General features: G+C 50.4%; 47 protein-coding genes (1 of these 47 running past the window's edge). 33 read left to right on the top strand and 14 right to left on the bottom strand.

Annotated elements, in window-relative coordinates; genetic code table 11:
• Nucleotides 1-497: the 5' portion of an SH3 domain-containing protein gene (locus AC0QH1_RS28210; protein ID WP_324634771.1), read on the bottom strand. The gene continues 169 nt to the left of window position 1, outside the view; 497 of the gene's 666 nt are visible here — the first part of the coding sequence; it begins with the start codon at nucleotides 495-497; its stop codon lies beyond the left edge, outside the window.
• Nucleotides 498-1,159: 662 nt separating this feature from the next.
• Here AC0QH1_RS28210 and AC0QH1_RS28205 point away from each other — a divergent pair.
• Nucleotides 1,160-3,295 (top strand): PhoX family protein, encoded by a 2,136-nt coding sequence (locus AC0QH1_RS28205; protein ID WP_324634770.1) that lies wholly within the window; start codon nucleotides 1,160-1,162, stop codon nucleotides 3,293-3,295.
• A 108-nt stretch (nucleotides 3,296-3,403) separates the two neighbouring features.
• Here the strand turns inward: AC0QH1_RS28205 and AC0QH1_RS28200 are convergent, their stop codons facing one another.
• Complete coding sequence (locus AC0QH1_RS28200) at nucleotides 3,404-4,792, bottom strand: mechanosensitive ion channel family protein (protein ID WP_324634769.1); 1,389 nt, start codon at nucleotides 4,790-4,792, stop codon at nucleotides 3,404-3,406.
• A gap of 356 nt (nucleotides 4,793-5,148) precedes the next feature.
• Between AC0QH1_RS28200 and AC0QH1_RS28195 the strand changes: the two genes are divergently transcribed.
• Complete coding sequence (locus tag AC0QH1_RS28195; RefSeq protein ID WP_324634768.1) at nucleotides 5,149-6,030, top strand: DUF928 domain-containing protein; 882 nt, start codon at nucleotides 5,149-5,151, stop codon at nucleotides 6,028-6,030.
• Here AC0QH1_RS28195 and AC0QH1_RS28190 read toward each other — a convergent pair.
• Nucleotides 6,027-6,200 (bottom strand): hypothetical protein, encoded by a 174-nt coding sequence (locus AC0QH1_RS28190; RefSeq protein ID WP_324634767.1) that lies wholly within the window; start codon nucleotides 6,198-6,200, stop codon nucleotides 6,027-6,029. The genes AC0QH1_RS28195 and AC0QH1_RS28190 overlap by 4 nt on opposite strands.
• A 40-nt stretch (nucleotides 6,201-6,240) precedes the next feature.
• Between AC0QH1_RS28190 and AC0QH1_RS28185 the strand changes: the two genes are divergently transcribed.
• Nucleotides 6,241-8,169: a CHASE2 domain-containing protein gene (locus AC0QH1_RS28185; protein WP_324634766.1), complete on the top strand. Its 1,929-nt coding sequence runs from the start codon at nucleotides 6,241-6,243 to the stop codon at nucleotides 8,167-8,169.
• 365 nt (nucleotides 8,170-8,534) lie between these two features.
• Nucleotides 8,535-9,824: an FAD-dependent hydroxylase gene (locus AC0QH1_RS28180; protein ID WP_324634765.1), complete on the top strand. Its 1,290-nt coding sequence runs from the start codon at nucleotides 8,535-8,537 to the stop codon at nucleotides 9,822-9,824.
• A 330-nt stretch (nucleotides 9,825-10,154) separates the two neighbouring features.
• Here the strand turns inward: AC0QH1_RS28180 and AC0QH1_RS28175 are convergent, their stop codons facing one another.
• Nucleotides 10,155-12,155, bottom strand: coding sequence for a peptidoglycan DD-metalloendopeptidase family protein (locus tag AC0QH1_RS28175; protein ID WP_324634764.1), 2,001 nt, complete (start codon nucleotides 12,153-12,155; stop codon nucleotides 10,155-10,157).
• A gap of 750 nt (nucleotides 12,156-12,905) precedes the next feature.
• Here AC0QH1_RS28175 and AC0QH1_RS28170 point away from each other — a divergent pair.
• On the top strand, nucleotides 12,906-14,657 hold the full coding sequence (locus tag AC0QH1_RS28170; RefSeq protein ID WP_324634763.1) for a mechanosensitive ion channel family protein: 1,752 nt from the start codon (nucleotides 12,906-12,908) through the stop codon (nucleotides 14,655-14,657).
• 57 nt (nucleotides 14,658-14,714) lie between these two features.
• On the opposite strand, the gene AC0QH1_RS28165 is transcribed toward AC0QH1_RS28170, so the two are convergent.
• Nucleotides 14,715-15,425: a cyclase family protein gene (locus AC0QH1_RS28165; protein WP_324634762.1), complete on the bottom strand. Its 711-nt coding sequence runs from the start codon at nucleotides 15,423-15,425 to the stop codon at nucleotides 14,715-14,717.
• Nucleotides 15,426-15,585: 160 nt separating this feature from the next.
• Between AC0QH1_RS28165 and AC0QH1_RS28160 the strand changes: the two genes are divergently transcribed.
• From AC0QH1_RS28160 to AC0QH1_RS28135, 6 genes are all read left to right on the top strand, one after another.
• Complete coding sequence (locus tag AC0QH1_RS28160; protein WP_324634761.1) at nucleotides 15,586-16,002, top strand: hypothetical protein; 417 nt, start codon at nucleotides 15,586-15,588, stop codon at nucleotides 16,000-16,002.
• A gap of 441 nt (nucleotides 16,003-16,443) precedes the next feature.
• Nucleotides 16,444-16,710 carry a hypothetical protein gene (locus tag AC0QH1_RS28155; RefSeq protein ID WP_324634760.1) on the top strand — a complete coding sequence of 89 codons (267 nt, stop codon included), beginning with the start codon at nucleotides 16,444-16,446 and terminating at the stop codon, nucleotides 16,708-16,710.
• A 97-nt stretch (nucleotides 16,711-16,807) separates the two neighbouring features.
• Nucleotides 16,808-17,008: a hypothetical protein gene (locus AC0QH1_RS28150; protein ID WP_324634759.1), complete on the top strand. Its 201-nt coding sequence runs from the start codon at nucleotides 16,808-16,810 to the stop codon at nucleotides 17,006-17,008.
• Between the two features lie 77 nt (nucleotides 17,009-17,085).
• Nucleotides 17,086-17,223, top strand: a complete 138-nt coding sequence (locus AC0QH1_RS28145) for a hypothetical protein (protein WP_324634758.1) — start codon at nucleotides 17,086-17,088, stop codon at nucleotides 17,221-17,223.
• A 65-nt stretch (nucleotides 17,224-17,288) separates the two neighbouring features.
• Nucleotides 17,289-17,531, top strand: coding sequence for a hypothetical protein (locus tag AC0QH1_RS28140; RefSeq protein ID WP_324634757.1), 243 nt, complete (start codon nucleotides 17,289-17,291; stop codon nucleotides 17,529-17,531).
• Between the two features lie 120 nt (nucleotides 17,532-17,651).
• Entirely contained in the window at nucleotides 17,652-18,407 is a 756-nt protein-coding gene (locus AC0QH1_RS28135; protein ID WP_324634756.1) for an amidohydrolase family protein, read from the top strand.
• A gap of 115 nt (nucleotides 18,408-18,522) precedes the next feature.
• Here the strand turns inward: AC0QH1_RS28135 and AC0QH1_RS28130 are convergent, their stop codons facing one another.
• Entirely contained in the window at nucleotides 18,523-18,945 is a 423-nt protein-coding gene (locus tag AC0QH1_RS28130) for a nuclease A inhibitor family protein (protein ID WP_324634755.1), read from the bottom strand.
• Nucleotides 18,946-19,376: 431 nt separating this feature from the next.
• Here AC0QH1_RS28130 and AC0QH1_RS28125 point away from each other — a divergent pair, with 431 nt between their 5' ends.
• A complete protein-coding gene (locus AC0QH1_RS28125) occupies nucleotides 19,377-21,113 on the top strand; it encodes a class I SAM-dependent methyltransferase (protein ID WP_324634754.1) in 1,737 nt (578 codons plus the stop codon).
• 97 nt (nucleotides 21,114-21,210) lie between these two features.
• Here the strand turns inward: AC0QH1_RS28125 and ribBA are convergent, their stop codons facing one another.
• Complete coding sequence (gene ribBA / locus AC0QH1_RS28120) at nucleotides 21,211-22,917, bottom strand: bifunctional 3,4-dihydroxy-2-butanone-4-phosphate synthase/GTP cyclohydrolase II (RefSeq protein ID WP_442957372.1); 1,707 nt, start codon at nucleotides 22,915-22,917, stop codon at nucleotides 21,211-21,213.
• 366 nt (nucleotides 22,918-23,283) lie between these two features.
• Here ribBA and AC0QH1_RS28115 point away from each other — a divergent pair, with 366 nt between their 5' ends.
• From AC0QH1_RS28115 to argC, 3 genes are all read left to right on the top strand, one after another.
• On the top strand, nucleotides 23,284-24,387 hold the full coding sequence (locus tag AC0QH1_RS28115) for an ABC transporter permease (protein WP_324634753.1): 1,104 nt from the start codon (nucleotides 23,284-23,286) through the stop codon (nucleotides 24,385-24,387).
• Nucleotides 24,384-25,088 carry an ABC transporter ATP-binding protein gene (locus AC0QH1_RS28110; RefSeq protein ID WP_324634752.1) on the top strand — a complete coding sequence of 235 codons (705 nt, stop codon included), beginning with the start codon at nucleotides 24,384-24,386 and terminating at the stop codon, nucleotides 25,086-25,088. The genes AC0QH1_RS28115 and AC0QH1_RS28110 overlap by 4 nt, the downstream gene beginning before the upstream one ends.
• A gap of 302 nt (nucleotides 25,089-25,390) precedes the next feature.
• Complete coding sequence (argC, locus tag AC0QH1_RS28105; RefSeq protein WP_324634751.1) at nucleotides 25,391-26,446, top strand: N-acetyl-gamma-glutamyl-phosphate reductase; 1,056 nt, start codon at nucleotides 25,391-25,393, stop codon at nucleotides 26,444-26,446.
• A 98-nt stretch (nucleotides 26,447-26,544) separates the two neighbouring features.
• Here argC and eno read toward each other — a convergent pair whose 3' ends face one another.
• Nucleotides 26,545-27,846: a phosphopyruvate hydratase gene (gene eno / locus AC0QH1_RS28100; RefSeq protein WP_324634750.1), complete on the bottom strand. Its 1,302-nt coding sequence runs from the start codon at nucleotides 27,844-27,846 to the stop codon at nucleotides 26,545-26,547.
• Nucleotides 27,847-28,280: 434 nt separating this feature from the next.
• Here eno and gloA point away from each other — a divergent pair, with 434 nt between their 5' ends.
• The 8 genes from gloA (at nucleotide 28,281) to AC0QH1_RS28060 (ending at nucleotide 38,171) form a co-directional block, all read left to right on the top strand.
• Nucleotides 28,281-28,712, top strand: coding sequence for a lactoylglutathione lyase (gene gloA, locus AC0QH1_RS28095; RefSeq protein WP_324634749.1), 432 nt, complete (start codon nucleotides 28,281-28,283; stop codon nucleotides 28,710-28,712).
• A gap of 280 nt (nucleotides 28,713-28,992) precedes the next feature.
• A complete protein-coding gene (gene clpB, locus AC0QH1_RS28090) occupies nucleotides 28,993-31,785 on the top strand; it encodes an ATP-dependent chaperone ClpB (RefSeq protein ID WP_324634748.1) in 2,793 nt (930 codons plus the stop codon).
• A 55-nt stretch (nucleotides 31,786-31,840) separates the two neighbouring features.
• Nucleotides 31,841-32,848: a hormogonium polysaccharide biosynthesis glycosyltransferase HpsE gene (gene hpsE / locus AC0QH1_RS28085; protein ID WP_324634747.1), complete on the top strand. Its 1,008-nt coding sequence runs from the start codon at nucleotides 31,841-31,843 to the stop codon at nucleotides 32,846-32,848.
• Between the two features lie 114 nt (nucleotides 32,849-32,962).
• A complete protein-coding gene (locus AC0QH1_RS28080; protein ID WP_324634746.1) occupies nucleotides 32,963-33,841 on the top strand; it encodes a sulfotransferase in 879 nt (292 codons plus the stop codon).
• Nucleotides 33,842-34,067: 226 nt separating this feature from the next.
• Complete coding sequence (hpsE, locus tag AC0QH1_RS28075) at nucleotides 34,068-35,018, top strand: hormogonium polysaccharide biosynthesis glycosyltransferase HpsE (protein WP_324634745.1); 951 nt, start codon at nucleotides 34,068-34,070, stop codon at nucleotides 35,016-35,018.
• A gap of 129 nt (nucleotides 35,019-35,147) precedes the next feature.
• Nucleotides 35,148-36,140, top strand: a complete 993-nt coding sequence (locus tag AC0QH1_RS28070; RefSeq protein WP_324634744.1) for a glycosyltransferase — start codon at nucleotides 35,148-35,150, stop codon at nucleotides 36,138-36,140.
• Between the two features lie 36 nt (nucleotides 36,141-36,176).
• Nucleotides 36,177-37,145 carry a glycosyltransferase gene (locus AC0QH1_RS28065; RefSeq protein ID WP_324634743.1) on the top strand — a complete coding sequence of 323 codons (969 nt, stop codon included), beginning with the start codon at nucleotides 36,177-36,179 and terminating at the stop codon, nucleotides 37,143-37,145.
• An 87-nt stretch (nucleotides 37,146-37,232) separates the two neighbouring features.
• Entirely contained in the window at nucleotides 37,233-38,171 is a 939-nt protein-coding gene (locus AC0QH1_RS28060; protein WP_324634742.1) for a sialate O-acetylesterase, read from the top strand.
• Nucleotides 38,172-38,175: 4 nt separating this feature from the next.
• Here the strand turns inward: AC0QH1_RS28060 and AC0QH1_RS28055 are convergent, their stop codons facing one another.
• The 4 genes from AC0QH1_RS28055 to AC0QH1_RS28040 form a co-directional block, all read right to left on the bottom strand.
• Complete coding sequence (locus AC0QH1_RS28055; RefSeq protein ID WP_324634741.1) at nucleotides 38,176-39,360, bottom strand: hypothetical protein; 1,185 nt, start codon at nucleotides 39,358-39,360, stop codon at nucleotides 38,176-38,178.
• A 69-nt stretch (nucleotides 39,361-39,429) separates the two neighbouring features.
• Nucleotides 39,430-40,593, bottom strand: a complete 1,164-nt coding sequence (locus AC0QH1_RS28050; protein WP_324634740.1) for a hypothetical protein — start codon at nucleotides 40,591-40,593, stop codon at nucleotides 39,430-39,432.
• Nucleotides 40,593-42,068 (bottom strand): MBOAT family O-acyltransferase, encoded by a 1,476-nt coding sequence (locus tag AC0QH1_RS28045; RefSeq protein ID WP_324634739.1) that lies wholly within the window; start codon nucleotides 42,066-42,068, stop codon nucleotides 40,593-40,595. Before AC0QH1_RS28045 ends, AC0QH1_RS28050 begins: the two co-directional genes overlap by 1 nt.
• A gap of 10 nt (nucleotides 42,069-42,078) precedes the next feature.
• Nucleotides 42,079-42,822: a class I SAM-dependent methyltransferase gene (locus AC0QH1_RS28040; RefSeq protein ID WP_324634738.1), complete on the bottom strand. Its 744-nt coding sequence runs from the start codon at nucleotides 42,820-42,822 to the stop codon at nucleotides 42,079-42,081.
• A gap of 323 nt (nucleotides 42,823-43,145) precedes the next feature.
• Between AC0QH1_RS28040 and htpG the strand changes: the two genes are divergently transcribed.
• From htpG to AC0QH1_RS28000, 8 genes are all read left to right on the top strand, one after another.
• Entirely contained in the window at nucleotides 43,146-45,122 is a 1,977-nt protein-coding gene (gene htpG, locus AC0QH1_RS28035) for a molecular chaperone HtpG (protein ID WP_324634737.1), read from the top strand.
• 253 nt (nucleotides 45,123-45,375) lie between these two features.
• Nucleotides 45,376-45,612 carry a 50S ribosomal protein L28 gene (gene rpmB, locus AC0QH1_RS28030; RefSeq protein WP_324634736.1) on the top strand — a complete coding sequence of 79 codons (237 nt, stop codon included), beginning with the start codon at nucleotides 45,376-45,378 and terminating at the stop codon, nucleotides 45,610-45,612.
• Nucleotides 45,613-45,915: 303 nt separating this feature from the next.
• Nucleotides 45,916-50,793 carry a hormogonium polysaccharide biosynthesis protein HpsA gene (gene hpsA, locus AC0QH1_RS28025; RefSeq protein WP_324634735.1) on the top strand — a complete coding sequence of 1,626 codons (4,878 nt, stop codon included), beginning with the start codon at nucleotides 45,916-45,918 and terminating at the stop codon, nucleotides 50,791-50,793.
• A gap of 19 nt (nucleotides 50,794-50,812) precedes the next feature.
• Nucleotides 50,813-51,496, top strand: a complete 684-nt coding sequence (locus AC0QH1_RS28020) for a type IV pilus modification PilV family protein (RefSeq protein ID WP_324634734.1) — start codon at nucleotides 50,813-50,815, stop codon at nucleotides 51,494-51,496.
• Nucleotides 51,497-51,584: 88 nt separating this feature from the next.
• The gene (locus tag AC0QH1_RS28015) at nucleotides 51,585-52,604 is read left to right on the top strand and encodes a prepilin-type N-terminal cleavage/methylation domain-containing protein (protein WP_324634733.1); all 1,020 of its coding nucleotides are present in this window, start codon (nucleotides 51,585-51,587) and stop codon (nucleotides 52,602-52,604) included.
• A 91-nt stretch (nucleotides 52,605-52,695) separates the two neighbouring features.
• Nucleotides 52,696-53,301 carry a type II secretion system protein gene (locus tag AC0QH1_RS28010; RefSeq protein ID WP_324634732.1) on the top strand — a complete coding sequence of 202 codons (606 nt, stop codon included), beginning with the start codon at nucleotides 52,696-52,698 and terminating at the stop codon, nucleotides 53,299-53,301.
• Nucleotides 53,302-53,430: 129 nt separating this feature from the next.
• Nucleotides 53,431-53,958, top strand: a complete 528-nt coding sequence (locus AC0QH1_RS28005) for a prepilin-type N-terminal cleavage/methylation domain-containing protein (RefSeq protein WP_324634731.1) — start codon at nucleotides 53,431-53,433, stop codon at nucleotides 53,956-53,958.
• A 4-nt stretch (nucleotides 53,959-53,962) separates the two neighbouring features.
• Nucleotides 53,963-54,088 carry a hypothetical protein gene (locus AC0QH1_RS28000; RefSeq protein WP_324634730.1) on the top strand — a complete coding sequence of 42 codons (126 nt, stop codon included), beginning with the start codon at nucleotides 53,963-53,965 and terminating at the stop codon, nucleotides 54,086-54,088.
• A gap of 18 nt (nucleotides 54,089-54,106) precedes the next feature.
• Here the strand turns inward: AC0QH1_RS28000 and glgB are convergent, their stop codons facing one another.
• Entirely contained in the window at nucleotides 54,107-56,416 is a 2,310-nt protein-coding gene (gene glgB, locus AC0QH1_RS27995) for a 1,4-alpha-glucan branching enzyme (protein WP_324634729.1), read from the bottom strand.
• Between glgB and AC0QH1_RS27990 the strand changes: the two genes are divergently transcribed.
• Nucleotides 56,410-56,631 (top strand): hypothetical protein, encoded by a 222-nt coding sequence (locus tag AC0QH1_RS27990; protein ID WP_324634728.1) that lies wholly within the window; start codon nucleotides 56,410-56,412, stop codon nucleotides 56,629-56,631. The two genes, glgB and AC0QH1_RS27990, sit on opposite strands and share 7 nt — an antisense overlap.
• A 166-nt stretch (nucleotides 56,632-56,797) precedes the next feature.
• Here AC0QH1_RS27990 and AC0QH1_RS27985 read toward each other — a convergent pair whose 3' ends face one another.
• The gene (locus AC0QH1_RS27985) at nucleotides 56,798-57,085 is read right to left on the bottom strand and encodes a hypothetical protein (RefSeq protein WP_324634776.1); all 288 of its coding nucleotides are present in this window, start codon (nucleotides 57,083-57,085) and stop codon (nucleotides 56,798-56,800) included.
• Between the two features lie 176 nt (nucleotides 57,086-57,261).
• Between AC0QH1_RS27985 and AC0QH1_RS27980 the strand changes: the two genes are divergently transcribed.
• A complete protein-coding gene (locus AC0QH1_RS27980) occupies nucleotides 57,262-57,450 on the top strand; it encodes a hypothetical protein (RefSeq protein ID WP_324634727.1) in 189 nt (62 codons plus the stop codon).
• Nucleotides 57,451-57,671: the final 221 nt, after the last annotated feature.

Here is a 57,671-nt window from a genome sequence, read left to right as displayed (position 1 = left end):
GGGCGATCGCGAATCGCCAGACCTCGGGGGGCGCGATCGCCATTGACTTCGCGGCACAGACTTTGGGTGGTGGTTTCTGTGGGAGTTCTGGGCACTGCACCCACTCTTTCCGTACAATAGCCCAAATTGCTCTCACCGCTAGGAAACCCGTTGGACACATACCCTTCCACCGGGGAGACGATTTCAATCCAAGTGCGACCCCCGGGACCTTGGATACCGCGATATCCTTGGGCGAGGGTCACTTGGGTATCGAATCCTACGCCACCCACGCGCGGGGAATTCGGGGTGGGTTCTGCGCGGACGATGAGTCCCACGGATGCGAGCACGCGGCGACAAAAGCTCTCTGGGGCCTGAGCCAGTTGCACGGAGGTTTGCCACCTCTCGGTGAGGGGGGAGGGGTTTGGCGAGGCGATCGCCGCAGGTGTCATACTGCTACCGGCGATCGCGATCGCGCTCAACACTGCACCGGGTAAACTCCACAGGGTTAATTTTTTCATCGGTTAATCTCCCAATGTAACAAAAACATTTGTGTTATGGTATTGTCGTTATAGCAAAAAACCGCCACGCTTCAAATCAGTCTGAAGATAGGGATTTTTGGCAACCACGGGGCAAAATCGCCGGAACATTTCCCCATTGGGGGGTTTTTTCCCACTGGGCGATTCCTCTCGGCAAACTCCCCCGTTTCTTCCCTGTCTGCGGTTCGATGGGGCTGCACCCGCTTCTGATTGTAATCGAAATTTCGCGATCGCACAAGGCTTTTTTCCAGTTTCGCCGCATTTTCCCCCTGTTTGCGTGGCGTCACCCCCTTCTGTGCGGCATTGGGGGGATATTCGATTAATCATTGGCAAAATGAAATCGCTTTTTTGTGCAGGTGGCATGGATTGACGAAAATACCAACCCCACGCCGCGCCTAAAAGGGAAAAAAGCATCCCCCACCCCCGCATCAGTTCAACCCCAACCCGCTGCGATCGCCCACCTTACCGGAAAAAAGCCACAATCGCCGCCTTTTTCCTCCTGCACAAAAGGTTAACCCAATAATTACCTTTTCTTAAACCAAGGTTATCACAACCTACAATATTTCTGGTAAAATAAAAATTAATTGTTTCGATTATTATCGCCCAAATCATTCACAGACTACAGGAGAACGCAAGGGGTAAGTATGACCCTCAAACGCCGAAATTTTCTAATATTTTTAGGTGCCACAGTTGGTGCCGTTGCCTGCGGTAATCTCGCAGAACAGGGACAACAAAAAACGTCATTTTCACCCGAAAAAATCGGCGGATTTTGGGACTTTAAACCGGTGAAAGGCCCCATGCCTCTGGATGGGGATACAGTGGCGATCGCGCGACAACCGCTAGAATATGCCCGCTATGAAATCAAGGATGACTTAATCCTACCCGAAGGCTACACCTACGACACCATTGCAATGTGGGGAGATCCATTAGGAGATTCCCGAGTGGGGTACAACAACGATTATCTCTCCTTTGTGGAAACCGGAGACGGCGAAGGGGTACTCACCGCCAATTTCGAGTATATCAGCGGTGCCACCTGGATGCAAACCTACGAACAGGCAATGGGAAAATCCCTGCCCCTTGCCGAAATAATCCCCAAAGATAACGCCACAAACGGCAAAATTGACGCCTACAAACTGTCGGACAAAGACCCAATTAAAGCCAAAATTCGCGAAATTTGCGAAGCGGCATTAGAAGACCAGGGAATGGGGGTGATTTTTCTCAAAAAAGCCGCCGATGGACGATGGGAAAGAGCCGAATCGAATGCCAACCGTCGCATTTCGGGAATTTCCGGTATAAAAGGGAAATATTTAAAAGCAACCGGACCGGGAGTCGTCATTTTCCAGAAAAAGAAAAAAGCGGGATATGATGATAAATTAGACGAGAAAATCCTGGGCACCTTTGCCAACTGTGCTGGGGGAACTTCCCCCTGGGGGACGGTATTTAGTGCCGAGGAAAATTTCCAAGCGCAAGTTCCGGAAGCGGTGTATGCGGATGGGTCTTCATTTTCCCCCAGCAGTTTGCCGTTTAACACCCAATCCCTTAACGGGCAGGGGAATGTGTTGGGGTTAGCGGGGAACAAGTACGGCTACATGGTAGAGGTCGATCCCGCAGATCCGAACGACTACGGCACCAAGCATACCTGGTTGGGACGCTATCGCCACGAAGCGGTTGCCTTTCATGCGGTGGAGGGGAAACCCTTGGCGGTGTATTCCGGGTGCGATCGCCGAGGGGGTCACTTGTATAAATTCGTCAGCAGTGGCAATATCAACCGCCCCACGGACAAGGCCAATTCCCGCTTGTTAGAAGACGGAATGCTTTATGCGGCGGCGTTTGAACCCGATGGAACCGGGCGCTGGATTCCCCTGAAACCGGATACGCCCGTCAGTCCCCTGTTGCCCAGTGCGGTCCGGGGAGGCAAAGTGATGCTCCCGAACCGTCCGGAGGGGGGATTTGTGGCCGTCACCCAAGACGCAGAGGCGATCGCCTTCGGGGAAAAGTATAAAACCCTCGGCGACCTCTACGAAGGCAGCGATCGCGAAAAACAAGGCGCTATCCTGGTAGACGCGCATTTTGCCGCCAACGCAGTCGGGGCCACCGCCACCGCCCGCCCGGAAGATACGGACACCGCCCCGGACGGGTCGCTATACATTGCCTATACTTCCGGTAGCCCGGGCAGCGATGGCGGACCGGATCGAGAGATTTTCCAAGGACCCCAGGGAGAACCCTGGGAATATGGCTGGATTATGCACCTCGCGGAACAGGAAAACGACCCCGGGGCGACCGAATTTACGTGGGAAATGCTGGCGATGGGGGGCGAACCGGCCAATGGGGGGGCGGGATTCTCCAATCCCGATAATTTGTTCATCGATGGCGATCGCCACATCTGGATGGTCACGGATATTTCCACCGGCAAACATAACGACCCCAACGATAAGGACCGATGCGGTTGTTTTGGCAATAATTCGATTTGGTATATTCCCACCTCTGGAGAACATGCGGGAAATGCCTATTTATTTGGCCTCGGACCGATGGAATGCGAAATATGCGGCCCGTTTTTCACTCGCGATCGCCAAACCCTATTTTTAGCCATACAGCATCCCGGCGAAATCCACGGCATTCGGCAAAACAATGCTCTAGAAACCCGCCAATTTCTAATGAAAAGCACCGATGGCAAACAGTTCCTCCAACATCGACAAGTGCCGTTAGGATCCAATTGGCCCGGAAAACAACCCAACGACCCCCCCAAACCGGCGATCGTTGCCGTTCGCAAACTCACCTAATCCCATTTTCCACCACTCGCACCACTCGTTCCCAGCACATGCTGGGAACGCCCTCCCCCAGCTACCGCCTCCCCACAATAGCACAATAATAAACCCGCTGGCTTCTAGTTAATCCTGCTGCAGGTTAATCGAGTGGGAAGAATTGCGAAATTGCAGGGTATAAATCTCCGTGGGCAACTCAATTTCCGCCTTTACCAATCCTTCTTTAATCGCCTTTGCCCCTTGAGAAGTCATTTCCATAAATTCCGCTCGTCGCGAATCCACCCAAAACCGAACTTCTAAATTTACCGTACTCGCCGCTAGTTCTTTTACCAACACTTCTGGCGGGGGACTCGGTTCTACTAAATCAAGATTTTGCAGGGTTTCCAAAATCACCTGTTTGGCGCGAGCAATATCCGCATCGTAGTCAATGCCAACTATCACCGAAGTGCGTCGCCGCTTGGATGCGGTATTGTTAATAATGTTTGAAGAAAACACTTCTTGATTGGGGATATAAACCACTCGCCCGTCATAAGTAGTCAAGGTCGTTGCCCGCAAGTCAATGTGGGTAACGGTACCCTCAAAATCTTTAATTACAATTTGGTCGCCGATGCGAAATGGGTGAGCGGCGAGTAAAATCACCCCGGCAATGTAGTTACTCAAGACATCTTTCAAACTAAAGCCGATCGCCACACTGGTTAACCCCAAAGCGCCCAGTAAGGTAGCGAAATCCAATCCCAATACTCCGAGGGCAATAATCGAACCCACCACCCAAATTGCGCCATATCCCAAGCGCCCGATGAGAATTTCGGTGTTGCGATCGCCTTCGGTTTGTTCCGCCCAAGTCAAGGCAATCCGCCGCATGGAAATCGCCACCAACCAGGTGAATACCATCACGATCGCCGCCCCCACAAACGAGGGAAAATTACTAATTGTATTTCGCAATAACTGTCGCACAGTGCCATTCACCCGTTGTACCACATCGATCGCCAGAGGCGGTTTTTCCAAAGCAGTATTGAGTTGTGCGACCCATTGGGTGGCTAATTCTTCCACATTTTCCAGTCCAAAATCCTCCGCATCCTGTGGCGTCACCGTCATAATGATCCGGTTATTTATTTGCAAGGTAGCAAAATTTTTTGCCCGGTTGTATTGCACCGTCAAAGGGTCGATTTCCTCGGATTTGGCGATTAAACTAGAAATGCGGCGGTTGATAATCTGCGCTCTTTCTCGCGCGCTCAAAGGTCCCAAACTACCGATTTGAAAAATCGGTCGCCCCCGGACCATCACATCGGCAAAAAACGGTTCGTTTACCGTCGGGGCGCTGGTTGGCGTCGCCGGGGCGACAACCGGGGGCGGGACTTCTTCCTCCTGTGCTAAAATGGTTCCACCGCCACTGAGCAGCAGACCCACCAGGAAACCGCACAAATAAACATAACCCCGGATATTTGAAGTGGCGTTGCTTCGTTTAAACATGCTAATTGGCGATCGCTGATGTACGTCTTTTCTATTGTCCTCCAAACCCTTTAAAAGGTAACAACAAGTTTGGCAAATCCGATGCATCAATTCACCCGCTACTTTGCGAAGCGATCGACCCCAAACCATTCTGCCAGATTTCCCCCCAAATCACCCTCCAACGTCCCCCCATTCCCTTCACACCGTTAGAACTTCCGCAAAAACCCTCCCCGCAAGCGGTACCCATCCACCTAACCCCCCCTGACCCGCTAAAATATTGCATGTTGTTAATCACCAAGGATTGATTGATTCCCCAACCGGGGACGAAGAACAAAAAGTCACCTACAAAAGACAATTAATACAGACCGATTGCCAATCCTAACTTTAAAATCGTAGTGAGTTAAACAGGAGCGTATTCTATCATGGCGCGGAAACAGTGCCCACTCTCCCTGGCAATGTTTGGGGTGACGCTAGTGCTAGCGATCGCCGCGATCGTAACTCGCCCATTTACCCCCCTCCGGATCCAGGCACTGGCGGGAGAATCAGACGCCCCCCAAGAAAAGCCGATCCTGAGTCAACTGGATCCTTTGGATCCACCACCGAACCAAGATGCCCCCACCCAAACGGCGGGAGGAGGCACCCGGGTGCGATACGACCCCCCCCTAAACGAAGAAGCGCCCGATTTCCGCCACAGAGGAATTAACGGAATACGCGGAAAATGCCCGGTAGACGAAGCGTTGCCAGAGGTTCCCTTAACCTTATTAATTCCGCCAAACCGAGTGGGATTGAGCCTTACAGACACCCCCCCCAGCTTTTTTGTGTATGTACCCCCCACTGCTGCACCACTGGCAGAGTTTGTCCTCTTCGATGAAAGTGAAACCATAACCATTTATGAAACGACGATTCCCTTAGATCGAACCGGGGGAATTATTCGCATCCAACTGCCCGCCGAGGGAATCTCCTTAGAAGCTGGCGAATATTATAAGTGGTATTTTAGTGTAATTTGCGACCCTAACGATCGCGCGGCGGATTTATTTGCTTCGGCATGGATTAAGCCCATCGAAACTAACCCCATGCTGAGGGAAACCCTGGAAAAAGCGACTCCCATCCAACAGGCGGCTTTATATGGAGAAAATGGCATTTGGTACAACACCCTAACCAGCTTAGCACCGTTGGTAAATGCGTCGGAAGAAAAATCCGCCACAGCGCAAGCACAATGGCAACAACTGCTCGAGTCCGAAACCGTGAAACTCGAATACCTTGCCGAAGAATCCCTGTTAGATTGTTGTCAAATTGAAAATTAAGCGGCTAGAGTAGGAATTGCAATATAGGGGCAAAAAAACTCGGTTAATTTCACCTTTTGAACCTGCGGCTGTAGCTGTAGGGTGGGCAACTCGTTGTCCACCCTACCCGTGAGGGCGGTGCGGTTGTCCTGTGCTTTTGAACCGACAGCTGTAGAGAAGCCCGGTTGCATCTCTACAGTTTGTGGAGTAGAGAAAAATAGGGAATAATTGATGTGGAAAAATCTGAAAAATCAGTTGTGGGAATGGCGGGGAATTTTTATTGCAGTTCCCACGGTAGCGGCATTAACGATCGCCTTGCGGAGTGTTGGGGGATTGCAGCTTCTGGAATGGGCGGCGTTGGACTTATTTTTTCGCTGGCGTCCCCCGGAACCCACCGAAACCCGAATTGTCCTGGTTGCCATTGAGGAATCGGACATTAGAAAAACCGGGGATTGGCCGATTTCGGATTTAATTTTAGCGCAATTGTTGCAGAAAATCAAGCAACAGAAACCGCGTGCGATCGGACTGGATTTATATCGAGATTTACCCGTAGAACCGGGGACTGAGAAGTTAGGGAACCTGTTCGAGAGTACCGAAAATCTGATTGGCATTCAGAAGCTCGTGGGGGATGCTTATGGCGAATCCGTAGCACCCTCGCCAAAATTAAAAGAATTAGGGCAAATTGGGGCAGCAGATATTTTAATCGATAAAGATGGGAAAGTGCGGCGGTTTTTGCTGTCGATGAAAAACTCAGAGGGCGAAACCGTTTATAGTTTTGCCGTGAGGTTAGCGTTAATTTATCTGCAACAAGAAGACATTTCCCTAGAACTTATTGACCGAGAGAAATTTAAGGTCGGATTGGGGAAAACCACATTCGTTCCCTTGAGAAAGAACGATGGGGGATATGTGGATGTGGATGCGGGAGGATTTCAAATTTTATTTAATCCGCGCAGTCACGTTTGTCGGGGAAAAATAGAGCATTGCGATGTATTTGAGACTGTGACAATGACCGAGGTATTAGAGAATCGGATAGCGCCGAATTTGTTTCGCGATCGCATCGTGTTGATTGGGTCCACAGCAGCGAGTTTGAAAGACCGATTTTTTACTGCATTTAGCAACAGCTATCTCACCGCACCGGCAGGGGTAGAAATTCATGCCGATATGACCAGTCAACTGGTAAGTGCGGCACTCGAAAACCGACCGTTATTGAATGTATGGCCGGATGGAGTAGAATGGGGGTGGATTGGGTTGTGGTCGGGCATAGGTGCGATTTTGGGGTGGAAATTGCTGCGCTTTCGTTGGAAAGCGGCGAGCATTCTGGTGGTAGGCGGGAGCGCGATCGCCATTGCATACCTGGCATTTTTATCCGGGTGGTGGATACCGATCGTGGCCCCCTTGCTGGCATTAGTGGGATCGGCGGTGGCGATGGTAGGCTATACGGCGTATATAGAAAGCGAAGACCGGGAAACGGTGATGAACTTGTTGGGGCAGCATGTTTCCCCGAAAATCGCACAAGCGGTATGGAGCGATCGCCACCAATTGCTGAAAGAAGGGCAAATTCTCGGCCAGCAAATGACCGCCACCGTGCTATTTACCGACTTAAAAGGCTTTACCCGCATCACCGAACGCACCGACGCCGAACAGTTGATGTTTTGGTTGAATGATTATATGAAAGCCATGTCCGCGATCGTGTTGCAGCATGATGGCGTAGTGGATAAATTTATCGGCGATGCGATTATGGCAGTATTTGGCGTGCCGATTCCCAGCACTCGGCGAGATGAAATTGCCCGAGATGCGATCGCCGCCGTTTCTTGTGCCGTCGCGATGGGCCAAAAACTGCGATCGCTCAATCAGCAGTGGCAGTCCCAGGGTCGTCCCACCGTCGCCATGCGCGTCGGTATCTCCACCGGCATGGTCGTGGCCGGCAGTCTCGGTTCTCGCCAACGCTTAAATTATACCGTCTTGGGCGATAGCGTCAACGTCGCCGCCCGGTTGGAAAGTTACGATAAATCCTTGTTGGAGGGTGGCATTTGCCGGATTTTAATCGGCGAAGAAACCTATCGTTATATCCAGGGACAATTTTCCGCCGAATGTATCGGCACCGTGCCACTCAAAGGACGGGAAAAACCAGTGAAGGTCTATCAAGTGACAGAAGTTTAATTTTGCATATCTCCCTGAATATATATTTTCGCGAATGTCCGCGTTAATCGATTCCTCACAAATGCCAAAAGAGAATACAATCTTCTCTCCGGAGCAATAGTCGCAAACAGAATGAGTCCTTGTCATGCGGACTATAGCGCTGTCGCCCCGGGCTTCGCGCTTTACCTTTGCCTCGGCACGATTTCAATCGCCCGCTTTAATTCGCTAGCCGTAGGGTGGGAAACGAGTTGCCCACCCTACCCGTGAAGGTGGTGCGTCAGTCCTGAGAGGAAAATTTGCCCACCCCCTACCCCAGAACGCCAATTTGCGGCAAAATAGTTAAGAAAGGTAAAGATTGCCATGTAATTTGAGAAAAGCCGATAACCATGACCGTACAACAGCTTACATCCTCAGCCACCCCCAACTCCGAAACCGGATTTGATTATGACATTGCCATTGTCGGGGGTTCAGTGGCAGGTACAACCCTCGCCGCCGCGTTAAAAGATTCCGGATTGAGCGTAGCGCTGATTGAGGCAGTGCCGCAGTCAGTAGCAGCATCGCGGAATAAAGTGTATGCCACCTCATTGCTTTCCGGGCAAATTTTCCAAGGAATCGGCGTTTGGGAGAAAATACAGCCAAAAATCACCACATTTTACCAGATTAGCCTATCCGACTCGGGAATCGAAGGAGTGCGGTTCAAGCCCACAGATTTGCAGACAGAAGCCCTCGGATATGTGGCAGAACATCAAGAATTGTTGCCGGTATTGCAAGAATTTCTCGAAGAGCGCTGTAGCAACGTCACCTGGATCTGTCCCGTGGAAGTGGTGGGGATAGAGTATCGAGACGACGGCGCTATCCTGGAGATGCAACCTGTCGGCGAACCGCAGACCGAAGAAACCAGGCGGATTCGCACCCGACTCATCGTCGCTGCAGATGGGGCGCGATCGCGCATCCGCACCCAAGCCGGCATTCAGACGCGCGGTTGGAAATACTGGCAATCCTGCGTTACCGTGAAAGTCAAACCCGAGAAAGCGCATCATAACATTGCTTACGAAAGGTTTTGGCCCAGCGGACCGTTTGCGATTTTGCCCTTAACCGGCAATCGCTGTAATATCGTCTGGACTTCCCCCCATGCGGAAGCAAAAGCCTTAGCACAACTCGACGACGCCGAATTTTTAGCCGAATTGAAAAAGCGCTACGGCGATGCAATGGGAGAGTTAGAATTGATTGGCGATCGGCAAGTCTTTCCGGTGCAACTGATGCAAAGCGATCGCTACGTGCAACCGAGACTCGCCCTAATTGGCGATGCCGCACATTGTTGCCATCCCGTGGGCGGACAAGGGTTAAACTTAGGAATTCGCGATGCGGCGGCGATCGCCCAAGTGCTGAGCGATGCCCATCAAAACCGCGAAGATATTGGGGATTTAGCCGTGTTGCGACGCTACGAACGCTGGCGCAAACTCGAAAACCTGATAATTCTCGGGTTTACCGATTTTCTCGATCGCCTGTTTTCCAATAACTTTCCCCCATTTGTTGCCCTGCGCCGTCTCGGGTTGTGGTGTGTGCGAAACCTACCTTTCGTCAAGAGATTTGCCTTGCGCTTGATGACCGGCCAAACCGGACGACATCCGCAAAACATCAAACCATTGCCCTTGAAAGTCTCCGTGCAATCCTAGGATTTAGCCAAACAATAATTGCCCTTTTTTATTTCGCGATCGCTACTCAATCGGTGGCGATATTTTTATTTGCAAAAACCTTTTGCTAGCAATAAAAAAACCAGTATATTGGGATAAAACAGTCCGGAAACGGGTTAAAAATGAAGAATGAATAATTTAGAGTAGCCTAGAATACCTCTAAATTATTCATTCTTTAAATGGTTTGATGGATTCTCCCAAATCAGGAAAAAGTTAAGATTTCCGAGCCAAGTGAACCCAGACATGAAAAATAGAGAACCGAGAATTGTGGTTCTAAATTCTTAATAGTTCATGCATCATTGGGTGTGACGATTAGGGAATAGATTGACCCACGGTGGAATTAATTCTTAGATTGGCGGGGTCTCCCGGGAGATAAACCAGGGGGTCAACCGCATCTTCGCCCGGAGGATAGAATTCAAAATGCAAGTGGGGGCCAGTGCTATTGCCCGTGCTGCCCACTTCTGCAATGACTTGACCCTGTTCCACCGCCTGACCTTCCACCACCAGAATGCGGTGATTGTGAGCGTAGCGAGTAAAACTGCCATCCGGGTGTTCGATTTCCACTAAATTGCCGTAACCCCCCGGATTCCACCGGGCATAAGTGACCGTTCCCCGGGCAACAGAAACGATTGGGGTACCGATGGGAGCTGCGATATCAATGCCCTTGTGCATTCGTCCCCAGCGCATGCCGTAACCCGAGGTAAAGACCCCATGAGTCGGCCAAATAAGCTGTTGAAAACCCTGTAAAGGTTCAGGGAGATAGGTACCCGCAGCAGCTAACGGGGGTAAAGCCTGGGGCGTGGTGTTCGTAGTTTGGATGCGTTCTCGCAACAAATCCAGACGAGTGCTGATGCGGGTTTCCAGGGATTCCGACTCCTGATGAGCGCTGTTGATGGGCGATGGGGGAGCCTGTTTGGGGGGCGGGGGGTTGAAGCGATCGCGGCGTTCCCACACCGCATCCGATCGCTGCAAATGAGAAACGCGGGCCGCCCCCATATCAGGCGATCGCCCGTATCGCTCTTCCCGGGAGTGGTCATTTCCCCGGGTTTCCAGACGCGACGTCGGCGTTGACGGTGCAGAAGGGGTGACAGAATTATCCGCCCCAGACCAATCCCGAGTAGAGGGTTTAGGATTAGAGAAACGGCGATCGGCATTTAGGGGAACCGAAGCGCCAGGGTTTCGCACCATTGCGCCATCCGACACTGCATCCTCATCAGTGCTGAGGGTTTCCCCGCCGCCGATCCAGAAAGGGGAAGGCTTGTCAGAAAAAGAAACCGACTCCGCAGAGACATCAGACAACTGAGCAGATAAACCCGAAGCGGGTGAGTCAGGGGATGACGAAGGGTTCATTTCCGCCGTAGGAGTTGGAGAGGGAGAGGATTGCTCCTCAGCGGGAGCATTCCCGGCGGAAAAGTCCGACTCATCCGGAGGAGCGATCGCCTCAGGGGAGAACGGAGCTTGCGATCGCGTGGACTGGGCAATTTCCAACGCCTGATAAATGCAAGCCGCCACCTCCGCGCGAGTCGCCAACTGATTCAGATGCACCACCCAATCCTCCAGATGCGAGTCCTGGGGTAGAGTTGGGTGTCGATCGAGCTGGTGCAAAAAAACAATTGCCGTCGCTAAACGTTGCTTCGCCTCCTGTGGAATCGACTCCACCTCTTGAAAATACGCCTCTAAATCCCTGCGCGCCGACTCCGGAATGGTTAAATTTAAGCCATGTACCAGAGCCAGCAAAACTTGCAAGCGCGAAATCGGTTCATTGGCTTGAAATCCCTCAGTGGTGTACTCGCCAACAAACCCCATGTGGGAAACCGCATCAATAGCCGTTCGCGCCCATTGATGGTCCTCCAGATTGGCAAAAGAAGCACCACCAAGCTTCTGAGCAGAAGCTTGGCGGCGATTGGGAAAAGCTTGTTGGAGTACGGCAGCAAACTGCCCCTGGGTCATCGGGGTCTCCGGGCGAAAACTGCGATCGGGAAACCCATGTAGCAGTCCCCGAGCTTGCAGCGCTTCGATAAACCCGCGCGCCCAATGGTCTTGCAAATCGATGAACTGCACTTGCTCCACCAAAGCGGGAGTGGAAGCGGCAACATTTTTGCCTCCTGCGGCATCGGTATTAAGAATATCCGCCCCTTGCATCCCCCGAAGGTTGTCTTTCGGATTTTGGGTGAGCGGGGTACCACTAACAAATTCTGGAGTTTGGGGTGGCACAATCGGGGAAGAGACCCCGGGCTGGATTGCCACCTCGCGGGTTAAGTCCGCCGTGGTAATTGCAGCTAAGGTGCCAATTGCAAACTGTTGAATGTTCATTGTTCGCCTTTTGAGTCGGATAAAGCCTGAGATCTAGAGCGAATCTCGGGTCACGTACCCCAGAGATTTCCGCTACAGGCTGGTGGTCATAGATGGACCCTTTCCGGAAAAAGCCTTGGGTCGCGGTGGATTCGCGATCGCAGGCATTCTTCGATGTGGGATTCCCTTGCGGGAAGCAGATGCATGGTGTGGGGGGTGACGCTGCGACATTTTGCCCGGTTGGCAAGCTCAGAGCTTCTGAGATTCAGCCACCCTCGTTCCGGTCATTCCCCGGGTGCTACATCGGGCATGACAATCGCCGGAATGCTTTTTATAAAAAGCTTTTCGCGCGATATGACCCGGCCCTCATTCAAGCTTTATACTGTGCGGCGGTGTAGAAATCCGTACAGTTACTCAATTTAATTTTTATTGAAATGATTTCGGAATTTTTTTTGCGTAAGGAATACATTTTTTGCCACAAGGGTAAATATTTATAGGTAAAGAAAACATCACAGTCAAATCATTGCAGCGTTATAAAACCAAAACCTCCGGCTCCCGCCCCGATGCTCGCGCAGTGGAAGATGCATCCGGGAGAAGAAGTGACGGGGAAAGGGAGACTCGTGGGCACTTTGGCGGGCGGGGGTTCGCGGTTCGCAGGGGTGGGGAGTGGGGGGGGGTTGGGATGGGGGGAACACAGCCCTGAGGAAATGTGGAAAATGGGATCGAGATGGATCTAGCCTGTTATTGAAAACGAGGATTGCATCAGCGACTGTGAAAGCAACAACCAAGCGTCGAAAATCTGGGGGATGGCGATCGCGGCGTCTCGCCCGCCTCTTCATCCTTCCCCTGCTGACGATCGCCTTGCTGCTGACATGCAGCATTGAGTCGATCGACGCAAGTGTAGGGAGTCCACCTGCCGGTGCCACCTCAGTGACCCTAGAGGTGGAGCCGCTAGGAATCCGCGAATCATCGGAGTTTCACCTCGCCCAGTTTCGCTCCGAGTGGCTGAATCGGGAGTTTAGAGAAGCACAAGCGCCGATTTCTCTGGATGGGCGACGATTGTTTTTCATCAGTCGTGCAGGAGAGTATCCGGCAGATGTGCGCGCGGATTTGATTGAAAGACAGCTTCAAAGAGCGGTAGAGTCCAGGGAGGCAATCGAGGTCGAAGTTCGCAACTCGAACGAGATGCCGGCGATTTTTCTTGGGTCTCGCCAACTGCTGACTGTCACCGACGCCGATGTGCCCGAAACCGTCAATCCGGAAACCCAAGCGCATATTTGGGCGCACGAAATCGAACTGGCCCTGCAACAGGCGCGGCGAGAGCGCAACGGCAAGTTTATTCAGAAATCGCTCATTTATGCCGCGATCGCGGTGGTATTCGTACTGGCACTGAATCGAGGATTGAGCATCTTCTGGCACCGCTACCGGGAACCGTTGCGCCAGCAGTTGTCTAAAAACTTGGATTCCGAGCCGGATGAGTCGGTGGGGGCGCTGGATTTGTTGCTCAGCCTGAGTGTGGCGATCGTCCGCTTCCTGCTCTGGGGTGGGGCGCTGCTTTACATCACCAATCTGTTTCCCTTCACCCGACAAGTCAGCTACCGCATCACCGAGGCTCTCAGCACCACTTTTACTTCCGGACTCCTCACCCTCGGGGAACGCTCTTACTCCGTCATCGACTTGCTGATTCTCACGGCGATGCTCTTGGGATTGGTGGCCCTGTCTGGTATTGTCACCAATCTGCTGCGATCGCGCGTCTTGCGCTACATGAACATCAACCGAGGCGCGAAGGAAGTGGTTGCCATTATGAGTAAATACGGCTTTATCTTCATCGGCGCAATGGTGGTGCTGCAAATCTGGGGCTTAGATATCAGTTCCCTAACGATCGTGGTTAGCGCCCTCGGGGTCGCGATCGGTTTTGGCTTTCAAGATATCGCGAAAAATTTTGGCAGCGGTTTGGTTCTGCTGTTCGAACGCCCCATCCAAGTGGGGGATTTTGTCGAGGTGGCAGACTACAGCGGTACCGTGGAACGGATCGGCAGTCGCAGCACCATGATTCGCACCTTGGATCAAATCTCGATTATCGTCCCCAATTCCCGCTTTCTGGAAACTGAGGTGATTAACTGGAGTCACAGTAACCCGGTTTCTCGTCTCCATTTACCGGTGGGGGTCTCTTATGGCGCTTCGGTGCAAGCGGTGGAAAAAGCCCTGTTAGATGCCGCAAAAGCCCATCCGGATGTCTTGCTGGTGCCGGCCCCGCGCGTTATGTTTATCGGGTTCGGAGACAGTTCTCTGGATTTCGAACTGCTGGTGTGGAATGCGGAACCGAGCAAGCAATATTTCCTGAAAAGCGATTTGTATTTTCGCATTTTCTCGACTTTCGCAGAGCGCAATATCGAGATTCCTTTCCCCCAGCGCGATTTGCACGTTCGTTCGGGCAATTTGCCGGTGCAATTGTCGCCGCAATTGGAACAGGCGTTGTTGCAATTGCTTCAACGATTCGGCGATCGCAAGAGCAGCTCTTGACCCCCCCCAAACTGTCTGCGCCATCCCCTCGCTTCCCCCCCCGGGGCGAATGCAGGGTTAGGATACAAATGCCATTACCGTCGCCGGAGAACCAGAACCCTCGCACAGGCGCAGGGGAGCGATCGCGAGGGTAACTCCCTTCGGCGGCAATTTATCTAAATTGGTGAGATTTTCCAAGACAATACGCGGTTGCGCTAGCACTTGCCGATTCGTGGCAAATGTGGTATCCTGCCCGCCATCTACTCCGTGGGTATCGATGCCCACTCCCGCAATCTGCCGGCGATCGAGCAAAAATCGCGTTGTTTCTTCCGCAAACCCGGGAAAATGCTGCTGGTTGATAAAGGCTTTGGCATCGGACCATTTATGTTGCCACCCGGTGTACAGTAACACCACGCAACCCGGGGGGATTTTACCCTGTTTTTCCTCCCAGTGGAGTACATCGGCGCAAGATAGGGTAAAATCCGGATTGGTAGAGGCCGGTGCTGCGATATCGATCGTCACCGCCGGAACGATTAGCGATTCTGCGGGATAAGCCTCGATTCCGACGCCATCCGGGTAAAAACTCTTCGGGGCGTTCATGTGTGTGGCGCTATGTTCGCCCATACAGAAGCGTCGCAGGTAATAGCCATCTGTTGATAATTCGGCAACTGTCTGGACGTCTACGGGTGGATCCCCGGGCCAATGGGGGATCTGAGGCGCGATCGCGTGACTGAGGTGCATCACTCGCGAATAGGTAATTGTTTTGCGGTTGGATTCAGGGTTCATCATTCCATTTTTAAGCGTTAATAGTGGGAAATGCCGCTAGCAGCAGAATCTGAAAAAAAATCGGTGGTTAGCAATCCCCGGATCGGGCTTTAACCTTAAGGATAGAATAACCAACGATTGCTTTTAGAGGGGTCAACTCTAGCTGTAAAACGAAGGAAAAACAATGCAAGAATATCAACAAATTGCTGCCTGGGTCAAAGAACAACACGCCGAAGATTATCTCCTGACATGGTTGCTGACACAACCGCAACTGTGGTGGTGCGAAGGAGAACTCTATCAAGCGGCGATTTCCAAAGACGGGGAGCGCCTCAAAGCCTTTGTCGAAACTCACCAAGAAAGTGAATTGCTCGTGCAAATTGCTGATAAGTTAACGGAGGACGACACCTGGGAAATTGTCGCCGTTTTCCTCAACCAAATCTGCGATTTTTATCAAGAACTGCTCGCTAAATTGCCGGAAGTACGCCCCAAACGCGAACGGATCCCTCGGCGCGGGTTGGAAAGTCAAAATTTCGCGATTGAAGCTTGGGCGCGAGAAGAATCCGACGCCGATCGCCACTCTGACTCGGATGCGATCGCCTGATGCAACGAGTATCGATCTCCTCGGCGGTTCAGGGGCAAAATGATGCACTCACCACGATAAAAATGAGAATTGAGAAGCACAACTCGATCCAAATTCTTAATTCTTAATTCTGCATTCGCGGTGGGGAGTAACCTGTATTCAGACGCGCCGTGGCGCGTCTGTCCCTGGATTTTCCCCCACCCCTTTCCCCGCTGCAGGAAATTTCATATCATATAATATCTCGCAATCTCACTTAAGCGTCACTGCCTTATACTAAATATATACTCGGCGCTCGGATTGGACGAACTCGCCTTGTTCTTTCGGGTCCCTCCAGACAGTCCCCCTCACCGACATTTCTTCAGATTCGGTGGGGTAACGACCAGAAAAGTTGGTATCCTAGAATAAACTGGGAAAATTTATTTTCCCAACCCAACCAACACTCAAAAAAGGTAGACAACTTAAATGGCAAGACCAACCAAAGCACAAATGCAGCAAAGCTGGAATGCCCGCAAATCCCAAGCGTTTAAAGATATGAAAAAAACACAGATGGAATACTACATGAGGGCAAAGCTGATCGAAGTCGGCGTGAATCCGAAATCGGCAATTTATCGCTGGAGTGTCGAAAGGAGTGGCGATCGCGAAACCTGGACTTACAGTGCCTATTGGGCCGACTCTAAAGAAGAACTCTTAAAACAAGAACAACAAACCTCTAATTCCACTCCCGGTTAACCCGGTTGTATGGCGAATCTTTCTGCCTTGCTCTAACTCGACAAACGAAAATCGTGGTGCCTATCGCGCTTGGGGGTTCGATAACCGGGAAGCCGCCGTGCGAGTGCCCAGCAATCCTGCGCCCCCCTCTCCCACCCATTTCGAGCTAAAAACAATGGATGCTTCGGTGAATCCTTATCTCGCTTTGGGATCCGCGATCGCGGCGGGATTCCCCGGCGAACCCGTAGCGGTAGATCCGGGCTATTTGGCACCGGCACAACGCCGCGATCGCGGCATTGATTTGTTACCCACCTCTTGAGGCGAGGCGATCGCATTTCTCACACAACATAAAATTTTCCTCGATGCCTTAGGGAACTGGCAACGGCTTATTTAGCCGTGCGAAACGCCGAATGGGAAGCCATGAAAGACCTAGACCTGGAACAAGAGGTGCTGCAAGCGCGATCGCTACTAACCCAGAAGTCGGTTGTCCGAATCGTTGCATCGCAATTCCTCCACATCGGCGGACAATCATAAGCCCCACCGCGACTTCTAGTCTTGTTTCCTTTGTCTGTGTTGCCCTTAGTATCACTGTGTGACCCATGAGAGACCTTTGGCAAATTGCCGCGATCGACCAACAGGCCCACAACCTCCTCAAACCGGAGGTATTTGCCCGTTTTCCCTATCCCTCTGCCTTCACAGAAGGACACCACAAGGCGATCGTCAACCATCACGCCCGTCATACCCTCTGCTATCGCCGCAGTTTGCGCGATATCGCTCAACTGTTGCAATGCGACCCCACCGAATCCGCCATTCTCGCACAACGCAAACGCTTGGGGTTATAACGCCTCACCGAAGTGTGCTTTAACCACGCCCAACTCGATACCATTCTCTTAGATGACGGATTTCTCCCCACCGACATTCTCCCCCTAGAATGACACCAAAACTTTCTCCCCGTCAAGCGATTGCTGCAGTTGGAAATGCTCGCCGAAACCCTCTTGCGAGAACCTGCCGATTTTGCCACATTTTTAGCGCGATTTCACGCCGAACTCGACCCGCCCCCGCCTGGAGTTGTCGGATTTAAAAGTATTGCCGCATATCGCACCGATTTAGCAATCGAATCGGTCTCCCCAAAGGTAGCAAAACCGCGATTTGATGCGCTCAAAAACGCTGCCAAAACAACATCTTTTCGCCTCCAGGATAAGTGCTTCATTGACTTTTTAATCGCCCAGGGATTGGAAATTGCGGCTCAATACGAACTCCCGGTGCAATTTCATACGGGATTTGGCGATCGCGACTTAGATTTGCGCCGCGTCAATCCCCTGCACCTGCGCCCTTTGCTGGAAGATTCCCGCTTCCAAACCGTCCCTTTTGTCTTGCTTCATGCCGCTTATCCTTTCTCCCGCGAAGCCAGTTATCTCGCCTCGGTTTATCCGCAGGTTTATCTCGATTTTGGCCTTGCCGTGCCCTATCTCAGCGTTGCCGGCATGCGCCATGCGGTTCAGATGCTTCTAGAACTCGCCCCCACCTCAAAAATTATGTACTCTTCTGACGCTCATTTTATCCCAAAATTGTATTATTTAGCAGCAAAATGGGGGCGAAAAATATTGGCCGACTGTTTAGAAGCCGCGATTGGCGATTTAGATTTAACCCCTCCCGAAGCTGAAGACATTGCAACGGCAATTTTACAGAGAAATGCGCGGCATCTATATCGGTTATAATCGGCACTTTTCCTCGGGATTCACCCCTTTAAGTGATTCATTTCACCCCCGGTGGTTCCCCGGCGATCGCCCGGAGGGAACGAGTCGGATTTACTCCCTCGCGACGCTATTATACCTACGTTTTCGCCGCTTGCGGGAGGGTTTCGAGAACCTTGGTGGCGACCCCGGCTAAATTATCATCTCGAGTCATGCCGAGAATATAAACGTAAATGGTGTTTTTTCCCACCCGGTAGACTTTGATATCGCTGAGGTGGTATGTCAGAAATGTCAGCAATTGCCGATATCTCCGCAGGGTTGCCCTTTCGTGGAAGCCGTACCACTCCTTTTCGGAGAATGCAGGGGCAAAAAATTCGTCCACAGTGATGACTTCTACCGGTGCGTCTGGCGGGTGGTAGGTTAGTTGGAGCAGTTGCTCGCGCGTCACCTGGTTCGTGTCCCAAGTTATCACCTGAAAGGGAAAGTCAGATTCGCTCATCCAGAATAAGCAATTGGTCAATTCGGCAAGCTTTTCTCTCAGAGTGGTATTGATCGGAATCATTTTTCTCCCATTTTAGAGCCAAAAGACTTATTATAGTAGCAAAAAGCGCTTTTTGCTTTCCATCACGGGGTCAGTTGCCGTCAGGTTGGGATTGTCAGGGTCTAGTGACGAGCTATTTTGTCTCACATAAAGAGAGTTGAGGGCATAAGTGCGGTGGAAAATATAGTGCGTTTTTCATGTGGCTTCGGTGGGTGCCGGATTTCGATTAGCCGATCGCGCCTGCGAGGATCCTCAGAATTGACAGACAGTTTTTTTCGGACCGTGACCCTCTACCCACAGCGTTCATCAATCCGCCCCCGTCATTCTGTGGCGCGAGTCGAGATGACTGGCGCGATCGGGGAAACAATAAAGTGCTAAACTCAGACGGCGATCGCCCAGGGAGAAGCTTCCCCTTCCAGCGACGCACAGAACTAGGAGAAAAGCGAACACCCATGCAAAACACCAACCCCCAACAAGGGCTGCACTATCTGGAAACCCAGAATTACCCCGAGGCGATCGCCTTTTATCGGCGCAGCATTCAAACCAACCCCAACGAAATCTCCCACTATTGGTATTTAGGATTGGCACAACTGCTGCTTGGCGAAGCCACCGAAGCGATGGAAACCTGGAATCGCATCATCTCGGGCGGAAGCGCCGCGCAATATGAAGCTTGGCGATCGCAGCTTCTCGCCCTGTTATTTCAATATACCACCGGGCGCGAAACCCTTGGCGATTGGGACAGCGCTTTACCCTTGCGCCAGTGCATTCATACCCTCGATCCGACGGATTTTAATAACCTCCTCGCCCTCATTTGGCTTTACGCCGAACTCGAGGTTTCTCACGCTACCTTGGACCGGGCTTTATCCGCCGCCATCGAATTACTGCGCGCCAAACAGTATGACAATATTAACAATCCACGCCTAGTTAACTTATTGGCAAAATTGGTATCTGGCAATTGCGTTTATGCCAAATCTCTGCCATTTTTTACCGCTTGTTGTGCCGAAAATCTGTTACACCCCCAAGACGCCACCGTGCTTTCCATCAGCCAAAGATATGCGATCGCCTACAGCGCTAGAGGTCAGCAACTCTCGAACATCGGCGAGTTTGACGAAGCGGTTTTTCATTTTAACAAAGCCCTAGAACTCGATGCCAATGTGCCGCGCATTCACTATAATTTAGGCATGGCTTTATTCTCCCAAGGCAATAGCCGGGAAGCCGCCCAACACTTACAAAACGTCACCGCTACCGAACCGGATTATCACACCGCTGGCATGATTTTGGAGGCGATGGATACGCCAAAAGCCCGCGAGATTCTGCTGACGATTTATCATAAAGCGTTACGGAGAAACTGGAAAGCAGCGCAATACGAACGGATGGCCAAAATTGCGCGATCGCTTCTTTCCCTGCAACCCCATGAAGCCGATTCCTATTATCACTTAGCCCTCGCTTTGTATTATGATGGCATCTTCGCCTCAAAACCAGAAGCGATCGCCGAATCCGAGGGGTACTTTCAAAAAGCCCTAGAACTTCAAGTAGATCGAGAAGAAGCGCGCTTCAGATTGGCTACCTTACCCTACATGAAACAATTTGCCGCAAAAGGGTATTCCGTGAGCGCCGATTGTTTTACCATTGTCATGCCCATTTGGGAGGAGCAATTAAAGCGATTTGCCCATGTGCCAAACTTAAATGTATTGGAAATTGGCTGTTTTGAAGGCATGGCAAGTTGCTGGTTGCTCGATAATCTTCTCACCCACGAAACGGCGAGAATCACCTGCATTGATAATTTTGAAGGGGTGGTGGAGAAGAAGAAACAAGACCAAACCGCGCGAGAAAGCGTAGAAGAGCGGTTTGATGGGAATATCGAGAAAAGTGGCGCAGCGCAGAAAGTGAAAAAGCGGGTGGGGAATTCGCAAGAATTGTTGCGATCGCTCCCGTTAAATGCCTACCATATTATTTACATCGATGGGTCTCATTTTGCCAGCGACGTGCTGCAAGATGCGGTATTAAGTTGGGGACTGCTCAAACAAGGCGGCGTGATGATTTTCGACGATTATAATTTTAAATTTGCCGACCATCCCCAATGGAATACCGGGCGAGGCATCGATGCGTTTTTAACGGTATTTGAAGATAAAATCCAAATCATCGAACGGGGAGAGCGGCAAATTTTTCTAGAAAAAATCGCGCCATAAATCCGGGGTTTTTCTGGAAAAAAATCCCCGGAGAAGGGGAAAGGATCCGAGCGATCGCCCGGATCCGAGTAGGGAATTGAAAACCCACGGCGCAACCTTATTGCTCATCCGCCGTAAAGCAATAAATCGTCTGAGTTTCCAACTCGGAACAGACTTCGGAAGGCAGTTGAGAGAGGGCAAAACTTTGACGTTTGAGCTGGACCCCCAAATGAGTCAAGGGATCGACCCCAGTAGAGATGAGAAATTCCATGCGATAGATATCGGGCCACTGGGCGAGTTTATCGAGGATTTTCCCGATCGCCTGCACGTAAGGATGTTCCGAATGTTCGTACCAATCGGGCGTCGCCAAATGAGCTTGGTCGAACCCCAAATGAAAGGTTAGCTGAGGTTTGCCAAACAGAGCGATCGTCACCGGGCGCTTTTCCTCTTGGACCAGCAAATGGTATTCATCCGCCAGATCGCGAATTTTTTCCAAATGCTCGTACCATTGTTTCATCTGGGTTGGCGGCGTCACATCCGGATCCAGTTCTTGCCAGTGAATCGCCACCGTCACCAGATAGGTTTGCAACAGCATGTGACCCAGTTTTTCCGCCTTAGTTGCGAGATAGGTGCAATTGTACGGGTTAGCCTCGATTAACAACGGTACGCGATCGACCATCTCCAACCCATACCCTTTCAACCCGGCAATTTTGCGCGGATTGTTGGTAATCAAGCGAATTTTCTTCACCCCCAAATCGTTGAGAATCTGCGCCCCCACGCCATAGTTGCGAAGGTCCGCCGGAAACCCCAGACGCTCATTTGCCTCTACCGTATCCAACCCCATATCCTGTAGCGAATAAGCCTTCAGCTTATTAATCAAACCAATTCCCCGCCCTTCTTGGCGCAGGTAAACCACCACCCCTTGGCCGAAATTTTCGATCATTTTCAGCGCCGCCTGTAGCTGCATGCGACAGTCACAGCGCAGGGATCCCAACGCATCCCCCGTCAAGCATTCCGAATGCACCCGCACCATGACTGGATTCTCTTTAAACCCCGCCAAGTCTCCCTTGACGATCGCCACATGCTCTTTGTCATCCAAGATATTGCGATAAGCGTAAATCTGGAATTGGCCAAATTCCGTGGGTAATGCGGCGACGGTTTCGCGCACCACAAAGCGCTCGTTTTGCAGGCGATAGCTGATTAAATCCGCAATGCTGATAATTTTCAGATTGTATTTTTTAGCGTATTCGATTAATTCCGGCAAGCGCGCCATCGAACCATCGGGGTTTTGGATTTCGCAAATCACCCCCGCCGGATATAATCCGGCCATGCGGCTGAGATCCACAGCAGCTTCCGTATGTCCGGCGCGTTTGAGGACCCCTCCTTCCTTCGCCCGAATCGGAAAAATATGGCCGGGACGACGCAGATCCTTGGGTTTGCTTTCCGGATGAATGGCAACCTGAATCGTGCGCGATCGGTCCTCGGCAGAAATTCCGGTGGTGACGCCGTGGTGGGGTGCAGCATCAATGCTGACGGTGAAGGCAGTCTGATTGGTTTCGGTATTGTCGATCACCATCAAAGGCAGCTCGAGTTCGTCCAGGCGATCGCCCTTCATCGCCAGACAAATCAATCCTCGGCCATTGACCGCCATAAAATTGATAATCTCCGGCGTCACAAACTGAGCCGCGCAAATCAGGTCGCCTTCGTTTTCGCGGTTCTCATCATCCACCACAATAATCGGGTGTCCCGCCTCGATCTCTGCCAAGGCAGCTTCAATAGAATCAAACTTAAACGGTTGTTGTCCGGCGTTTTCTGGCAATTCCACAGAGAAGTTCTTTCGCGTAAACGATAATGTTTGTTAAGGATATCTGTTTTTAATTTTAGCCTTTTTACTGTCTCCATACAGGGATTGGCCGCAACTCCCTCTCTTCTCACCGCCGCGCCCCGCCTTTCTGCTTGCTCCAGCATAATTTCCCTGAAAAGTCAATCCGCAAAATTTCTCAATCTGCTCTCTTTTTCCCTCGGTTCCCGGTAATACCGACTCCCCCCTCACCCACCCCGCCGGCGATTTCCCTTCTCCTTTTCTCCTCTTTCTACCCCCATTCCTTTCTCGGTTTGCTAGAAAATTACTGTAAAAATTAGCAAACTTTATGTTATAATTAACTGCTAAAAAAAAACCGGGGTAAACTTGATGGTTCCAGTGGCTTGGCGGATGATAGTAGAAGCAAAAGGACGGTTTGCCATTACCGCGATCGGGATTGGCTTTACCGTCATGCTGATGCTTTTTTTGCTCGCCGTTTATGAAGGGGTAAAATCCGGCGCGAAAACCTACGTACTTCAAATTCCCGCCCAAGTTTGGGTCAGTCAGCGCAACTCCACTAATTTGATTAAAACCTCTTCATTTGTACCCGTTCCTATCGGCGATCGCCTCCGTCAAGTTCCCGGCGTCCAAAGCGTTAACGGCATTTTGCGAACCATTGCCCCCGCCGAATTCGACTCGGAAACCGTCACCCTCTTTATTTTTGGCTTCGACATTCAAACCCAAATCGGCGCACCCAAAATTATATCGGGCACGGCTAACCTCCGCACCGGTGAAATTATTTTAGATAACGCCTTCGCCGCTACCCACAACTTAGAACTTGGCGAATCGTTACAGATTCAAGGACGCTCTTTTCGCGTAGCGGGCATCAGCGAAGGCACCAATTTAATTGTCGGTCAGTTTGCGTTTGCTACCCTCAATGATGTCAGCGAATTACTCGGCTTGTCCGAGGTGAGAAGCTTTTTCCTCTTGCAGTTAGAGCCAGAAAATTACCAGTCGGTTCTCGAAGACTTGCGAGACACTTTCCCCGACTTGTTGTTTACCCCTTCCGCAGAATTGGCGCAAAACAACGTTGCCGAAATGGAAATCGGCGTGTTGCCCATTCTCTGGACAATTGTAATTTTTGGCAGCATCACCGGCGCAACGGTTATCGTGTTAATGATGTACACTGCTGTGTTAGAAAAAAGAGAAGACTATGCGATGTTAAAAGCGGTGGGGGCTAACCAGAATTTTTTAGTGAAACTGGTCTTAAAACAGTCGATTATTGCCTCGGTTGCGGGATTTACTTTAGGGCTAACTGTAGACTTGATGTTATCCCCAATTCTCAGTACCATAATTCCCGCCCTTCTGATGGTATTTGTGTGGCAAGATGCTACGGTAGTGTTTATCGGTTCTTTGGCGATCGGTATCCTGGGGGCTTGGGCATCCCTTCGCACCTTAAGAAATATTTATCCAGGAGAAGTGTTTCGCGCATGAATACGCCACAATATCGGGTGTTGCACGCCCAAAATTTGGATAAAATCTATGGCGAAAAAACCCCCAATCCGGTGCAGGCGGTGGTGGATGTTAGCTTAGAGATAAAAGCCGGAGAATTGGTGATTATCAGCGGGCCGAATGGCAGCGGTAAAACCAGCTTGCTTTCGTTATTGGGCTGCATGACGAAACCCTCATCCGGGTCTTTGAGAATTTTGCAGCAAGAAGTGACGCGGTTGAGTCAAGATAAATTGAGCGAATTCCGGTTAAAAAATGTGGGGTTTATTTTTCAGACCTTTCGGTTGCTGGAGTTTTTGACCGTGGTAGAAAATGTGGAAATCATTTTTAATTTAGCGGGGCGATCGGGTGCTGGAGTGCGCCGCCGCGCTCAACTGTTGCTAGAGGAATTGAATATCGATCGCCGCGCTCATTTTTTTCCCAAAGCATTAAGCGGCGGCGAAAAACAGCGAGTTGCCATTGCCCGCGCCTTAGCCAACGATCCGCCTTTATTGCTTGCCGACGAACCGACGGGGAGTTTGGATTATCATAGCGGACAAGCAGTGATTGAGTTGTTAGCAACCGTGGCAAAAGAACGGAAGAAAGCGGTGGCGATCGTCAGTCACGATCGCCGCATCGAACACTACGCCGATCGCATCTTGCACATGGAAGACGGACATCTCAGCCTCCGCCCGCCCCACGCCTAACCGCCGCCACAATTCAGCTTTTTTTTGCGTCACTGTGACAGACAGCGACTCAATATTTAGGGCGATCGCCAAATTGTTTCAACCCTAGATTTTCTGCCACACCACCAGCATAGAGCCTCTGACCCCTGCCACTCTACCCACCATGAGAGTCATCCCCCCCTCACCGTCGGGGACACTCCCCCAGGATCGGGGGTTCTCTTCCTTACCCGGTCTAACCTGTAGGGATTTCTACCACGAACTTTCCCATTTGGTACTAAAATGCAGCAACAACTCGATTGAAGTTAACTCATAGGAGAAAAATTATGGGTGAAGACACCCTGCGGGTGGGTATTGTTGGGGCGTCAGGCTATGGTGGAGTGCAGCTTGTGCGCCTGATTAGAGATCATCCAAAATTAGAGCTAGTTTATTTAGGCGGGGAAAGCAGTGCGGGGAAACCCTTTTCCGACCTTTATCCGCATTTAGGACAAGCCACCGACTTAACCATCGAACCCGTGGAACTCGACACGATCGCCGATCGCTGTCAAGTGGTATTTTTATCTTTACCCAACGGGCTAGCCCACCAGATGGCTCCCCAATTGCTGGAAAAAGGATGCAAAGTCCTCGATCTCTCCGCAGACTATCGGTTTGCCAACTTGCAAACCTATCAAACCTGGTATGGGGGAGACCGGCAAGACAGCGCGATCGCCGCCACTGCAGTGTATGGCTTGCCCGAACTGTACCGCGATCGCATCAAAGAAGCGCAACTCGTCGGCTGTCCCGGTTGCTATCCCACCGCCAGCTTACTCGCTCTTGCCCCCCTACTCAAACAAGGTATGGTCGTCCCCAACAGCGCCATCATCGACGCCAAATCCGGCATTTCCGGGGCGGGACGCAAAGCCAAAACCAACCTCCTCCTCGCCGAAGCGGATAACTCCGTCGCCGCCTACGGCGTAGCGGGACACCGCCATACCCCAGAAATCGAAGCCATCTGTAGCGAATTAGCCGGACATGAAATTCTGGTGCAATTCACCCCCCACCTGATGCCAATGGTGCGCGGTATCTTATCCACCGTGTATGCCACCTTGCGCGATCCCGGCTTAGTCCGCGAAGATTTAGTAACCATTTACACCGCCTTTTATCGCAATTGTCCCTGGGTGAAAGTCCTGCCGGCAGGGGTTTATCCGCAAACCAAATGGGCGATGGGCAGTAATATGTGCTACCTCGGCGTCGAAATCGACCAGCGCACCGATCGCGCCATCGTCGTCTCCGCGATCGATAACCTGCTCAAAGGACAAGCCGGCCAAGCCATGCAATGTCTCAATTTGATGATGGATTGGGAAGAAACCCTCGGATTGCCCGAACTCGGCTTTTATCCTTAAACTCCCCTCCATCCAAAAAAACAGCCCGCCTGGGCGGGCTGTACTCATCTCCCTCCACCCCTTGCGGGTGCGGGTTTTTCAATCGCTGAATTATCGAATTACTTAGAGCAGCACTTCGGACCTAAACCCACCGCACCGGCATACACCGCGCGATCGCCCAACTCATCCTCAATCCGCAACAAGCGATTGTACTTCGCCACCCGTTCGCTGCGACACAGAGAACCGGTTTTAATTTGACCCGCCCGAGTCGCCACCGCCAAATCCGCGATCGTGGTATCCTCCGTTTCCCCAGACCGGTGGGAAATCATCGAACAGAACCCATTGCGCGTCGCCATATCAATGGTTTCCAAGGTTTCCGTCAGAGAGCCAATTTGATTGAGTTTAATCAAAATGGCATTCCCCGCACTCATCTCGATTCCCTTTTCCAAACGAGTCGGATTGGTCACGAACAAGTCATCCCCCACCAACTGCACGCGATCGCCTAACTTCTGCGTCAGCAACTGCCAATTTTGCCAATCTTCCTCATGCAAACCATCCTCAATCGACACGATCGGGTATTGACTGACCAAATTCCCCAAATAATCGATTAACTCCGACGGTTCGTGAGTGCCCCCTTCATACAAATACTTGCCATCTTTGTAAAACTCACTCGCCGCCACATCCATCGCCAGGGCCACCTGTTCTCCAGGTTTGTAACCCGCCTTCTCGATCGCCGAAATCAGAATATCCAACGCCTCCTGATTCGACTTCAAATTCGGGGCATAACCCCCCTCATCGCCAACCCCACTCAGCAACCCTTTATCGGCGAGTACCTTGCTCAGAGAGGCAAAGACTTCCGCCCCCCAGCGCAGGGCCTCTTTAAACGAAGAGGCCCCCAACGGTACGATCATAAACTCCTGAAAGTCCACATTATTCGCCGCATGGGCACCGCCATTAATCACATTCATAAACGGCACCGGCAGCAAATTGGCCAACGGTCCGCCCAAATAGCGATAAAGGGAAATTTCCAGGGCATTCGCCGCCGCCTTCGCTGTCGCCAAAGACACGCCTAAAATCGCATTTGCCCCTAAATTGGACTTGTTCCCCGAACCGTCCAACTCGATCATCTGACGGTCGATCTGCACTTGGTTAATCGCGTCGAGTTCGTATAGATTCGGCGCAATTTTGTTTTCTACATTCTCAACCGCCTTCAAGACTCCTTTGCCGCTGTAGCGGTTCTTATCCCCATCGCGCAATTCGTGGGCTTCAAACGTCCCGGTGGAGGCACCACTGGGCACCTGCGCCAGTCCCATCGCCCCATTTAACAGATAAACTTCCGCTTCGATGGTGGGGCGTCCGCGAGAGTCGAGAATTTCGCGGGCTTTAATCATTTCAATTGCGGTATCGATTTCGTTGGTCATTTTGTTTTCCCTGAACTTCAGACACTTCAGATGGAAATCGGCCAGACATTGACGCTGGATTCTCCCAGCCTTGTCAGCCACACCCGAGAAAGGTCTTCCAGGTTTAAGATACAGCGCCACTCCCGGATCGGGCATTAGATTTAAGAATGTTTATCGATCCCCGTGACGCTTCGATCGCCCCCCACTGCGATCGCCACCCCAGGACTATCGTTCAATCCCTATATCTTTAAATTGCTTTTTAGAAAAAGTTAAGATTTCGCGATCGCCTGCCTCTGAGTTCTGCCCCTCTGGGTTTTTCTGAAACATGCCTCAGAAAAATAAATCAAAAATCATGCAAATTAGATGTATCTTAATGCCAGAATACCCGGTCAGATCTGCCTCAAAATCAAACCCCCGATAGAATAAGGAAAAGTCAGGAAACTTGGAGAAAGCCCATGCGAATGCTACACACGATGTTGCGAGTCGGCAACCTAGAAAAATCCCTCGACTTTTACTGCAACGTCCTCGGCATGAAATTACTGCGCCAGAAAGATTATCCGGGGGGTGAATTTACCCTCGCCTTCGTGGGTTATGGCGACGAATCCGACCATACAGTTATCGAACTAACCTACAACTGGGGAACGGATAGCTACGACCTCGGCGATGGATTCGGTCATATTGCCCTAGGCGTAGATGACATTTACGGCACCTGCGAGCAAATCAAAGCCAAAGGCGGGATTGTCACCCGCGAACCCGGTCCGATGAAACACGGATCCACCGTGATTGCCTTTGTCAAAGACCCCGACGGTTATAAAATCGAACTGATTCAACTCGGCACCCAAGGTTCAGCCCAGGAGAAAGCCGAAGCCGTGGGGGCCAGCAAATAACCCTTCCCCTCGTTCCCAGGTTCCCCCTGGGAACGGCAAAATTGAGGCTTTGCCTTTAAATTGCATAAATTGGCGATCGCTTCAAAGCCCCGCGACCCCCTGCTTCCCACACCCACGAGAACCCCAGAACTGAGGTAAACCTCATACAAAGACCCTGGCCACAGGGATGCGGGATATCCATTAGTCGGTCTGTCTTTCAAGTGACGATTTAAAATAGATTTAGGAGATAGACTAAACTCTGCGATCAGCACCAACATTGGAGGCACGGAAAGCGTAAAAGATGCAGCCTACGGACGCCAGCAAGTTTACCGATAAAACTTGGGAAGCCATCGTCAAATCCCAAGATGTTGCCCGACGCTACCAACATCAGCAACTCGAAGTCGAACATTTAGCGATCGCCCTACTCGAACAACCCGAAGGACTCGGCCACCGCATCCTGACCCGCGCCGGCATCCTGCCCGAGAAACTCCTGCAACAACTCTCAGGCTTTGCCGGACGTCAAGCCAAAGTGGCCAACACCAGCCAACTGTACCTCGGGCGCGGACTCGACCTGCTATTAGACAAAGCCGAAGCCGCAAGGCAAAGCTTCGACGACAACTACATCTCCGTCGAACATCTCATTCTCGCCCTCGGCGAAGACGATCGCGTCGGTCGTCGCGCCCTGAAAGCCGCCACCAAAGATCCGCGCAGCCCCTTCGAATTCCAACAAATCGAAGCCGCCGTCAAAGAAGTGCGCGGATCGGCCAAAGTCAAAGACCAAAGCCCCGAAACCGAATACGAAGCCCTGGAAAAATACGGGCGCGATTTAACCGAACAAGCCAAACAAGGCAAACTCGACCCAGTAATCGGACGCGATGAAGAAATTCGTCGCGTGATCCAAGTCCTCTCGCGGCGCACCAAAAACAATCCAGTGTTAATTGGCGAACCTGGCGTGGGCAAAACCGCGATCGCCGAAGCCCTCGCCCAACGCATCGTCAACGGCGATGTTCCCGAATCCCTGAAAAATCGCCAACTGATTTCCCTGGACATGGGCAGCTTAATCGCCGGAGCAAAATTCCGAGGCGAATTTGAAGCCCGCCTGCGTGCCGTTTTGCGCGAAGTCACCCAATCCGCCGGCCAAATCGTCCTGTTTATCGACGAACTGCATACTGTGGTGGGAACCGGGGCCGGCCAGGGAACGATGGATGCCGGCAACCTGCTCAAACCCATGTTAGCCCGAGGCGAATTGCGTTGCATCGGGGCGAGTACCATCGACGAGTATCGCAAATACATCGAAAAAGATGCAGCGTTGGAACGGCGATTCCAACAGGTGATCGTCTCGCAACCTACGGTAGAGGATACGATTTCGATTCTGCGCGGACTCAAAGAGCGCTACGAAGTCCATCACGGGGTGAAAATTCTCGATGCGGCATTGGTGGCGGCGGCAAGTTTGTCCAATCGGTATATCAGCGATCGCTTCTTGCCCGATAAGGCGATCGACCTGGTAGATGAAGCCGCCGCTAAGTTGAAAATGGAGATAACCTCCAAACCGACGGAATTAGAAGCCTGCGATCGGCGCGTCATGCAGTTGGAAATGGAAAAACTCTCCCTGGAAGGTGAAAAATCCGGGGTTGTGGCGGCTAGAAGCAGTGCTTATGGTGCCTCCCAAGAGCGCTTAGAGCGGATTAATGAAGAAATCGCCACCCTGACGGCGAAGCAGCAGCAGCTCAGCAAGCAGTGGGAGATGGAAAAAGAGCTGTTAAAGTCGATTAATGCGCTTAAAGAGCAGGAAGATGGGTTGCGCGTGGAAATTGAAAAGGCAGAGCGCAATTATGATTTGAATCGAGCCGCTCAGTTGAAGTATGGGAAACTGGAAGTCCTGCAGCGCGATCGCGAAGCGAAAGAAGCCGAACTGCTGAAACTGCAAGCTAGCGGTTCTACTCTCCTGCGCGAGCAAGTCACCGACGCCGACATCGCCGAAATCGTCGCCAAATGGACCGGGATTCCTCTCAACCGACTCCTGGAATCGGAACGGCAAAAACTCCTGAAAATGGAATCTTATCTGCACAAGCGGGTCATCGGGCAGGAAGAAGCGGTTAGCGCCGTCTCCGCCGCAATTCGTCGCGCCCGCGCCGGCATGAAAGACCCCAGCCGCCCGATGGGTTCGTTCCTGTTTATGGGGCCGACTGGAGTCGGGAAAACCGAACTCGCCCGCGCTTTGGCTGAGGTGCTGTTCGACACGGAAGATTCGATTGTCCGTTTGGATATGTCGGAATATATGGAGAAGCACTCCGTGTCCCGGCTGGTCGGTGCTCCCCCCGGATATGTGGGCTACGATGAAGGCGGTCAGCTCTCGGAGGTGGTGCGGCGCAATCCTTATTCTGTGGTGTTATTCGATGAAGTGGAAAAGGCGCACCCGGATGTGTTTAATATTTTGCTGCAAGTGCTCGATGATGGGCGGATAACCGATTCTCAAGGTCGGGTGGTGGATTTTAGAAATACCGCGATCGTGATGACGAGCAATATCGGTAGCGACCACATCCTCGATGTGGCTGGGGATGATTCCCGATATGAAGAAATGCACAAACGGGTGATGAATGCCCTCAGAAATCATTTCCGTCCTGAGTTTCTCAATCGTGTGGATGAGATTATTCTGTTCCACGCCCTGACTCGCGCGGAATTGGGCGAAATTGTGGGGATTCAAATCGAGCGCCTCTGTGAGCGTCTCGCCGAACAGAAAATTTCTCTCAAATTGATGGAGGGGGCGCGCAATTATTTGACCGAAGTGGGGTACGATCCGGTGTATGGGGCCAGACCCCTCAAGCGGGCTATCCAGCGCGAGCTGGAAAATCCCATTGCAACTCTGTTGTTAGAGGGCAAGTTTGTAGCTGGAGATACGATTTATATCCATCGATCCAAGGAAGGATTGAGGTTTGACAACCAACCGCCTTCCGCGCCGGTAAACCCGGTAGGGAATTCCTCTTCAACCACGGGAGAGGCTCCTTCTGCTAAACCCTTGCAGCACTCCGAGGTGCAACCATCACCTAGGACCGCAGAAACGCCCGCGATCGAAGTGAAAAGCGAGGAAATTTAGTCCGGGTCGAGGGTCTTAAATATGCAGTGATTTCGCGATCGGGGAGCATTGTTTTATGGTGGATTTAACCGTAGCCATTTGTACTTACAATGGAGAAAAGCGCGTCCCTGAGGTTTTAGAGGCGCTCGAATCTCAGGTGAATGCCGCTCATTTTTCCTGGGAAATCCTGGTGGTTGACAATAACAGCAGCGATCGCACCGCACAAGTGGTTCGATCGCTTCAAGAAAAGTGGCCCAATGCCCCGGCGCTGAAGTATTGCTTTGAAGAGCAACAGGGAGCAGGTTTCGCTCGCAAACGGGCAGTGCAGGAAGCCCAAAGTCCGTTAATCGGGTTTCTCGATGATGACAATATCCCGGCACCAGACTGGGTGGCAGCAGCATACAACTTCGGCATGGCTCATCCCCAGGTGGGTGCCTACGGCAGTCAAATCCAAGGGGAGTTTGAAGCACCACTGCCCCCGAATTTTGAGCGGATTTTACCCTATTTAGCCATTACCCAGCGCGGCGACGCCCCCTTGCCCTACGAACCAAGGCACAGAGTTTTGCCGCCCTCGGCAGGGTTAGTGGTGCGATCGCGCGCCTGGCGCGAAAGCGTTCCCCGCCGCTGTATCCTCAATGGCAGGGTGCCGGGAAGTATGGTAACAGGAGAAGATTTAGAGGTGCTGGCTTACATTCAACAGGCCGGCTGGGAAATTTGGTACAACCCACGGATGCAGATTAAACATAAAATACCCCGGCAGCGTTTGCAAAGGGAGTATTTAATTCCGTTTTTCCGAGGGATTGGGTGGAGTCGTCACGTGACTCGCATGGTGAGAATTCAACCCCGATTCAGACCCCTGGCGGTGGTGGCGTTTATGGTCAGCGATCTGCACAAAATCATTCGGCATTGGCTAAAATACCGCAGGGAGGTACAGACCGACTTGGTGGCGGCTTGCGAACTGGAATTGTTGGTGGCCAGCTTCACCAGTTTTTTTTATTTGTGGCAAAATGGGTATTTGAATCAAAACCAGTTAAGTCAAGAACGGGAAAGTCAAACCCACCCTGCAATCGAGAGTCATTTGTGAAAATACAGACCTCTGTAAATTTTAATTCAAAACAGCGGTAAAATCAGCGATTTAATCGTCCAAATTCCCCAATATTTTATCGAGTAATTTCACCCCTCTTGGAAAGACAAAAGAATGGTTGGGTTATTAACGGGCATCACCACAGCATCCAAGCCTCCTATTTACATCGTCGGTTTGCCCAGGACTGGAACGACGTGGCTGGCTTCTATCTTGAACACGACCCCCGGAATAAAGCATTTACACGAACCGTTTAACGCCATCAACGTTCCAGAAGCCGTGCCCCACGCTCTCCAATATATGCGTGCAGACGATAAAAATCCCGCATTTTATCGGTTGTGCCGGCAAGCCTTTTCCGGACACAGTCCTCGAGATTGCGTTACCTACAAGCGCTCTCCTGTTTACAAAATACTGCCTTGGTGGCCCGGGCGGGTGATGGTGAAAGACGTTCATTCTTATTTGGCTTTGGATTGGATTGACCAACACTTCAATCCCGTTGCCATCCTAGTGATGCGGCACCCCTGTGCTTTTGCTTATAGTTGGTTTCGGCTTTATGGCCAATTTGGAAAGTCCCTCGAGAAGGTGATAGAGCAACCAAAGCTGATGAATGACTATTTATACCCCTTTGAAGAACAGTTAAACAAAGCAGAAGGATTTTGGGAAAAAATCGGTGTTTTTTGGGGGGCAACCTATTATGTGATGCTTCAACAACAGCAGAAACATTCCGATTGGATCTGGGTCAAGCATGAAAGCTTGTGTCAGGATCCGTTAGGAGAATATCAAAACTTATTCAAACGCTTAGATTTGCCTTGGACGAGCCAAACCGAACGGCGATTACAGCAATCTACAACCAAACACAGCACTCAACCTTACGTACCGCAAAGGATAACTTCACAAGAGCCACAGAAGTGGAAAAATCAGCTCGAACCCAAGCAAATCGATCGCGTTCTCGAATTTGCTCGGCCTTTCGGCTTGCAATGCTATCCGGAATTATAAAATCCAAGAATAACTTGTTTGGCTCGTCTGACTCCTCTAACTCCTGTGACTCGTTCCCAGGCTCCACGGGCAATCAAACCCGAGGCTCCACCTGCCCAAAATCGGCCAAATAATTGACAAGCTTGCTTAGGGAAATGAGGAAAAGCGCCTGGGAATATTTTTCTGGGCAAGGAATTGGTAATCTCCTATCATGTAATCCGAAGCAAATTATCTGAAATTGATAAATATGTTAGATTTTACCGTGGCGATTCCAACCTATAATGGGGCGAGCCGCTTACCCCAAGTTTTGGAAAAACTACAACAGCAAAGGGGCACGGAAGAGATTGCCTGGGAAGTCTTGGTGATTGACAACAACAGCACGGACGACACGGCCAAAGTTGTGCAACTGTTACAAGACAACTGGCCTCACCCTTATCCCCTGCGGTATTGTTTTGAAGCGCAGCAGGGTTTGGCATTTGCTCGCCAACGCGCCATTGCAGAAGCCCAGGGCAGTTGGATTGGCTTCCTCGACGATGATAACTTAGCTGCATCAGACTGGGTGGCAGCGGCTTGCTCGTTTGTGAAGGACTATCCCAAAGCGGGTGCCATCAGCGGCCAAATTCACGCCAGTTTTGAAGCGGCACCGCCAGAGAATTTTAAACAAATCGAAGCCTTTTTAGCCATTCGCGAACATGGTCCGACTCCCTTTCAGTTTGAACCCGAAAATTTACGACTTCCTCCCGGTGCTGGGTTAGTGGTTCGCAAGCAAGCTTGGGTACAGAGCGTTCCCAGTCGCCTCGCGTTGCAGGGTCGAGTGGGAAAAGCGGCGGTAGCCGGCGAAGATTATGAGGTTCTGCTTTACATGCACAAAGCGGGATGGGAAATTTGGTACAATCCCGCCATGCATATCGAGCATCGGATCCCCCGCAGCCGGCTGGAAAGAGAGTATTTACTGCCTCTCGCCCGGGGGATTGGCTTAGCCACTTGTCAGCTTCGCATGATTAATGCTAAAACTTGGCAAAAGCCCTTGATTTGGTTGAGGACTTTGCTGGGAAACCTGCGGCGAGTGATGCGCCATTGGCTCCACTACCGAGGTCGCGTAGAAACCGAACTGATTCCGGCGTTTGAGATGGCATTTTATTGGGGGAGTTTAATGAGTCCTTTTTTTTATATTAAAAGAACGATGCAAATGCGATGATAAACTAACGGCAAGCCGATTAATTTATCGAAATGATTTTAGGAAATTAAAAGAAATAATAAAATCAGTGGAGTCATTGCCAGGGAAAAGGTCGATCGCTACTCCTTGAATTAACAAACAGTTTAAGCCATGCCGATGATTTCAGTTATTATTCCCGCTTATAATGCAGAAAAAACAATTGCAGAAACCATCGATTCGGTTTTAAAGCAAACGGTTTCCGATTTTGAAGTCATTGTCATTAATGACGGGTCGGAAGATTCAACGTTAGAAATTGTGTCCCAGATTGAAGACCCCCGGGTTCAGGTGTTTTCTTACCCCAATGCGGGGGGTTCAGCGAGTCGAAATCGCGGGGTTTCTCATTCGGTGGGAGAATTTATTGCGTTTTTAGATGCAGATGACTTGTGGACTGAGGATAAGTTAGAAGCGCAATTAAAAGCATTAGAAGCTAATCCTCAAGCAGATGTCGCCTATAGCTGGTGTGATTGTATTGATGAATCAAACCAATTTTTGCGTCGTGGCGGTCATTTGACGGCCAATGGAAACCTGTATGAAAAACTGTTAATGGCGGATATTTTGGAAAATGGTTCTAATCCTTTGATTCGACGACAAGCCGTGTTGGAAGTAGGTGGGTTTGATGAGTCACTTTGCGCCGGACAGGATTGGGATTTTTATTTGCGATTAGCGGCACGCTATCAGTTTGTCACCGTAGAGCGATCGCAAGTATTGTATCGCATCTCCCCTCGTTCGGTGTCCGCGAATGTTTTTAAGCTGGAATCGGGCTGTTTGCAACTGCTCGATCGCGCCTATGGTCAAGCCCCTGAATCTTTACAGCACCTCAAGCCCCATAGTCTGGGAAATCTTTACAAATATCTGACCTTTAAAGCACTTCAAGGAAATCCAGAAGTCGGTAATGCGATCGCGGCACTTCGATTTCTCGGACAAGCCATCAAAAATGACCCCTCCCTGCTGCAAAAAAAAGCGATCGCTAAAATAGTATTGCGAGTGGGCATCATCTCTCTACTACCTCCTTCCCTGGCAAAAACACTGCTTGTCAAGTTCCAAAAATATCTCGATCCCATTACCTTACTGGGCTACTTGCGGTACAATCCATCCCCCCTATAATTTTCACCCCCTTTTCAAAATAGTTCCTATTTTATTATGCCACTGATTTCGGTCATTATCCCGGTTTTTAATGGCGAAAAAACCATCAAACAAACGGTAAATTCAGTGTTTAGCCAAAGCTTTACAGACGTACAACTCATCATAATCAACGATGGTTCGACTGATTCTACATTAAGCATTTTGTCCACCCTTAAAGACCCCAGAATTCAAGTTTTTTCATATCCGAATGCTGGAGTAGCGGCAAGTCGGAATCGAGGAATCGCCCAGGCAAAAGGGGAGTATATTTCATTTCTCGATGCCGATGACCTCTGGACCGCCGACAAGCTAGAAGCACAATTCAAAGCCTTGCAAGACAATCCCCAAGCCGCCGTCGCTTATAGCTGGACTGATTATATCGACGAACACAATCAATTTCTCTGTCCCGGGAGTCACATCACGATGAATGGAGATGTGTATGCCAAGCTATTATTCAAAAATTTTATTGAAAACGGCTCCAATCCTTTAATTCAGCGGGGGGCTTTAACCGAGGTTGGAGGCTTTGACGAATCCCTGCCACCGGCTGAAGATTGGGATATGTGGTTGCGATTGGCAGCCCGATATCGGTTTGTTGCCGTACCTCGACCCCAAATTTTATACCGGATGTCAGCGGATTCAAATTCGGCCAATATTGCTAAAATGGAAGCCCAGGGATTGAAAGTGCTGCAACGGGCTTTTGCTGAGGCTCCTGAGTCGTTACAGCCCCTCAAAAAGCCCAGCATCGCTAACTTCTATCAATACCTGACCTTTCGGGCGCTAGAAGGCAATCCCTCTCGCCAAGAAAACCTCACGGCTGCTCGATGCTTTTGGAATGTGGCGATTAACGAGCCGGCTGTGTTGCGGCGACAAAACCGACTGATGTCTATCGTATTTTTCAAAATTATCGCGGGTCTTTTTTTGCCGCCGCAACAGGTGCGAGGATGGATTAAGAAAGTTAAAGCAATTTCGGAAAATTTGAAGCAAACTTAAAGGCACAATCGGGTATAATAGAAAAGATGAAGAGGGGGAATTGACCGGGAAAAGTTCCCCTCGATGATTGACCTCCGTCCCCTTTTTATGAATTTCAAGCAAAATGCAGTAGTCGGATTGATTTCAGGGGTTTTACTCTTTTCTATGACGGCTTCGGAAGCTTTGTTTATTAGGCTGTTTATCTTAGCAGGGCAATCCAATATGGTGGGATATCAGTCCAACCTCAGCCAGTTGCCCGATCGCCTGCAAAAATCTCAGCCTCCGGTGTTGTGGTACAATCAAAACCAAGAGTGGGAGCCGCTGAAAGCGCCAACGGAACCGGTGCTGAGTGCCGACCTCTCCATTCCCGTTCCGCCGTTTGAAGATTACCATCCCGAACACAGTCATAAAGTGAAAAATAAAGTCGGGTTTGGGCCGGAAATTTCTCTCGGGTTAACCCTCGCCAAGGCTTTGAACGAACGAGTGGCTATGGTAAAATATTCTCGAAACGGCACGAGCCTGGCCACGCAATGGGATCCGAGAGAGGATGCAGGGGGCAATCCAAAAAATACCCTTTACCCTCGCATGAAAGAGCGGGTCTCGAAGGCGATCGCCGACCTGAAGGCGCGCGGCTACATTGTAGAAATTGCCGGGTTCTTCTGGATGCAAGGCGAGTCGGATGCTAGTGTAGAAACCTGGGCGAAAGACTATGAAGCGAACTTAACCCACTTCATCCAAACCCTTCGCGAAGACTACGATCGGCCAAATCTGCCATTTATCTACGGCATGGTTCATTTTGGCAACGAGCATGAAAAACCCAATGGTAGCGTAAATTGTTGTGGGGATACGGTGCGATCTGCCCAGTGGAATGTGCAGCAAAGCATCCCAAATACCGTAGCGGTGGAAACCCAAAATCTGTCCCTCCACAATGACTTACTGCACTTTGATTCTGCGGGAATTATTGACCTCGGAACTCGTTTTGCGAACGCTTGGTTGAATTTAACCTCAGATTCTCCTCAAGCATTTAGTGAAAGAAATGCCCCCTGATAGCTCAATCCTTTGCTGAAGGTTTTAAGTTCTCCACAAATTTAACCGTCTCTGGATTTTCTTTTGCCCAAGCTTCGCGATCGCGCCGTATTTTTGCCAGATGGGATTCGATATTTTCCGGGGTGATGAGTACCCCAAAATCATCGGGGACTTTTTCTGACTCATCGCCAAAAATCCGACTGAGTACCATATCCCCTACTTTTTGTTTATAATGGGAATTATCCCAATAATTTTTCAGATTCCCGTTCAAGGGTTCGGTAGTGATGCTATTGTACCCCGAAAAATCCCAAACGGGTAAAATTTTTACCACTTCTCGCTTCCACCTTTCAAAAGCATTCCAACCCTCCACCGCGCGAATGGCCTCCCATTGAATCGCATGAGAGGGAGAAATAAAGAATCTACAGTCTATTTCATGTTCTTCGCACAGTTTCACCACAGTTTGCAATTCTTGAAGATATCGCAGGGAAACTTGATAGATGCGGTCTCGGTCTACGGGTTGAAAAACCCCATATTTCAATCCTTGGGCGATAATAGCTTTAGTGCTTTGTTCGCCATAGATAGCCTTGCGGTAGAACTGAGCATTTTTTTGGCCATCTTTATAATAAAACCCCACCGTTTCGTTTGGATAACTCAAACTTCTTTTAATGGTTTTTGCGCTAGCAATTAAAGCATCGATAGAAAAAGTAGAATCGAGAATATCTTGCCAGACTAAATGATTAGTTTCGAGTCTAGCTTCTAGAAAATCCGGCGTATTTTCCGTAAACTGGTTAAACATCAATAAATCCAGTCCGATCGCCGCCGTTTTTAAATTGGACTGATTGGCGATCGCATGTTCCAAATAGCGGCGGACTTCATACATATTTGCCGCCGGAAGTCCCAGATTGTAAGCTGGGGGATTACCTTGCAACGCGAGGCGATCGGGGTCTAAACCAAACTCAGTTCTAGAAGAACCCAGCAAAACCGTCTGGGGTTGGATGCGGATAACTTCAAGCGCCTTGAATCGTCGAACCTGTTGGTTAATTTCGGCTTTAATATGGTTAAATCCTGCCACTCTCGGCGCATTCATTACCCCATAGGGATCTACCAAAATATTAAATAAAACAACTCCTAATGACTGGCAGAATACAAAAGCCAGTACAAAACCAGCATATCGACGATACATATCCATTGATTTCGTTTTTTTCAGCATGCATGTAATTAATTTCGATTGGCATTAATTTATTCCAACTAATTTTTACCCAAATCGTAGTATAACCCATTATTTTTGAGAATATATTCCCCAAACTTCATCTAAATTCAGGGTTCTATAGTCATTAGTTTTACTCACCCATAACTCCCGATTTGTCCGAATCCTTTCCAGGGAATCTTCTAGTGTATCTCGGGTTAGAAATATGCCAAAATCGCTCGGGACATTTTCTTCCTGAAATTGAAACATGCGATTGAGTACCAGATGACCGACTTGCGGGCGATAGTGAGAGCTATCAACGTAATATTTCATCGGGTTGGAGATGGGTTCTGTTGTGATGCTATTATAGCCAGAAAAATCCCATACAGGTGTTATTTGGACGACTTCGCCCTTCCATTGCTCAAACAGAGGCCACAATCCAGCTTCGCGAATGGCTTCCCATTGAGTCGCATGTGAAGGAGAGATAAAAATTTTTAAATCTATATTCTTTTCTTGGCATATTTCCACCAATTTATTTAAGTCTTTTAAATACTCCATTGACAAGTAATATTCTCCATAAAGCTCCCTGTCTTTTAAATATTCTTGCAGACTGAAACGAAAACTTTTTAACCGGGATTGGGGAAGGAAGTGATTAATCTGGTATTGTAAATTACGTCGGCCATTTGAATGGTAAGAATCAGGCTTATTTGGAGATTTTAAATTACTTGAAATGGTTTGATAGCTAGAGTCTAAAGCATCCAAAGAAAAGCCAACTCCCAAGGTTTCTTCTAAGGTTAAGCTTTGGCGCTCTAACCTGGCATCACTAAAATCGGGTCTGTTTTTTCGCACCTGGTTAAACATAAAAAAATCAATACCCAGCACCACTTGAGTGATTTGAGGCTGATTGTTGAGAGCATGTTGGAAATAGCGCAGCACCTCATACATATTCGGGCCAGAAAGGGCTAGATTGTATCCAGACCCGCTATTTGCCAAAACCGGATGAGTGGGATCTAATCCTAACTCAGTTCTAGAGGAACCTAAGAAAATAAAATCGTATTGGCTGCGAGTAATTGCCATTGCTTTAAATAACCTCACATGAGTGGCCAGGACGGGTTTAAACTGGTTAAAGTTTTCTACTTTTGGCATGCCGAGGACTTCATAGGGATCCACAACAACATTAAACAATCCAAGCGCCAAAGATTTAGCGCAGAAAAAGGCGAGCAAAAAGGTACTATATCGACGGTAATTCTTCATCATTAAAACTGGAAGTAAAGAAACTCGGACACGCGATTGAGGGACAGCAAACAGAAAACCGCCAGACTACTCACCCCAAATGCCATCCACCAGCGCGGTTTGAACCCTTGCATAATTTCCTGGGTATTCGGTAAAAAAACCACCCCTAATAACAATCCGACCAATACAATAAAACTTTGTTGTCCGCGCAAAGGCGGTAGGTAACTAAACCCTCCCCATTCCTGAAACTGCACGCCAAAAACTTTTAACCCACCGAGGACACCTTCATAAATATTCGGTAATATAATGCCTTTCATCCCCATCATTGCCTGCAACATTTCTAGACCCTCATACAAGCTAGTGGCGCGAAACAACACCCAACTCGCGACGACGGCGAGAAAGGTCATCATCCACCCGAAGATTTTGGGTAAAGGAATGCCCAACCTGCGCCATCCGTGGTTTATCGTCAACAATACCCCATGCATGCCGCCCCACAGCACATAGGTCCAGCCCGCACCGTGCCAGAGTCCTCCTAATAACATGGTAATAAAAAGATTAGCATATCGGCGAATTTCGCCGCGTCGGTTGCCACCCAAGGGAATGTACAAATAATCGCGCAGAAACGCAGAGAGGGTAATATGCCACCGCCGCCAAAAATCGGTTATCGAAAGGGCTTTATAGGGAGAATTAAAATTAATGGGCAGTTTAATATTCATCATCCACCCCAGACCGATCGCCATATCAGAATAGCCCGAAAAATCAAAATAAAGCTGTAAAGTATAGCTCAATGCCCCCACCCAAGCTTCGAGAAACGTCACCGCCTCAGTATGAGCGAATACCTGGGCCACCCAGGGGGAGAGATTATCCGCAATTAACACTTTCTTCGAGAGTCCCAGGATAAAAAGCGTGACACCCATCGCCAAATTCTGATAAGAAAAGATGAAATTTTTCAGTTGGCGAAACTGCGGAATCAGTTCGTCGTGACGCAGGATGGGGCCGGCAATTAACTGCGGAAAAAACGAAACGAATAAGGTATAAGTGGGAAAATCGTAGTTCGAGTCTTTCGTCTCTCCCCGATAGGCATCTACCAGGTAAGCAATCTGGGTGAAGGTGTAAAATGAAATGGCCAGGGGTAAAACAATCTCGGGACTGGGAAACTGACTCTGAAAAACCTGGTTTACCGAGGTGATGAAAAATTCGGCATATTTGTAATAGCCTAACAGTCCCAAATTAAAACTAATGCCAGCAATCAGTATCCCTTTCGCCTGGGTGCTGTTTGGCTTCGCCTTGTCTAGCTGTTTGCCTAATAAATAATTTCCGGCAATGGATAAAAGCAGCAAAGGAAGATAGGAAATTTTCCAGTAGGCGTAAAAAAACAAAGAGGCGATCGCCATCCAGATAATCGCCAATTTAATTAACCGGAACTTGCCCAGCACGAAATAGACAAGTACCGCAATCGGCAGAAAGCCAAAAATAAAAACGTAAGAATTAAATAACATTTACCCTACTTTAATCTTGACTAACTTTGACCTTTTTAAACACGCCAATCCAGCCATCTTTTGTGCCAATTTTACCTCCAGAAGCGCGACAAGCCAACACACTCAAAAACTCGAGAGTTTGCCACCACTTCGTGGTAGAAGTTCGCAGATATCTGCCTGTGACAAACTGAGGGCGATAGTGACGCCGACGAAACCAAATATTTTTCAGTTGCAACTTATTGCGCGAGACATATTGCACCTGTTCGTCATAGTTTTCCACAAAAACCATCATAATTCCTTGCGGATAGTAAGGTTTCACATGGTCAAAATCATCATAAAACGTGCTACTCATTAACGGCGTGGCAATAATCAAATGACCTCCCACTTTCAGGCGGTCGAGATAGTCATCCATAAACGCTTTCAAATCCGTCGGGGTAAAATGTTCGATAATATGCGACATCAGCATCAAATCGAACTGACCCTCAGTTGCCTCAAACGCTTCTACCGTCATGCAATTTAAGCCATTTTTTTGATTCGCTGCCACCAGTGTCGGATTGATTTCCACTCCTAATGCATCATACCCGGCATCCTGTAGTGGCTTGAGTTTTCTCCCGTAACCGCAACCCACATCCAAAAGCTTGCAGGTTTTGCGCTCCTTCCCAGAATACTTAGCACAATACTTCAAAATTTGCGGCAAGTCGTAATCATAGCGCAGCAGCGAATAAAAATCCGCTTTCAGTCGGCTATAGAGGCTACCCCTTTTTCCCTGCGTCATGGAAACTCAAGCTCCTAAATGAACAAACCAAAGCCAATAATTCGGCACAACGATCGCCCAAAACACGCAGAACTGACATTGCAGATATCGCCCCGCGCCGAAAACCAAGGTTGCGCCCCAAAGCACAACCCGATCGCAACACTCCCCCATTGGCATCATAGAAGCAGGCGATCGCCTTCCCCGCTGTTCTCTCAATCATTCCCTTTATAACCCATAAGTAGGGAAATCCGAATCCCCGGTAGGGGGCAATCCCGGATCTAAAACAGCGGGGTAATCCCCCACAATCAATAACTAGACCCATTTTACCCACAGGAGAACTCTCTATGACGGTACTCGAACAAGGCCAAATCGCCATTCATACCGAGAATATTTTTCCCATTATCAAGAAATCTCTCTACTCCGACCACGAAATTTTTCTGCGCGAACTGATCTCCAACGCCGTAGACGCGATCGAGAAACTAAAAATGGTCGCCTACGCCGGAGAATTCAGCGGCGACACCAGCAACCCCGAAATTACTATTTCTATCGATAAAGAAAAAAATACCCTCTCCATCACCGACAACGGGATCGGGATGAGTGCCGACGAGGTAAAACAATACATCAACCAAGTCGCCTTCTCCAGCGCCGAAGAATTTATTCAAAAATACCAAGCCGGCAGCGATCGCGCCATTATCGGGCACTTCGGACTCGGATTTTACTCCTCCTTCATGGTCGCCCAGCAAGTAGAAATCGACACCCTCTCCTACAAAGAAGGTGCCCAAGCCGTACACTGGACCTGCGATGGTTCCCCAGAATTCAAACTAGAAGACTCCACCCGCAGCAACCACGGAACCACCATCACCCTCACCCTGCAAGAAGAAGAAAAAGAATACGTCGAACCCGCCCGCATCAAGCAGTTAGTCAAAACCTACTGCGACTTCATGCCGGTGCCGATTAAATTTGAAGGAGAAGTCATCAACCGCCAAAAAGCCATTTGGCGCGACTCCCCCACCAACCTCACCGACGAAGATTACCTGGAATTCTACCGCTACCTGTACCCCTTCCAAGAAGAACCCCTGCTGTGGGTTCACCTAAACACCGACTATCCCTTCCTCGTCAAGGGCATTCTCTACTTCCCCAAACTGCGGCCCGATGTAGACGTCACCCAAGGACAGATCAAACTGTTCTGCAATCAAGTCTTCGTCTCGGACCACTGCGAAGAAATCATCCCCAAATTCCTGCTGCCCATGCGCGGCGTGCTCGACAGTCCCGATATTCCCCTGAATGTCTCCCGCAGCGCCTTGCAGATGGACCGGACCGTCCGCAAAATTGCCGACTTCATCGCCAAAAAAGTGGCAGACCGGCTCAAGGCCCTGTACAAAGAAAACTGGAAAGAGTACATCCGCAGTTGGCAGGATATCGGCACCTTCGTCAAATTTGGCTGCTTGAATGATGAGAAATTCAAAAAACAGGTAGAAGATATCGTCATCTATCGCACCACCGCCAACTTGAAACCCGCCGAAGCGGAACAACCCTCGGTAGAAGTGCAAGCGGAAGAGGGAGACGCCTGGAAAGAAGTCAACCCCAACGCCCAAACCGAAGGCCCGTACTACACCACCTTAGAAGAGTATCTCGAACGCAACAAAGCCCGTCACGAGAATCAGGTGTTTTACTGCACCGACGAAGTGTCCCAGGCGACCTACGTGCAACTGCACAAGAGTCAGGGGTTGGAAGTCCTGTTTATGGACTCCTTTATCGACCCGCATTTTATCAGCTTCTTAGAGCGGGAATACACCGACGTGAAGTTCTCCCGGGTGGATGCGGAAATTGACGACAAGCTGATCGAGAAAGACAAAGCCTCGGATATCGTGGATCCGAGTACCAACAAAACCCGGGGCGAACAAATTAAAGAAGTCTTCCAGAAAGCCCTCAACAAACCGAAGCTCAACATCCGCACCGAAGCCCTCAAATCCGACGACCCGAAAGGCACTCCCCCCGCAATGGTACTGCTACCGGAGTTTCTGCGTCGCCTGCGGGATATGAATGCTCTGGTGAGTCAGGATAAGGCGGAATTCCCCGAGGAGCATATTTTGCTGGTCAATACCTCCCACCCCCTGATTCAGAATTTGAGCCAGTTGACTCAAGGGGCGATTATCCAAGGGGAAGGAAAATCCCCCTCGGCGGAATTGGCGGATATGATTTGCCACCACGTTTATGACTTGGCGCTGATGGCGCAAAAAGGCTTCGACGCCGATGGGATGCAGTCTTTTGTGGAACGCTCTAACGAACTGCTCACCCGCCTGACGGAACAACGCAGTTAATTGGAATTGGAACCGGGCGAGTCTCCCTTCCGGGAGTCCCAACCCAACCCCATCCCAAGCCCAATCCAGCCGTAGGGTGCGTCACCCCCTCCCTCCAAACCATCGAAAAACACCCCACTCCCTGGCGGGGGTGACGCACCGGCCCTATCCGTCACACCTGGAAGGCAAAACCCCTCCTCTCGCCAGTTGGGGCAAAACTCGCTACAATGGAAGGCTGTACTTAAAATCGCGAAATTGTATCCGGAGAAAGATTATGCCACGCAAGTGCCAGCTTACTGGGAAAACGGCCAATAACGCCATGTCCATTTCCCACTCCCACCGCCGCACCCACCGCCTCCAACATGCCAACCTGCAGTGGAAGCGCGTGTGGTGGCCCCAAGGCAATCGCTGGGTCAGACTGCGCCTTTCCACCACTGCAATTAAAACCTTAGACAAAAAAGGCTTGCAAGCCTACGCGAAAGAAGCGGGAATTGATTTGAATAAATGCTAAAGGGAATATTTCGGCGCTAAAACGCCGGGAGGTCTGGGAATGGGAGACAAGCGAACAGTTCCCTGGGTATTTATTCCCCCCTCCCCCCATTTTCCCCCCCCGGTTTTTTGAACCGGGTTTTTTTCTTTCTACTGGGTGATGGATTTTTCTCTGAAGCTGGGTAAGCTTAAACTGATATCATACAAGCCCTTGGCCGCCTTTCTCCGGAAATCTACTGATTGTCGATTGCGGGAATTTTAGGCTAAGACATAAATAACAGTATTTTTTGACACCTACTGGCACCCCTGCATCTACGGAGCAGCTATGGCTAAAAAACGCAAAATCAAAAAAGGTCTAAATCGTCTGGTGCAAGCGATGACTCGCTTCATGCAGAAACTGACCAGTGAAGAAACCTATCGCATCCTACGCACTGCCCTCGTCACCTCTAAAAAACGGGGACAGGCGGGTTTTGTGTTGCCAACCACTACCCTGCTGATTCTGGTGATGCTGTTGGTGGTCAGTGCCCTGATGTTTCGGTCCTATCAGCGATCGACTGAGGTGATTGGGGAATATCAACTGCAAGCGGTAGAAAATCCAGCAGCAGCAGCGATCGAACGGGCAAAATCCAAATTAGAATACTTGCTTTCCGATAAAGGGGTGTACGGTCAAACCGCAGGGGTTCCACCAGAAACCCTGATGGAAAGTCTGCTATTAACAGACAATATTTATTTATTTGATGATGAAACGGCAATTCCGCCTCAAGTTAATATCGATGGAACGCCAACTGAGGCGGCGTGGAGCTTTCAAACTGATGGCAATGGTGATGGAGATACCACCGATCCAGAAGACTTGACCACTGCTTACACGATCGTTTTGCGATCGACAAGACCGGCAGGAAGTGGTTTTAAAACCGTAGACCCTAAATTAGCTGCGGACCAGCCAACCATTTACCAACTCTTTAATGACAACGAAAAAGCGGATAATCTGGTGGTCAACAATGGCCCGCTAGTGCAAACTCGCGATACGAGCAATTCTTGCAATCCGCGAGTGGAATATATCCAAGGGTGGTTCCCGGTCAGTACGGCAGTCTTGATGAAGAGCTTTCAAGTGTTTGCCGTCAGCGTGCCCAATGCGGTGACTAACGGCGGTAGCTCTGCGAATCCAGTGATTTCCACGGTTCAGTACCAACAAGACCGAACGATTAATACGGCAAACAAGTGGGGCGCGTGGTTCCGCAACGATATCGAATTCAACCCCGGTCGAGACTTGATCTGGAATGGGGCGATCCACAGCGAAGGAAGTATATTTGTCAGACCGGAAGGCAATACATTTTCTTCGCACTTAATTAGCGCGCCTCCCTCTTGTTTCTATAAACCCGAACTAAACTCGAAAATCACCGCCAGAGGACATTTCGTCAATAATCTGCTGTGGGCGAATAGCGGTGCCTTCACGGGCACTACGCAGGTATATACATATGATAATACCACCACGGGGATTACCCTGACCGAGGACAACGACTCGATCGACAACAGTTTTATCACCGGGGGCAATGCGATTAATATTGCCCTGGATCCGTTGCGGATCCAGATCGCGAATGAATCGGTACCTCGGGGGGGCGGTACATTTTCGGCAATGACCGATGCGAACTGGCAGGGCAGTGACTTGTCCCAACGCATTGAAGTGGCACTGTCCTCGGCAAGTCCACCGCCCTATGTGGACGATACCTACCGCGCCGATGACCTGTACGGGCCAAAACCGGGATATGACAACAATTCACAACCCCCCTATACCACTACTCCGGATTGTCCGATCGGGATGGAAATTGACGATCCATTATGCGGCATTACTCCACCCCTAACCAACAACGATCTGCTGCGGAATGAAACCGTACCCACCGCACCCGATGCCTATGGGTTGGATGGATATTGGGAACGTCGTGCCCGAGCGGAAGGTCTGCGGGTCATCGTCGGGCAGCGACTGGAATTGGGGAATGCCTTTGGCTGGAGTGGAGAGGACCCCCTCCATCCACCAGACCCATCAATTTCAATTACCAATCTAGCCCGCCAGCGGCGCACTCAGTGGGATAATTTAGCGGCGGTGCAAGCCACTGCAGTGTATCACTATGATCATGGCACCAGCAAAGGCTATCAGCCCGTTGCAGTGGTGGCAACGACCGTTCACCCTGGCACGGCCGAAACCCTGCAGGACAGTGCCACCTTTGACAACATTCAGTTTCAAACCGTAGATAATACTCAGTTTAATGCGGTGGCTCCCGACTTTTTCAATGGTCGGGGGACGAATGGCTGGGAATTTGAACCGCCAGAACTGAATGCTTCTGTGTGGAAAGCCCTAGCAAACCTCGCCTATTTTGCTGGGGATCCCAATGGTGCCTATCCACCCCTGCAAGCTGCAGGAAGAGTGCATCCCTACCCGCAGTTGACCATGTGGGGAGACTTCTCCAATCTGCGACGGATTATTGAAAGTGGCAACCAAACTCCCCCTTCTAGCGGAAATGCAGGGGACATGAGTCTCGCCGATGCTACCACCGTTCACACGGCGGCGGCAATGTTGGGGATGTTGGCGTATAACATTGACTATCTGGAAAGTTACGATTACGCAGGCAATCAAACCAGTGGGTTATACGGAACGTCAGGCGCAGGTTTGCAGACGTTAGCAGATGAACTGTGGGAATTGCAAAATGAAGTTGACGATCCTGCTAATGATGACTATGAGGTAATAGCTCTCGATGGCGCTGGCAAGCTGGTTAATGATGGCATTAGTGGAACTTTAGCAGGTAATCCACCAGACCCAGATGATTACAAATTACCGCCCGAGGCATATATTTCTAAACTCCAACAGAAAGTAGAGAACGGAGACTTAGCGCAAGAAGTCGTAGAACTGGCTCGGTTCGTAATGACTAAGGAGCAAGTGAAACGCGATCGCATCTATGGGTTCAGGCCAACTGACGAAAACGCTTCAGAGAATGCAGCAGTTTTTACGTTTGAACCTAAACAAATAAATAATGCCAGCGTTTTTCATAACCGAAACTTTAGGATTAGTTGTGATGTAACCAACAACAGCGGGAACAACTATTTTGGACTGGCTAACTTTGAAGATCCTGTTGCTCCTGCAAATTCTCCCTTGAAAGCAGCAGGAACTAACCTGGATGAACAAGATCTAATCGGTTTATCTCGCCTCTGCTCCAACGATCCGAAATTCCCGGCGCTGTATTACGTTTTCCCAGTGGTTAATCACGGCCATGCAGGGGCAAATAATACGGCAACAGGAGGTGTAAACCATCTGCAACCAGCCGAACCTTACATCGCAGATACCTACATTCAGGGCATCAATACCGGCACTAGTCTGTATCAGGAAATCACCAACACGGACCTGAATAATATCGCCCTCCAACCCCGCCCGATTACTTTCGGCAGCTGGATCCTGCCGACGCAAAGCGCACCCGCCGGAATAACCGGGAGCAATCCCAACCGCAATGATGTGGATCTGGTGGCCGTTCAAGATGGCAGCGCCACAACATTGCGACGAGTGGCGATTAAGGATTCAGCATTCTTTGACCCTCGCGAAGAAATGAGCGTGCGGGCGTTGAATATGGATGTGGATATATTGCGCAACAACAGTCCTAACAGCGATACCTGGTTGCCGGGACTGGGGAATAGCGATGTGGATCCGAACCGGGGTGCGGTCTATGTGTTCCGGGAAGATGCGGTGCGCGAAGATGCGATCGCTCGACCCCCGACTACCAATTACACCAGCTACGAATCCGCCTGGAGTCCTGACGGGACGGTGAGTAGCGGCAGTGTCCTGATGGATGCCAATCGTCCAGCCGATCCCCCGGTATTTAATGTGGGAACTGGAGGTAGCCCGGATAATAATGCCGATCGCGGTATCAGTCCCAAAGCGGTGGATTACTATGCCGACCCCGATCGCCGTCCCTATGGTTTCCGCTTAAAAAATGGAGCCGACCTGCGGCGCAACAGCAATAACGATGTGCTGCAAGGGATCACCCTGGTGTCCGACAACCCGGTGTACATTCAAGGGGATTTCAACGTCCACACCGAGGAGGAATTTTTAAATAATTCCGGTGATTTCTACGATCGCACCAACATTAACCCAAACTTCGGCGATCCGAATGGAGACTCCTGGCGACCCTCAGAAATTCTGGCGGATGCCGTTTCCACCCTCTCTGCTAACTTCTGTGATGGCAGCATCGAAGATGGACTGGTGCCCGTAGATGCTTCGGCAATTCAAACGGTGGATCCAGGTAATATCAGAACTGGGAATCTCAACGAGCGCATCGAATATTTGAGATCGCCAGCATCAAGCTCAGACCTTAGGGACACCATTCAAGTGCGATATGGTTGTCCGAACATTCCCAATAATAGACCCTACACCTCGTACTTAAACCAAAACCGACCCCGAACCGCTCTCGGCACTGACGTTCGCTGGTTGCGAGCCAATCCAGCGGAAAACGATTCGACGTTTAGTGGGCCAGTGTCTTCTTCCTCGCCAAATCCAATCATCGTTTCATCGCCGATCGTGTTTTCCCGAAATGGCGCACCCATGACGATTAACACATCAGCAACACCCCCAACATCCAATCCCACTGCTTATAACAACAACTACTACCAGTTCAATGCCATACCGTGGTCCAGTAATGCGAACCGCGATGGCCGACAACTGGTGCCCGCCGCGAATGGAACCACAGAAATAAATGCCGTGATTGTCAGTGGTGTGGTGCCGTCGCGCAACGCTCAACAAAATGGAGGTATCCCCACCTACCCGCGCATGATCGAAAACTGGAGCGGTCAAACCTTGAAGATTCGGGGTTCGTTTATGCAGCTTAACTTCAGCAATTACGCAACCGGCCCACTGGAGCGCGATGCCTGGGAACCCAGAGCGATAAGCGGCGCACCGGATATGCCCCACTGCAGCGGCGTCAACCCCTGCAATCCAGTCAGCGGCACCAATCTCACCGGTGGCAACAATCTCAACTTGCTGTTCTACTTAGCACCCACCCGGGATTGGGGTTACGATGTGGCGTTGCAGTATCTCCCCGCCGGGCCAGTGTCGCGACGGTTTGTGATGCCCGATAGCACCCGCAGCGAATTTTACCGGGAACCGAAAGCGGATAATGACTACATTTGCAAGCTCCGCGATGCGATCGGTTTTAGCTGTCCGTAATAGTACAGGGAGGAGTCTGATGAAACCTGCAAAAGACAAGCAAACCGAACGAGGATTGACGATGGTGGAGTCGATGGCGGCAATGGTCATCTTTAGCTTGGCGATCGTCTCGATTACGCCACCGATTATATTCGCGATGGCGAATCGGGTACGCGCGCACCGCGCGGAACAGGCAATGAAACTGGCTCAGAGCGAAATCGATCGGGTTCGACTCGTACTCGAGCGAGGGAATGGTGCCTTCAATAATTTGAATGATTTTGTGGCTCATTTGCCTCCCTCTGGAGGTGATAACATCGAGCCACAACAGGTGGCAGCGCCCACGCCAGCCGGTGCCAGTGCTTGTGCCACGCCACAGACTCAGGGGGCAGACGAAATCTGCCTTGTGGACGTGAACAACGATGGCGAGAACGATTTTGCCATCCAAACCTTTCGTACCCTGAGCCAATGCTTACCCAACACATCTGGAGACCAAGTGCCAGTGGGATTCTGGATGGGGGTGCGAGTTTATACCAAAGCGTCTTTGGATTTTAGTGGAGGTTCATTGAGCAAGGAGCAAGCTTCTTTGTCTTTTTCCAATGCCAATACGGCAGGATCTTCCCCATTGGCAGTGCGCTACATTTCTATAGCCAGAACTAGCATAGACAGTAATTCCCTTGATGTCTATCAAGACCTAGCAAAAAAAGCAACTGGCGATTGTCCTTAAGGTGAGTATCATAGCACGGTTGGCAATTAGAACAGATGGCGTATAGGGATTTGATAAGGGAGAGGGTTCAATGGTTTTTGGAAAAAAAATGGCAAGCAAAAGTCTGCAATTTTATCTAAAAAAATACCTAGCAGGTTCAAAACAGAGCAAGGTAGCCGGTTTTACGTTGCTAGAGCTATTGATGGCGATCGCGGTTGCCGGCATTGTCCTCTATGGTATGTTGTCCCTGGTGGTGAACCTGCTAGGAATCGAACAAAAAGAAACTGCCAAGAGTCAAGTCCAGCAAGAAATGGATCAAGCAATGGATTATATCGCCGCCGATCTTCAAAAAGCAGTGTACATTTACGATGGGGATTGTGTGGCTGGGGGGGTGGGAAGTCCCGGAGATCCTGATTATTGTCCGGGACTTGACAATATTCTCGGTTTTTCCAGTGAGAACGTCATTCCAGTGGTGGCATTTTGGAAATTGGAGGAAGTGCCCTATAGAAATCCCACTACTACCGCTGCACAACAGTTACCTACAGATTGTACCAGCTTGCCCGCATCCGACCAAAATCAATGTTACGCCCTCAAAACAGGTCGCCATACCAATACCTTGGTGATTTATGCTCTAGATCCGGACCCCTCCAATACCTGGGACGGTCCTGCAACCATTACTCGCTATCAACTCCGTAAATACGATCCAGAGCAGTTATCCACTCTTACCCTAACTACTAACTTTGTGGATCCAACCACCACAGAGAAAAGCTATCAAACCTGGCCGTGCAACACAGATGGCACCAATTGTTTAGCTCAACAATCTTATGCAGGCAATAATGATGTATTGGTTGATTTAGTAGACAAGGACTTGTTAAGTAACAATCCTCCAACTTGTGCTGATTATCCAAATTACAGCCTAACCGGAGATAATGCTCATAGTAGTTTTTATGCCTGTGTCAAGCCTCCCGAGTTAGGGTCAGGTAATTTTCAAGATGCGATTGTTTTTCTACGCGGTAACGCTGCTGAAAAAGCCGGAGAGAGCGGTTCGCGCAATACGGTCTATTTACCGAGCTTGCAAAGAAGAATTCAGGCTCGCAGTCTCTATGAAACCACTCCCTCGGATCTGTAATTCATTTACGGGGAAGTTGATGGGAAAGCTTGAGAATCGGCGAGTTCTCATTCCAGATGAGAGTTTATTTTAGCAAAAAACGGGATTTAAAATGATACCTCTGAAGATGAAGTTACTTCAACAACTGAAGTCCTGGCAACATCAGCAACGGAATCGAGTTACTGTAGCCGAAAAATACAGTGCAGGCGGCGGTTTTACCCTGTTGGAAGTGCTGCTAGTGGTGTTTATGCTAAGCATTTTAGCAGGCATCGGCATTCCCAGTTGGCTGGCAATGGTGAACAACACTCGCCTGAAAAGAGCGATAGTACCGATAGAACAGGCCATCAATCAAGCCCAAAGCAAAGCCAAGCAGCAAAAAAGCACCTGGCAAGTTACTATTCAACAAACCACTGATGCTGCTGGGGATATTGTGGTTCAGTGGGCGGTTCATCCGGCAAGTAGTACCCCCAATTGGCAGACCATCGATAAAGAAACGGGAATTAAAATTGATGACACTTTAACCACTTTGGATGGTACAGCGACTTTACCGTGGAGCATTCAATTTAACGATAAGGGAAATTTGTCCGACGGATCGCCATTAGGTCAAGTGACTCTAACCCTACAGAGCAATGCTAACAAAAAACGATGCGTGAGAGTGCTCACCCTTTTAGGAGCCACGCGAACTGCTGAAAACCAAGATTGCAATCCCTCGCCCTAACTCACGAAAACCCTTGGCCAACCCTCACTTAAGTGCTACCGTGCAAATGTTAAATAAATGTTAAAAACCCTCAGACACTCGGCGCTGAGGGTTTATTCTATAGACAAAGTAAAATGAGGGTGCTGAGCCATGCAGAATCAGACATGGAGCCTTCCTCACAAAACCTCGCCCACCTCGGGATTCACCCTTCTCGAAGTCTTGCTGGTGGTGTTCATTATCGGCATCCTCGCCGCCGTGGGAATTCCCAGTTGGCTGGCTTGGGTAAACAGCCTCAAACTCGACACCGCCCAAGATAAAGTTTACGCTGGTCTGTTGGAAGCGAAAAGCAAAGCCAAGCAACAGAAAATCACCTACCAAATCAGCTTTCGGGATAACAATGGTCTAGCACAATGGGTAGTTCACCCCGCCAGCATCACCCCCAGTGATGACAGCGGGTGGCAAAGTCTGGATGCGGAGGTAAAAATCGACACCAACCACACCACCTTTTATCAAACCCCCGCCACTGGCTTTTGGCGAATGCAATTCAACCACAAAGGGCATGCCAACGGGCAACTGGGGCGCGTCACCCTGACCCTGGAGAATAACAGCAACCAACACCGATGCGTCTTTGTCTCCACCCTGTTAGGCGCAATGCGCGAGGACGAGGATTGCGATTGATTGCATGTTGTTAATGATTAACCGAGAGCGATCGCGCGAAATTGCCCACCGAGGGGGGTTAGTGCGTCATCCCCGGGACCCCATGCCGGGGGTGACGCCGCCGGAAACTTATGTGAGCGCTCTTGAGTGAGCCTCACTTTCCGGTAACTTAACTCTGATTCATCCAGGCTTTGCGGGCTTCCTCAGTTTTCTCCTTATCCAACTGGAACACGGACACGGACAGAGGAGGCAAGCACAAATCCAAGGAATAAGGACGTCCGTGGAACCACCATTCATCGGCCCACTTGCCGCCTAAATTCCCCATATTGCTGCCGCCATAATCCCGAGAATCGCTGTTAAAAATCTCATTGTAGAACCCATGCACTGGCACGCCGACGCGATAGTGACTGTGGGGCTGTGGGGTGAAATTGCACACCACCACCACAAAATCCTCGCGGTCCTTACTCCAGCGAATAAACGACACCACACTGTGCCGATTATCCGAGCAATCAATCCACTCAAACCCTTCTTCACCGAAATCCTGACTGTAAAGCGCCGGCGTGGAGCAATACAAGCGATTCAAATCGCTCATAAACTGCTTGAGCTGCTGGTGTGGCTCGTATTGCAGCAGATGCCACTCTAAATCCCCCCAAACATTCCACTCGCTCCACTGAGCGAATTCCATACTCATAAACAGCGTTTTCTTGCCCGGGTGAGCGAACATATAGGAAAACAGACAGCGGACATTAGCGAACTTCTGCCAGCGGTCTCCGGGCATTTTGCCGATGATATTGCTCTTTCCATGCACCACCTCATCGTGGGACAGAGCCAGCATAAAGTTCTCGCTGTGGTGATACCAAATACTAAACGTGACGTTATTTTGGTGGAACTGACGGAACCAGGGGTCCATGCTGAAATAATCCAGCATATCGTGCATCCAGCCCATATTCCACTTTAAATTAAAGCCCAAACCGCCCACATAAGTCGGCCAGGACACCATTGGCCAAGAGGTAGATTCCTCCGCGATCGACAGCACGCCGGGATAGTAGCTAAACAGCAGGTTATTCACCTGACGCAGGAAATCCGCCGCTTCGAGATTTTCCCGTCCGCCATACTGGTTGGTCACCCATTCCCCTTCTTTGCGGAAATAGTCCAGATAAAGCATGGAAGCCACAGCATCCACCCGCATGCCGTCGATATGGTACTTATCGAACCAGAACAAGGCATTGGCCACCAAGAAATTCCGCACCTCATTGCGGTTGTAATTAAACACCAAAGTGCCCCATTCCTTGTGTTCTCCCTTGCGCGGGTCGGCATGTTCGTACAAATGCGTGCCATCAAAGAAAGCCAAGCCGTGACCGTCTTTCGGGAAGTGGCCTGGAACCCAGTCTACCAGGACGCCGATGCCATTTTGGTGGCATTGGTCTACGAAATACATGAAATCTTCCGGGGTGCCATAGCGGGAGGTAGGGGCATAGTAGCCGGTGACTTGATAGCCCCAAGACCCATCAAACGGGTGTTCCGCCACCGGGAGCAATTCCACGTGGGTAAAGCCGAGGTCTTTCACATAGGGAATCAGCTTGTGGGCGAGTTCGCGGTAGGTGAGGAAGCGCGCGCCGGGTTTGAGTTCCGAGACCACCACCATCGGTTCGGTTTCGCCATTGGGCAACTGGGCCGGTTCGGAGGCGGAGGCATGGAGCCAGGATCCGAGATGACATTCATACACCGAGATAGGCTGAGTCAGGGGGTCGGTGTGGCGGCGATGCTCCATCCACTCGCTATCGTTCCAGGTATAGCTGTCCAACTCGGTGACAATCGAGGCTGTTTTCGGTCGGACTTCTTGCTGGAAGCCGTAGGGGTCGGATTTTTCGTAGATGTGGCCTTCGTAGTTTTTGATTTCGTATTTGTAATGCTCGCCGACGTTTAAATCGGGGATAAACAGTTCCCAGACGCCGTTACCGCGTTTAGCCATTTGGTGTTTGCGCCCGTCCCAGTGGTTGAAATTGCCCAGGATGGAGACATTGCGGGCGTTGGGTGCCCAAACGGCGAAGTAGACCCCTTGGACGCCGTTAACTTCGAGGGGGTGGGCACCGAGTTTTTCGTAGATGCGGTGATGATTGCCTTCGCTGAAGAGGTGGATGTCGAAGTCGGTGAGTTTGGGGGAACGGAAGGCGTAGGGGTCGTAGATGACCCGATCGCGATCGCCTTCTTTGACTCGCAGTTGGTAGTTTGCCAGTTCTTCGATATCGATGGTGCATTGGAAAAAGTGGGGATTATGCACCGATTCCATTGGGAATTCTTGCCGTTGTTCTGGCAGGATAACTGATGCGGTGTCGGCATTGGGGAGATAGGCGCGCACCACCCAGCGTTTCACTTTCCCATTTTCCTCGATTGGATGGGCACCGAGGACTTGGAAGGGGTCGTCATGCTGGTTCCAAACAATCCGGTCTACTTGATCTGGGGCGATGGTGATTGACATGGGGTTCCTTCAAATGCAGTTACGTGAATCGGTTCGATCGCGGTGCCACGCTCTTGGGAGTGGGCACATCAGGGGGTTTGGTGTCGAGCAACGGCTGCTCGGTGCTGGGTAACGTTTGGCCTGCGATGGATGGGAATGGCTTGTTTTTACCGCAAACTGACCCAGTATGCAAGGGGCGAGAAAACGCTTTGCGATCGCGGCTGAATCTCTTTTAAAATTAAGGGTTCTAGAGTTAACTTCCCTGAAAGACTACCCGGTGCGATCGCCTCTGGAGGCTTTCGGGACACAGCCAGGGAAAGGGCTAGCCTGAAACCTGGAGAGGTTTTATCTCCAATAGCCTACACCAGCAATATTAAGGAATGTTAATTAATGTGGCAAGATTTAAAACGGAAATATGGCGCGCAGCAGGTCGCGAATCGGCAAGATGTTGGTGATGTTCTCCTCGCCAGAGACGCCGATACTCGCGGTGGTCGCGGCTTGCGGGGGCAGTAAATTCACCCCTACAGGTTCGAGGTTTTCGATTAACGCCGCATATTCAGCCGGCGCGATCGCTTCCCCATCAATCGGCGATCGCGCTTGGGTAATAATTTCAGTTCGCAAAATTTCTTCTGGCACATCCGACGGTGGCGGTAATCCCCGCGCGGGGGAAGCGAAACCCAACAGCAGCATCACCCCCACCATTTCCCAGGTTGGGGCGCAGGGGAGAGCGGGCGCGAGAGCAGGGCAAACACGAGGGGTTATCTTCATTTTTGATTAGCGGTTGGGTGCCAAGCTAAGAGAACTTCTTCAGGAGTGGGAGCGGGAGACAATTCGCCTTTCGGTAGAGATTGCAGGATTTGCAGCGAGTGCGAATCTGGCCCAGGCGAATTTCAATTTTCGAGAATCCGGAGCGATCGCCAACCATCGCTTGTGACGACGAACCTCCGGGATTGCGGAACCCAAAGAAACTAGCGCTTCCCCGTGGTGGTATGGACAAAAAACTCACGGGGAAAGCACAAGGGAATAAAGTGGCCAAGGAAATGAAAACCGCCTAGGGCTTTGTTGGGTTAGTGCGCGCCGGGGGAGGGGTGTAGATGAGCGATCGACCCATTCCTGCGCGAGGGACTTCACCACAGCCATTTGCCCGTCGGCGTTTATTTTACTCGGCTTCGGGCATTTCTTCTTCAGTGGTGGCGGCGTCTTCCATCGTTTCGGGTTCTGCCGGGGCAGCCTCAGTCTCGGAATCTTCCATCGTTTCGGGTTCTGCCGGGGCAGC

The sequence above is a fragment of the Phormidium sp. CCY1219 genome (assembly GCF_055795085.1).
This window is presented reverse-complemented; position numbering and strand designations above follow the sequence as displayed.

Coding starts and splice junctions, on each gene's coding strand:
- AC0QH1_RS28205 (WP_324634770.1), top strand. CDS start 1,160: ATGACCCTCAAACGCCGAAATTTTCTAATATTTTTAGGTGCCACAGTT.
- AC0QH1_RS28195 (WP_324634768.1), top strand. CDS start 5,149: ATGGCGCGGAAACAGTGCCCACTCTCCCTGGCAATGTTTGGGGTGACG.
- AC0QH1_RS28190 (WP_324634767.1), bottom strand. CDS start 6,200: ATGCAACCGGGCTTCTCTACAGCTGTCGGTTCAAAAGCACAGGACAAC.
- AC0QH1_RS28185 (WP_324634766.1), top strand. CDS start 6,241: ATGTGGAAAAATCTGAAAAATCAGTTGTGGGAATGGCGGGGAATTTTT.
- AC0QH1_RS28180 (WP_324634765.1), top strand. CDS start 8,535: ATGACCGTACAACAGCTTACATCCTCAGCCACCCCCAACTCCGAAACC.
- AC0QH1_RS28175 (WP_324634764.1), bottom strand. CDS start 12,155: ATGAACATTCAACAGTTTGCAATTGGCACCTTAGCTGCAATTACCACG.
- AC0QH1_RS28165 (WP_324634762.1), bottom strand. CDS start 15,425: ATGATGAACCCTGAATCCAACCGCAAAACAATTACCTATTCGCGAGTG.
- AC0QH1_RS28160 (WP_324634761.1), top strand. CDS start 15,586: ATGCAAGAATATCAACAAATTGCTGCCTGGGTCAAAGAACAACACGCC.
- AC0QH1_RS28155 (WP_324634760.1), top strand. CDS start 16,444: ATGGCAAGACCAACCAAAGCACAAATGCAGCAAAGCTGGAATGCCCGC.
- AC0QH1_RS28140 (WP_324634757.1), top strand. CDS start 17,289: ATGAGAGACCTTTGGCAAATTGCCGCGATCGACCAACAGGCCCACAAC.
- AC0QH1_RS28130 (WP_324634755.1), bottom strand. CDS start 18,945: ATGATTCCGATCAATACCACTCTGAGAGAAAAGCTTGCCGAATTGACC.
- AC0QH1_RS28125 (WP_324634754.1), top strand. CDS start 19,377: ATGCAAAACACCAACCCCCAACAAGGGCTGCACTATCTGGAAACCCAG.
- AC0QH1_RS28115 (WP_324634753.1), top strand. CDS start 23,284: ATGGTTCCAGTGGCTTGGCGGATGATAGTAGAAGCAAAAGGACGGTTT.
- AC0QH1_RS28110 (WP_324634752.1), top strand. CDS start 24,384: ATGAATACGCCACAATATCGGGTGTTGCACGCCCAAAATTTGGATAAA.
- argC (WP_324634751.1), top strand. CDS start 25,391: ATGGGTGAAGACACCCTGCGGGTGGGTATTGTTGGGGCGTCAGGCTAT.
- eno (WP_324634750.1), bottom strand. CDS start 27,846: ATGACCAACGAAATCGATACCGCAATTGAAATGATTAAAGCCCGCGAA.
- gloA (WP_324634749.1), top strand. CDS start 28,281: ATGCGAATGCTACACACGATGTTGCGAGTCGGCAACCTAGAAAAATCC.
- clpB (WP_324634748.1), top strand. CDS start 28,993: ATGCAGCCTACGGACGCCAGCAAGTTTACCGATAAAACTTGGGAAGCC.
- hpsE (WP_324634747.1), top strand. CDS start 31,841: ATGGTGGATTTAACCGTAGCCATTTGTACTTACAATGGAGAAAAGCGC.
- AC0QH1_RS28080 (WP_324634746.1), top strand. CDS start 32,963: ATGGTTGGGTTATTAACGGGCATCACCACAGCATCCAAGCCTCCTATT.
- hpsE (WP_324634745.1), top strand. CDS start 34,068: ATGTTAGATTTTACCGTGGCGATTCCAACCTATAATGGGGCGAGCCGC.
- AC0QH1_RS28070 (WP_324634744.1), top strand. CDS start 35,148: ATGCCGATGATTTCAGTTATTATTCCCGCTTATAATGCAGAAAAAACA.
- AC0QH1_RS28065 (WP_324634743.1), top strand. CDS start 36,177: ATGCCACTGATTTCGGTCATTATCCCGGTTTTTAATGGCGAAAAAACC.
- AC0QH1_RS28060 (WP_324634742.1), top strand. CDS start 37,233: ATGAATTTCAAGCAAAATGCAGTAGTCGGATTGATTTCAGGGGTTTTA.
- AC0QH1_RS28055 (WP_324634741.1), bottom strand. CDS start 39,360: ATGCTGAAAAAAACGAAATCAATGGATATGTATCGTCGATATGCTGGT.
- AC0QH1_RS28050 (WP_324634740.1), bottom strand. CDS start 40,593: ATGATGAAGAATTACCGTCGATATAGTACCTTTTTGCTCGCCTTTTTC.
- AC0QH1_RS28045 (WP_324634739.1), bottom strand. CDS start 42,068: ATGTTATTTAATTCTTACGTTTTTATTTTTGGCTTTCTGCCGATTGCG.
- AC0QH1_RS28040 (WP_324634738.1), bottom strand. CDS start 42,822: ATGACGCAGGGAAAAAGGGGTAGCCTCTATAGCCGACTGAAAGCGGAT.
- htpG (WP_324634737.1), top strand. CDS start 43,146: ATGACGGTACTCGAACAAGGCCAAATCGCCATTCATACCGAGAATATT.
- rpmB (WP_324634736.1), top strand. CDS start 45,376: ATGCCACGCAAGTGCCAGCTTACTGGGAAAACGGCCAATAACGCCATG.
- hpsA (WP_324634735.1), top strand. CDS start 45,916: ATGGCTAAAAAACGCAAAATCAAAAAAGGTCTAAATCGTCTGGTGCAA.
- AC0QH1_RS28020 (WP_324634734.1), top strand. CDS start 50,813: ATGAAACCTGCAAAAGACAAGCAAACCGAACGAGGATTGACGATGGTG.
- AC0QH1_RS28015 (WP_324634733.1), top strand. CDS start 51,585: ATGGCAAGCAAAAGTCTGCAATTTTATCTAAAAAAATACCTAGCAGGT.
- AC0QH1_RS28010 (WP_324634732.1), top strand. CDS start 52,696: ATGATACCTCTGAAGATGAAGTTACTTCAACAACTGAAGTCCTGGCAA.
- AC0QH1_RS28005 (WP_324634731.1), top strand. CDS start 53,431: ATGCAGAATCAGACATGGAGCCTTCCTCACAAAACCTCGCCCACCTCG.
- AC0QH1_RS28000 (WP_324634730.1), top strand. CDS start 53,963: ATGTTGTTAATGATTAACCGAGAGCGATCGCGCGAAATTGCCCACCGA.
- glgB (WP_324634729.1), bottom strand. CDS start 56,416: ATGTCAATCACCATCGCCCCAGATCAAGTAGACCGGATTGTTTGGAAC.
- AC0QH1_RS27985 (WP_324634776.1), bottom strand. CDS start 57,085: ATGCTGCTGTTGGGTTTCGCTTCCCCCGCGCGGGGATTACCGCCACCG.